This is a genomic window from Salinivibrio sharmensis, from assembly GCF_001995985.1.
Lineage (GTDB): Bacteria > Pseudomonadota > Gammaproteobacteria > Enterobacterales > Vibrionaceae > Salinivibrio > Salinivibrio sharmensis.
This window is the reverse complement of the sequence record NZ_MUFC01000006.1, coordinates 1-57671: the sequence shown is the minus strand read 5'-3', so window position 1 is coordinate 57671 and position 57671 is coordinate 1. Positions and strand designations below refer to the sequence as shown.

The following is a 57671-nucleotide window of genomic DNA, read 5'->3' as shown; positions in this document are numbered from 1 at the left end:
CATCGCCTGCGTAGTGCCCCCACTTGTCATTAATTCGCTTGAACTTATCCAAATCGAGCAGCAAGACGGAGAATGGCGAGTGCCTCTCTTCGCTAACGGCCAGAGCGCGCATGGCCAGCTGTAATAGCATTCGGCGGTTATAGATACCGGTTAATGGGTCCAGCGTCGCCTGCCGGTAAAGGCGCAAAATCATGTGGAGTTGAGAAAGCTGTGACCATACCACCATGAACGCAATGACGGTTTGTAGCCAATACGAAGCAATATTATCTGGACTGGTCATGGTGCCACTGAATGAATCAACCCATAAGTGGCAAATCAGGGTAATCGACATCAAGAGTATGCTTTCCCGCATTGTGAGCGGGAAGATGGTCAGCATGACAATCTGAATAATGGGCAGCAAGGTGTAGCTGTAAGAGAATGCCGCGTTGTCGGTGGGAAAGCCTAAAGTGTGGCTGGCGGACAAATAAAAGGCGTTGGTAGCAAGCACCATGGCGACCAAGCCAAGTTTCGCTGATTTGAGATTATTAGCGCGATTGACCGCATAACCAATGGTAATAAGCATACCCGCCAACAAAAGGCGTTGTAGCGAGAGCTGCGCAGCGGCCGTTTTGTCGGCGAGGAACAAAAAATCAGCGGGTGACCATGCAATGGTCAGGGCGGCCCATACATAACACAACACGCACAAGCGGCTGCGCAGATAAGTGCTGCGTGTATTATTAAAGCTGCTTGCGTGCTTTTTAGCACTCCACAGCTCAAGGAATGATATTTGCAGCTTGTAGATAATATGGCCTAAAGTTTCACTCATCATTGCACCCATTGTTGTTCCCGCCTGTGCAAAGGTTCCAGTTGCGTCCGCTGCTTTGGTATTATCATGCGGCGCGGTCATGTTATTTTTTCTGTCATAAAGGTTGGTATAAGCGTGCAAACATGCCAGTTTGTTGTTTGTTTTGACTGCGTTTCTTGCACTCAATGTGATCTAGCCAACTTTTTAATGCAATGAAACGAATAATTGACCATTTTCTATTGAGATACGTAAGGTGCTTTTCACTATGTATACGTTACTTGCTCCTGCGGTTGCCTCGGCAATTCTAGGGGCACAGCTGGTGCTCTCACTGGCGCTATTGAAAGGAGAAATATGCCCAGGCCAGCGGGGCCGCTTCCATCGTGCTTTCTGGGTGCCTGTTTTTGCGTGGTTGATCTTAGTTCCATTTACGTTGTTCGCCAGTTTACCCTTTTTGTTGTTAGGGATTTTTGCGTTTCGATCAAAAACAGGCAAAACACGTCGTTCAGGTCCTATTCCTTTGCTTCATGTCGCAAATTTATTGGGGTTTGTTGCATGGATTGTCATACTTGCGCCGCTCGGTGGCGAGATGATGGTTGTAGGAAGCTTGCAGCTTATTATTCTCGGGGCAAGCCTTGGCCACGCCCTGTTAGTGCGCGCTCGCTCGCGACTGCAAGCTTTCGACCGTTTGCTCCCTTTGGCCAGTGTACTGGCGTTTATGGCAATGATGGTGATGGCCGCGCTGTTGTCTGCACTCAGCCCATCGACAACGAGTGACATCAACGCCATTATGGCGGGTGCAGGCCTAGGTTTGCTTGGGGTGGCCGCACAGATTTGGCACCTGCTTAAGCAAACATCGCCTGTGTTTTGGCGCGTGAGTGTGGGCTTTGGATTTATGCTGTTGGCCAATATCAGTTTGACACGGCTGGTCATTGCTTAATTGGGCAGTTTTTCGTCTAGGATCTATACTCAGAGTACGTGAGTTCAGTGCAAGGAGAGGGTATGGATATCCACAATATCAGCCGATTAGATGGTGCTATCTTCTATGGCATTGTGAATGAAAGACTGCGTCTAGAGTGTGATAGTTTGGAAGCACTGATGGCGCATTTAGACCTCGACCACGATCAGTTGCAAAGTAAGTTTGATGATATTGGTTGTGAGTACGACCCACTCACCAACCAATTAAAGCTTAAATAACGTCTAACCTGCGACTCACTGCACCCACAGTGAGTCGCATTGCTTGCCACCTTTTGACAGACCCGCGACACGTCCTGCCATTTTGTTAAAAATTTGATCGTTTATTAGTCTGCCCACTACGCTTATAAAGGGAGAGAGTCAGTGAATCTTCTGTTTTATCACGTGGATTATTCTTTATAAGGACGACCCTGATGCCGCGAAGAGCATGGAGCGTAATTGTATTAACCGCACTGATCGGTGTGGGATTTGCAGCCTTAACCGCCCATTTATTGTATCAAAAAGAGCAAGAGGCGATTCGTAAAGAGCTGCATAAAGACGTGAATAATGCCGCAATGGCGTTAGCTAGAGAGGTTAATCTTGGCCTTGAACTGCTCTATGCGGTCAAGAATCATTTTGACGCGGGTCACCGATTGGACGCGCGTAATTTTCAGCCACTGACATCCGGTGTACTGAAACGCCACCCAAGCTTTAAGTCGATAGAGTGGGTGGATATCGTGATGCACCATCAGCGTCGACATTATGTTCAGGGAATGGAAGAAAGGGGTGACCCGTCGTCAGGATTTAACATTGTCGAACTCAGCCCAAACAATCAGCTGATCCCTGCTAAGCGGCGTGACATGTATTTTCCGCTGAGATTCACCTCTGGCGAGAACCGTGAAGCGTCTGTTATTGGTTACGATCTTGGCTCGACGCCAGTCACCCGTCAGGCATTGAAAACCAGCTTTAATACCGGTGTGCCTGTCGCCACCCCTGCTACCACTATTGAGCGCGCCTATGGCAATGTACGCGGCTTTTTGTTGATTATGCCTATTTTGTTAGATCCAGAGCAGCTGGGTGGAGAAGACACGCGAGATTTACGCGGGTTTCTGGTGGCGGTGATTGATGTGAATACCTTGGTCAATTTGGCGATAGACACCGTCATTAATGATGGGATTAATTATACCCTGATTGATGCGACCGACCCGAGTCATCGCCAAGTACTTCATACGCAGCGGGTGGAATTGGCACAAATGAAAGACTCACTGGCGCAACAGCCCGCCAAGCCTATTTTCTTCGCGGGTCGCGAGTGGGAACTGATTGGCTATCCGACCGTCAGCTACATGCAGGCACGGCAAAGCTGGGTGCCGTTGTGGACGTTTCTCATTGGCAGTGGCATATTTTTGGTGATTTGCTACCTGCTTTATCGCCTGCAGTCTCGCGCCTACAGTGTTCAGGTACAAGTTGATCAAAAAACACACGCATTGAAAGAAGCCAATAGTCGACTGGAGTCGATGACCAAGTGTGATGGGTTGACGGGATTACATAACCGCACTCAGTTTGAACAGGAGCTCGAACGTGAGATACAGCGTGCACTTCGTGATGAAGTGCCTTTGAGCCTGATGGTGGTAGAGATCCAGCACCTGTCTAATTACAACAACCAGTATGGACGTATTGCCGGTGATCAGTTGATTCGACAAATTGCACAGGTACTGGATGAGATGCTTAAGCGGCCCGGTGATCTGGTATGTCGGTTTACCGGTAGCCAGTTTGTTGCCATCTTGCCGCGCACAGAAGGCGCAGAGCGATTGGCTGATGAGTGCGTAAAAGCAGTGAAACGATTAAAGGTGGCATTTGAAGGCGAGCCGGAAGATCGGGTCAGGGTGTTTGTTGGCGGGGTAACGGTCAGCGATCAAAAAGAAATGACTGCCTCGCGATTACATGCTTATGGTGAAATTGGCTTGACCCGTGCTAAAGCGGACAATGATACTGGGTGGCACTGGATGGAAATCAGCGCGCCAGTGCAAGACAATAAAAGCATTGACCCTTAAAAAACCAGAGCGGTACAGATGCACCGCCCTAATGTGTTTCTAAGGTTTAAACGCTGACGCGAGGTTAGTACTTTTCACCTTTATTGAAGCGGGAATCAACCACAGGGCTTTTGAGCAGGGGATCTTCCTCAGTGTTTTTCGTGTTAGCCGCGGTGAATAATAACGTATGCGCCTCATTACTGAGCATAAGATGATTATCACGTATTGTTGCATCACTCCATTGGCTTAGGACCTGACTCATGGTCTGTTCGAGTTCCATCGCATTGGACGAACACGCCATCTTTGTACTGGCCATTGGCGCCACTTTAAAGCGATTACTATTCAGTTCAGCGTTACCAAAATAACGGTTACAGCCACTAAAGCCGCTGACACCCATATCCTTATTAATGGTAAGCGTTGGGGTTCCTTCCGCACTGATAGCCTGTTGATCGACCATGGTCAGTTGCCATTGCTGGGCAACGCCAGAGGTTGTCACGCTGCCATCGTCACCGCCGGCATACTGACCGTTACTACAAGCGGTCACCCCGGCAGTGAGCATGACTGCCATCAACACGTGTTTTTTCATAATGACTCCTTAGTCACTAACAGTGGGTTTCAATTCAAGCGTAGCCAAGTTAGTAACAAGTATGCCAATAAAAATGTGAGTTTATGTCAAGCCAATGTCTTTTATGTTGGGCGATAAAAAAAGCCCCCGGTAGAGGGGGGCAAGATATACCATCGCGTGTCTTATTATTATTGAAATCTTGTCTTGGTGGTGTTTATTGCACCAGCGCAACTCACTGAGCGGGCATGGCTGACGCCACGGTTGGTTAGTCGCAGGAAATCAATTGATGAGACTACCAAATAAAAATGACAGTTTAGTTTCACTCAGAAGACGAGATAACGAAGGATGACATCTTGGCGACAGCGTAGGTCGCACGTGACGACATCATTTCTGAGCGAAGATGTTCATTTTCCTTGACAACTTTGCCATTGAAGCTGTCCACTAAGGTATCAGGCCGTAAAACCACAGCATTCGCGAGGTGTATTTTTTGGATATTAACGTTATGCTTCTATTTAGTGACAGCACTGATCCGACACTGGCTACAGTGTGTAAGTAGAAGAACGGCTAGGGCAGACCCAAAAAGGAATCCATCATGGCATTGAGCGATGCTGCAAAGAAAGTTCAGGAAGCGTTGGTTGCTCGCGGTATTGAAACCCCAATGACGGCGACATCTGCGATGTCTTCTGAAGAACGAAAAGAAAAAATTGAGTTTCACATGCGTGAAATCCTGCAGTTGATCGATTTAGACCTTACCGATGATAGCTTGGCTGAGACACCAGCGCGAATTGCTAAGATGTATGTCGATGAGATTTTCTCAGGCTTGGATTACTCGCAGTTTCCCAAAGTCACCATGATTGAGAACAAAATGGGGTGCGATGAGATGGTGCGCGTCAAAGACATCTCAGTGACCAGCACCTGCGAGCATCACCTTGTTACCATTGATGGTCGGGCAACCGTCGCCTACCTTCCTAACCATAAAGTGCTTGGTCTGTCCAAGATAAACCGGATTGTGCGTTTCTTCTCGCAACGCCCGCAAGTGCAAGAGCGACTGACCCGTCAGGTACTTGTGGCATTGCAAACGCTGCTGGAAACCGAGGATGTGGCGGTGCGTATCGAAGCGACGCATTATTGCGTGAAATCTCGCGGTGTCATGGATGCCAACAGTGAGACGACCACCACCGCACTGGGTGGCTTGTTTAAGAAGAATGCCGCAACACGGGCTGAGTTTTTGCACGGCATTCAATAACGCCCCATGCTCAGACGGCAGATGTTCAAAAAGCCCCACTCTGGAAACAGATTGGGGCTTTTTTAGTACAGCTAACGTGGAGACGCTGGCCGTTTACTCGAATTGCCGAGCAATATCGTGGAACTGACGCACTTTATCTCGTAGCTGGCTACTTGCCTCGGAAACGTCGTTAACCTCGTTGAGGTTTTGCTGAGAAGCCGATTCGATATCATGGATCTCTTGGCTAATGGCTGTGAAGCTCTCTAATTGCGCTTGGGCAGAGTGATGCGTTTCATTCGTACGGCCCACCACATCTGCGATGGCATTTCTGACCGAGTGTAGGCTCGCAATGCTGTGATCGGTGGTATCAACACACGCTTGCGTTTGTTCGTGGCTTTCGTGAATTTGGGTTTGCCAATGCGAAATGGTGTCGTGCATTTCTTGAATCGATGACTGAATTTGCTCTGTGGCCGTTTGCGTCCGACTGGAAAGCGCCCGCACTTCATCGGCAACAACCGCAAAGCCTCGGCCCTGTTCTCCGGCGCGTGCCGCTTCAATCGCCGCATTCAGCGCCAGCAAATTCGTCTGCTCGGCAATCCTACTGATCTCACTCATTGACTCGGTCACACGCTCGGCGGTGGCAGACAGCTGTTGCGTCGCGGTGAGCGAATTTTCCGATTGTTGAGAGAGCGTTTTTAGCTGCTCGCCCGTTTGTTGTAACAAGGCCTCGGTTTCTTTGCTTTGCTGCTGGACTGATTGCAGTCGCTCAACACTTTGCTGGGCGTTATCAGATACCGTGTTCGCCGATTCAGAGGCGTGATCAATGTTACCGGCAATCGAGGAAATCTGATGGCTTTGTTTATTGATGGCATCGGACACGCGTGTTGATAATGCGCTCAACTCATCTGAAAATTGATTCAGTGACAGTGAAGCATCGAGCATGCGCCCAAGAATGGTGCGAATGCGGGCGTTGAGCATTTTCACTTTATAATCAACCACAGAGCTAAGCCCGGTCCCCGAGTAGATATAACGGCTGATACTGTCGTAATTGTCCTGTATGCCACGCGCGAGAGTAGGCAAGGTGAACAGCTCATCACGAAAGAGGGTACCGAGCACTAAAGGCATCGCAATGGCACCTGCAATATCCCAGCCCGATATGGCGCTATCGAAAATAAGCGACACAGGGGCGGCGACCAATCCCAACCCCATGAATGTGTACTTCAACGCCGCAGGAATATCGGCAACCGATAACTGCTTCATCGATTTACCATTTTTCTCTGCCCGGCACAGAGCTTGGTAAGCTTGTGCGGCGCGATGTTTGACGGCCGGATCAGGCTTCACCCTGACGGACTGATAGCCAGTGACTTGGCCGTGCTCATAAATGGGAGTGACATAGGCGTCTACCCAATAGTAATCGCCGTTTTTACAACGGTTTTTAACTATGCCGCGCCAAGGTTGGTTGGCTTTTAAGGCGCGCCACATATCTGCAAATGCCGCTTTGGGCATATCGGCGTGACGAATAATATTGTGAGGCGCACCTGTGAGTTCTTCTTCATCGTAGCCAGCGATGCGAATAAACTCAGGATTACAGTAGGTAATCACCCCGCGCTTATCAGTGGTCGAGACGAGGCGCTCATCGTCACCAAATACAACTTCATTATTGCTCATAGTCTTTATCTTTTTTGGTCACAGTTGATAAAAGCCTTGTTGGTTTTAGTGTAGTGGCTTCAGGCTTTCTATTAATAATTATGTTAATAAATTGTTTCTATCTGGGCGTGGCCCATAAAAAAAGGGCCTTGCGGCCCTTTTGTTTCAGTTTTAAGACAGCGGTGCTTAGTCTAAAACCTTTGCGATGGCAGTGCAAAGTGGCACCATGTTGGTGTGCGTCATGCCTGCCACATTTAGACGGCCTGAGCCAACGATATACACGCCATGATCGGCTTTTAGTGCATTGACTTGGTCTTTATTGAGCCCAGAGAACGAGAACATGCCGTTTTGCTGCTCGATAAAGCTAAAGTCACGCGACACACCTTGCGCTTTCAATGTTTTGACAAACTCGGTGCGCATGGTTTTGATGCGATCGCGCATGTCTGCTAGCTCTTGCAACCACTGCGCCTTGAGCGTCGCGTCGTTCAAGATGGTGGTGACGACGGCGGCACCGTGAGCGGGTGGGTTAGAGTAAATAACGCGGGCAATGGTTTTCACCTGACTAAAGGCCTTGGTTGCCTCTTCTTGGTTACGGCCAACCAGAGTAAATGCGCCTACTCGTTCGTTGTACAAGCCAAAGTTTTTCGAAAATGAGCTCGCGATAAGCAGCTCAGGACATACCTTGGTAAAAATACGTAAACCGGCGGCATCCTCTTCGACGCCAGTGGCAAAGCCTTGATAAGCAAAGTCGAACATCGGCAGCAGGCCTTTACGCTGACAAAGTTCAGCGAGGGTTTGCCACTCGTTTTCGGTAGGGTCGATGCCTGTTGGGTTATGGCAGCAACCGTGGAGCAGAACGACATCACCCGCGTTCGCCTGCTCGAGATCAGCGACCATTGCCTCGAAATCTTTGTCATTTTTAGCTGCGTCATAATAGCTGTACTCGGCCAAAGGAAGGCCAGCGGCAGTAAATACGCCCTTATGATTTGCCCAGGTTGGGTTGCTGATCCAAACCGTGACATCGCCAAGATGACGTTTAATAAACTCGCCAGCCAAGCGAAGCGCACCGGTTCCACCTGGTGAGTGTGCGGTTTGCGCGCGTTTGTCGGTGATCACGTCGGCTTGCTCACCGAACAGCAGTTGTTGCACCGCGAGGCCATATTCGGCTGTGCCAGGAATGCTTAAATAGGATTTGGTGCTTTCTCTGTCGAGAAGTAATGCTTCGGCTTTTTTGACGGAAGGGAGTACCGGCGTTTCACCGTGCTCGTTTTTGTAGACGCCCACCCCGAGATTGATTTTGTCTTCACGTGGGTCAGCTTTATATTCTTCAGTCAGTCCTAGAATAGGATCAGCGGGAGCGGCAGAGATTTTCTCAAACATTAGTGTCGTCCATGGTTATGATGAATGAAAGTCAAACTGGCTTTTTTATAACACTTGTCGAGAAGAATAGAAACCGGAGGACAAGCGGACCAGTCATGTGTTTTGTATCGGTTTATGCTGTAAAAGCGCGATTTACGCAGTAAAAATACAAGAAAAAGGCTGCAATGAGCAGCCTTTTGATCAGTGAGTCTAATTAGAAGTTGGCGTTGCGTGGTGAGCGAGGGAACGGGATCACGTCGCGAATGTTGCTCATCCCTGTCACGTATGAGACGAGGCGCTCGAAGCCTAAGCCAAAGCCTGAATGGGGGACTGTGCCATAGCGGCGAAGATCGCGATACCACCAGAAGTCTTCTTTCTCAAGGCCCATTTCCTCTAAGCGTTGGTCAAGCACATCAAGACGCTCTTCACGCTGAGAGCCACCGATAATCTCGCCAATGCCTGGTGCTAACACGTCCATTGCGGCAACGGTTTTGCCGTCATCGTTCATGCGCATGTAGAAGGCTTTAATGTCTTTCGGGTAGTTTTTAACGACCACCGGCGCATTAAAGTGCTCTTCTGCAAGATAGCGCTCGTGCTCAGAGGCTAAATCGATGCCCCATTCAACTGGGAATTCGAATGTTTGGCCGCTATTTTGCAAGATGGTCACAGCATCGGTGTAATCCACCTGGGCAAAGTCTGCATTGACGAACTTTTCTAAACGCGTGAGTACGTCTTTGTTAATGCGCTGCTCAAAGAATTTCATGTCGTCTTGGCGCTCTTCAAGCACAGCTTTGAACACGTACTTGAGCATGGCTTCAGCGAGGGCCGCTGAATCATCCAGGTCGGCAAACGCCACTTCCGGCTCGACCATCCAAAACTCCGCCAAGTGACGGCTGGTGTTTGAGTTTTCAGCACGGAAGGTTGGGCCGAAGGTATACACTTTGCTCAGGGCACAGGCGTAGGTTTCCGCGTTCAACTGACCCGATACGGTCAAGAAGGCTTCTTTGCCAAAGAAGTCCTGGTCAAAGTCGACGTCGCCTTGATCGGTTTTTGGCACATTGGCCAAGTCCAAGGTAGAGACGCGGAACATTTCACCCGCTCCCTCACAGTCAGAGGCGGTGATCAGCGGCGCAGACATCCAGTAGTAGCCTTGCTCATGGAAAAAGCGATGGATCGCTTGTGACAAGGTGTGGCGAACGCGAGCCACCGCACCAATCACGTTTGAGCGTGGGCGCAAATGGGCCACTTCACGCAAGTATTCGATAGAGTGACGTGTTTTCGCCATTGGGTAGGTATCAGGGTCATCGACCCAACCGACCACTTTCACGGCTGTGGCTTGCAGCTCATAGGCTTGGCCTTTTCCTGGCGACTCGACAACCTTACCCGTGACTTCGACCGAGCAACCAGCGGTTAAGCGAAGAACGTCTTGCTGATAATTATCCAGCTCATTAGGGACCACGGCCTGAATAGGGTCAAAACAAGAGCCATCGTAAATGGCAAGGAAAGAAATACCGGCTTTGGAATCTCGGCGTGACCGGACCCATCCACGCACAGTCACTTCAGTGTCGACTGCCGCCTTGCCGCGCAGGACGTCTACTACAGGCGCGTATGTCATAATTCGCTTCTATCTCCGTTTAGGGTAATGCGGTCATTCAGTAACAACCGCATCAGTCATTTTGCAAGTTAGGCTAGCAAGTTTACCTGTATCCTGTATAGCTTCAAGACTTGAGCGAGTCTGAGAGCTTAAATTGGCCAATTAATCCTTCTAACTGCTCAACCAGTTGCTCAAGATTAGCGCTAATCGCTTTGACTTCATTGGCGTTGGTGGCGGTGTCATTCGCGTGGCTTTGGATTCGACCAACTTGAGAGAGGAGGGCATCCGTCATTTGCGCTTGGTGCTCGCTTTGTTGGCTAATGTCGTCTGCGTTGTTATTCACTGTGGTGACTTGCTCAGCGATGTTGCCCAGCGCCTCAGAGAGCGCCATAACGGTTTCCCCGCGCTGATTGGCGCTTTCACTGGTTGCTTCCACCGCTTGTGCCGAGGCTTCGCTACCTGCACACAGGTTTTCGATAATGGTCTGAATTTCTCCGGTTGCGTCATGGCTGCGGCTGGCAAGGTTACGTACTTCCTCAGCAACCACCGCAAAGCCACGGCCTTGCTCACCCGCTCGCGCCGCTTCGATAGCGGCATTTAACGCGAGTAAGTTGGTTTGTTCGGCAATTTCGCGAATCACCCCCAGAATAGTGGTCACTTGCTGGCTTTGTTGGTTCACATCCAAAATTTGGCTGCGTACTTGGCTAATATCTTCGACTAATTTGCGAATATCATTGGCGGCAACATTGGCAAGGTCACTGCCTTGATTAGCGCTGGTGGCTGCTGATTCACTCAGTTGCGCCGCCTCTTGGGTGCGGTTTTGGATATCATGTTGGTGTTGTTGAACATTATCGATCGCCGATGACATATCATTGGTCTCATGACGCTGGCTATCGGCTAATTGGTCGGTATGGCTAGAGACGTGAATCAAGTTCATTGCCTCGGCTGACAGCGTCTCAGAGGTGCGCTGAACTTGTTGCAAGCTGGCAGAGAAGTTATCAAGTAGCTGGTCACAGCTATCACATAGCTCACCGATTTCATCGCCTCGGGTATCGTTGAGACGCTCGGCCAGATTTTTATCATGGCTGGTACGTTTCATGAACGCAGAGACGCGCTTCAGAGGAGACACTACCCACCGACGGATCACCGTTAATGAGATCAGAAAACCGATCACGGCAATGCTCCCCATGATCGCGGCAGTAATGAGCATTTCTTTATCAATAGTGCCGTAAAGCGGCTCGAGGTCGTACTCAAGGCGAATCACCCCTAGCACCGTCCCTTCTTCCGCCACGTGGCACTGCAGACAGTTAGTACCGCGGTAATCGCTGCTTGCTTTCATTGGTAGGGCAACCACGAGTCCTTTTTCGCCATTGTTCTCGACGGTTTCAACGATGGTTTCACCGTCTAGGGCACGCTGATCAATCGCATCCTGCGGCGATTGCTCGGGGTTACCGGGGCCAAAAAAGCGAGTAATAGCGTCGGATCGGATCACACGCGCCTCTTCTATGCCTTCATGAGAAAGCATTTTTTCGCGTAAAGTGTTTCTTTGGCTAATCGTCCCGGTCAACATCAACATGTTGAGGCTATCAAAGTAGTTAGAGGCTTTATCGAGCGTTTGCTGACTAACAATCGAAGTCATCAGTGCCTTTTGCTGATGAGATTGGTAGGCCAAGGACGTGACGAGCACCAGAGCGAAAACAAGAAAAAGAGCAAGAAGAATTTTGCTCGCAAGGGTCATGCGCATGAGTCAACCATTTGTTATTAAGTTATAGATTTATCAGTTATAGCTTGTAGCCACTATGTTAAACCTAGAGTGCGCGAGTAAGGGAGTCCCCATATAAAATGTGTGATTTCATCGACGTAAATCGTCCTGTTATTGAGACACGAGTCCGCATTGTTAGCTAAATGCCAGGGTGGAATGTTACCTGCGCTTAGCCGGTGAGGAATGCGATTGAGTCATCCGGCTAATTTGAGTAGCATGCGGCCTCTTATTGTTGTTGGAAGAGATAAAATGACCACCGAGTTATTTAAAGAGTTCACCTTTGAAGCGGCACACCACCTTCCTAATGTCCCTGAGGGACATAAGTGTGGTCGCTTACATGGACACTCTTTTATCGTGCGCTTGTACGTAGAAGGTGAGGTGGATCCTCACACAGGTTGGGTAATTGATTTTGCGGAAATCAAAGCAGCGTTTAAGCCTATCTATAACCGCCTTGATCATTATTATCTCAATGAGATTGAAGGGCTGGAGAACCCAACCAGTGAAGTGCTGGCACAGTGGATTTGGCAACAGGTTAAGCCAAATTTACCGTTACTCAGTAAAGTCATGGTCAAAGAGACCTGCACAGCCGGCTGTACCTATTACGGTGACTGAGCGCCGAGCCGCACCTATGCAGGCCGCACCTATGCAGGCCGCACCTCCCCATATAAACGGCGCGACAATCGAGTCGCGCCTCGTGGCCACAAAGTCGTAGGGCCTTAAAGTAGGTGAGTTATCAGGCAATCGCCAGGTACTTATGCGTTTGTATTGATAGCCGCCAGCCTCGCTGAATGCAGGTATCAATACACAGCTGGGTGGCGCGCGCTTTTTGGCTCACGGGCTGTAGCGCAATTGTCGCTGTGTCAGCTGGAGGACAGTCTGCTAAGAGCGCATCGAGCTGGTCAATGTCCTTCTCTGTTCCGACAGGGTGTTTCACTTCATTTGCCCGCGCCATTGCCTCCTTCAGCACCGGCAACTTCCCTCGCATATTGATTTTCGGAGAAACCGTGACCCACGTATTAGCCGACGCTTCTACCGGGTAGGTACCACTTGTTTCGATTTGGCATTGGCAGCCAGCGGCTTCTAGCGCATGAGTTAACGGCCTTAAGTCATAAAGACAAGGCTCACCACCTGTGATCACTATATGACGTGCGTGATAGCGATTGAGAATGTCAGCAACAATCGCATCGGCACTGAGCCAGCACCAAGCGGGAGAATCTTCAGACTTATCAATGATGAAAATTTTGTCTTTTTGATCCTTCTCATCGGTTTCCCAAGTTTGTTTGGTATCGCACCAGGCGCAACCAACAGGGCAGCCTTGTAAACGGACAAACACAGAGGGAACCCCTGTAAACGTGCCTTCGCCCTGAATGGTTTCAAATATTTCGTTAACTCGGTACATGATGGTTGGTAGCGGTCGATGTAAAGCGCCACATTATGCCAATGAATACGGTTGAGATCTTGTTTTTTCACGCGTGATTAGCCGTTGAACAGCGTTACTGTTTAAGCGGGTTTTGTGAGTTTGTGCGCGATTTCAGCGATCTAAAGTGACCCACATCACGGGCTAGTGGCTTACTGCTTCACAATTAGTTCGCGAAGTAAAAAAATTCACGAAGACAGGTGGTATCAGGGGTATCACCATAGCCAAGCAGTTATAGGACAAGGCATGATTATTGGGCAGCCGGGACATATTGATCACATCAAGCGTAAAAATGCGGGGACGATTTATAATTTAATCGACCGTTTTGCCCCGATTTCTCGGATCGAACTGTCGAAACGCAGTCAATTAGCACCCGCCAGTATTACCAAAATTGTTCGAGAGTTGATGGACGCGCACTTGGTCAAAGAAACACAAATACAGGGTACCAGCATGCGTGGCCGGCCTGCCGTCGGCCTGGTGCTAGATAATGAGGGCTGGCAGTTCTTATCTATGCGCCTTGGGCGTGGTTACCTCACCATGGCACTGCACTCACTGAGTAGTGACATCCTCATTCAAGAACGCCATGAAATAGATGTGATGGCGCAGGATGCCTTGCTTTCGACGGTGGTTGAATACGTAAAAGCTTTTTTCTCACGCCACCAAGAAACGGTTGATCGTGTTACCAGTATTGCGGTCTCGCTCCCCGGTTTGGTCAACAGCGCCCAAGGTACTGTCATTCAGATGCCGCATTTTGAGGTTGACCATATGCCGCTGGGGCCGGTGTTACACCGTGAGACGGGGCTGCCAGTATTTGTCGGTAACGATACGCGCTCGTGGGCGTTGGCAGAGAAGTTATTTGGCAACGCGAAAGAATCCGATAGTGCAGTGTTGGTGGCTGTTCATAATGGGGTCGGTGCCGGCATCATACTCGAGGGTAAAGTCCTTCAAGGGCGTATTGGCAATGTGGGCGAGTTGGGCCACATCCAGGTTAAGCCTTTCGGCAAACGCTGTTTTTGCGGTAATTATGGTTGCCTTGAGACGGTCGCCAGTCTCTCTGCCGTGTATGAACAGGTACAGACGCTACTGGATGAGGGGCACGCGAGCCAGTTACAGGGTCAACCATTAACCATAGACGGCATTTGCGACGCGGCGGTGGCAGGCGATGGGCTCGCGCATCAGGTGATCACTGAGTTGGGGCATCACCTGGGTACGGCTATCGCGATTGTAGTGAATTTATTCAATCCAGAAAAAATACTCTTTGGCGGAGAGTTTAATCGTGCGAAGAGCGTGCTTTATCCCGCGATTATGGAGTGTTTAAAGACCCAAACCATCCCGTTATATAGTAAGCACCTGGTGTTGGAAGAGAGCTATTTTTACACCCAAGCCACCATGCCTGGCGCGGCGATGGTCAAACAAGCCATGTACGATGGCAATTTGCTGATGAAAGTGCTGGAAGGATAGGCGTCGTCGTTTCAGTGCTATGACGCCTGGCAACGCTGAAAAACTAACCTGAATGATGGCTTTGTCCTGTCTATCAGAGATAAAAAAAGCAGGTGATTCGCACCTGCTTTTGTGAAAGTGTTTCTTTAAATAGCGATGTTAACTATTTTTTCTTTCTTCAGCCATGCAAGCGGCTGCGGTAAATACCACATCGGTTGAGCTGTTGAGGCCGGTTTCCGCGGAATCTTGCAAGACGCCAATGGTAAAGCCAATCCCTACCACCTGCATGGCAATCTCTTGTGGGATCCCGAACAAGTTACAGGCCAGTGGGATCAACAGCAATGAGCCGCCGGCCACACCAGATGCACCACAAGCTGAAACCGCTGCCACAATACTCAGTAGTACCGCCGTGGCGATATCCACTTCAATACCCAATGTGTGAACTGCTGCCAACGTCAATACGGTAATGGTAATTGCCGCACCGCCCATGTTAATGGTTGCACCCAGTGGAATAGAAACCGAGTAGGTGTCTTCATCCAAGTCAAGACGGCGGCACAGTTGCATATTCACCGGGATGTTGGCGGCTGAGCTTCGGGTAAAGAAGGCAGTGATACCACTTTCACGTAGGCATTTTAAAACCAGTGGGTATGGGTTTTGACCTGTTTTGAAGTACACAATCGCTGGGTTAACCACCAGTGCGATGGTGAACATGCTGCCCAGTAACACACCGAGAAGGTGCACATAGCCCGCGAGAGCATCAAAGCCACTTTTAGCCAGTGTGCTGGCGACCAAGCCGAAGATACCCAAAGGGGCGAAACGGATCACAAAGCGCACGATCATCGACACGCCTTCTGACACGTCAGAAAACACGCGTTTGGTTTCATTTGATGCGTGATGCAAGGCAATCCCTAAACCAATCGCCCACGCGAGAATGCCGATATAGTTACCGTTCATCAATGCGCTAACGGGATTATCCACAATATTGAAAAGCAAGGTGCTTAATACTTGGGTAATCCCTTCTGGTGGGGTGATGCTGGCATCTGTGGTGACAAATTCTAGGGTCGTTGGGAACAAGAAGCTCATGGTGACTGCCGTCAGCGAGGCAGCAAGCGTACCGACAAGGTACAGACCAATAATAGGGCGCATATTGGCGCGCTGCCCTTGCTTTTGGTTAGCAATGGAAGCCGCCACTAAAACGAAGACCAAAATGGGGGCAACGGCTTTCAACGCGCTGACAAAGAGTTGTCCGAACAGTCCTGCATTCGCTGCCCACTCAGGAGACAGGTATGCAAGGACACCACCGGCAAGAATACCGACAAGGATTTGAAGTACCAACGAGTTGCCTCGGCTGACACTGGCGAGTTGTGTTTGACTCATGTGACTCTCACTTCACTGTGTTTATTATCAATGGCTGTTAATGAATCGTTAGAAGTGACGAATTAAACCAGTTTGATTCACCCGATGTAAAGGGAAAATTACTACTTTGCACTAGTTATGTAGGACTGAGCCGGAGAGTTGTCATTAAGTAAAGGTTTACCAGGTGTAATTATTCTGTTACCGCCACGAGATTAATGGCGATAATGGAGAGCATGGCCGAGCAAATGCTCGCATTCCGTTGCCTCTTTAGCATAAAAAAAGGCGGCTTCGCAGCCGCCAGAAGGATAACAACTAACACAGAATTTTTTAGTAAATCGCATGTCCCACGGTATTGAGTAATTTGCTCACACCCTTGGTGAAATAAAGCGGTGCATCGGCCACCGTATAGCACAAACACCCTTGCTTGGTGAATGGCGTGTGATGATGGCGACTGTCGAGCAAAATAAAATCACCCGGCACGTATTCGCCACTTTCATCCTCGAACGTACCATCAAGCAAAAGGGTTAACTCATAGCCTTTGTGCGTGTGCGCAGGTACCGAGCCGCCTTCATCAATATGGAGAAAACTGGCACGTGTGGCCCCTTCATCAAGGTTCAACCGGGCGCGCTGTACTTTGCCAAATGATGACCAGTTAGAGTCGCTAAAGCGCTGTAGCGCGCGCGGCAGTGTGTAGGTTTTATCACTGACACTGATTTGCGTCGCGCGAACAGGTGCTTGCACATCGACATCGTCCTCGTTGGCCGCCGTATCCTCGAAAATGGCGGCAAGCATGTCGTCTTCAGCCGCGTAATCCCAATCAGTAGCAGATATTTCTTCGTCATCGAACGCCGCATCTGCGAGCGAGGCTTCTGCAGCGGCGACATATGCCTGGCATTCCTGGCAGAGCTCAACATGAGCTGACAACGCAATCGCCATCGAGGTGGGCAGTTTGCCTGCAGCAAACGCGTCTAATAAGTCGGTCGATGGGTGATATTTAATCATTGTTTAACCTCCAGGTGATTGCGGAGCTTTTCCAGACCTAAACGCAATCGGGATTTTACGGTGCCCAGCGGCACGTTCAACTGTTCTGACAACTCTTGGTGGGTAAGCTGTTTAAGATAAACACCCCTCACCACTTGTTGTTGGACTTCGGGTAACTCGTCAATGAACGACAACAGCTCTTGATCCATCATGTACTGAGCACCCGCGTCAGTTTCATTGTCTTGCTGACCGGATTCGAGCACGGGCCAAATGTCATCGCTAAAATTATCTTCGCGGTTCGATTGCACCTTACGCAGCATATCAAAGCTAATGTTGCGCATAATGGTGAATACCCAGGTGGTCGCCGCCCCTTTTTCGGCGTTATACAAATGCGCTTTTCGCCACACCACTAACATGGTCTCTTGCACAAGTTCCATCGCTTGGCCGTCGGCGCGAAGGTGTTTGGAGCCGTAGGAGCGTATTTTAGGGCCGAAGAACCGGAACAGGCGTTCAAAGGCAGCGCGGTCGCGGTCCTCCGAGACTTTCAATAATAATTCAGACAACTCTTCCTTCGTCACGTCAGTCATGTTGGCACGCGTGTCCCGTCTGGAAATGGTGGTCTCAGTATACATGGTTTGTGGCGCAGTCATAGTTGAGTCCTATCTGTCGTAGCCGTCCATTTCGCTACCAATACGTAGCCTTGACCAATTGGATCACTCCACTTGCTCTTCAAGAAGCTGGCTGATGAACTCTTTGGCCTCGTCTGCCGACTCTTGAGCAATAAACCATTGTTTTTGCGCATTAGAAAGCGGCAATATCTCCAGCCAGCGCTGGCAACTCCAGGTTAGATCATCAAAAGGTGGCGCCTCATATTGTTCTGCGTGCTCAGGATGGGCTGCAAACACATGTTTTAGCCCGGATGCGATGCGTTCTTTATCGTCGGCTTGGTCCTCGTCCAAATACTCGTCATGAGGCCAGTCATCGAGAGCACGTATGTCACCCACCCATAATTTATCGGCTTCTTGATCGGTCGATAGAATTTCCACACGTTGACGGCCGGCGATCGTAATCCCCAATAAACCATCAGGGAGTGTTTCAAAATCGACAATGTCGACCAGCGTGCCGTATTTATATAGGCGTTTCCCCTGCATCATTGCCAATACAAACCCTTCTTGGTTTGCAGAGCACTCACGGACGAGGCGCAAATAACGCGGTTCAAAAATGCGCAGTTTTGCCCTGCCACCTGGAAGCAAAAACAGGGGCAAAGGAAACAGCTTAGCCATACTTATGCCTCCTTCTATCGATTCAACATGCTCCCCATTACGCGCAGTGCCGGCAATGCGATCAAGCCGAACCTTGTATCAAGCTAATCGTATTGACATTAATACTCGATATGGCATTCTAGAAGTCTAAATGGCTATTTGAAGGGTAAGGGAATGAAGATAAAACAACTTGGTGCCAGTCTCGCGTCACTACTCATCGCGGTATTGCTCTCAGGGTGCGCTGAGGAGAATGAAACGATTAAAATTGGCGCAACGGTAGGTCCTCATGCGCAAGTGGTTGAGTCGGTGGCTAAGCAAGCGAAAGAGGAGGGGATTGACGTTGAGGTTGTGGAATTCTCCGACTACATCTCGCCTAATGCAGGGCTAGCGGATGGCAGCTTGGATTTAAACAGCTATCAGCATCAGCCGTTTCTCGATAACTTCAACCAAAACCACGATAGCGAGTTGGTGGCGATTGGTCGCTCCATCTTAATGCGAATGGGGATTTATTCCGACAAAGTCGACAGTCTTGAGGCGTTAGCGAACGGCGCACAAATAGCGATCCCCAATGATCCCACTAATGCCGGTCGCGCGTTGTTATTGTTGGAAGACGCAGGATTGATTACGTTGGCTGACAATGTTGGTTTTAAAGCCACGCTGCAAGATGTTCAATCCAACCCTAAACAGCTCGAATTTGTGGAAGTAGAAGCGGCACAACTGCCGCGCAGTTTGCAAGATGTCGATGCCGCGGCGATCACCATGAACTATGTAATGTCATCAGGGCTTGATCCGAGCGAGCAGGGCATTTTCTTGGAATCTAAAGAAGCGCCGCTCGCCGTGATGGTGGTGGCCGCACGCAAAGAAGATCAAGATAACCCGACGTATCAGCGACTACTTGCGTTATTCCAATCAGACAAAACACGTCAGTTTTTGCAAGACACCTTCAATGGCACCATAGAGCCAGCATTCTAAGTTACCGTCACTAATATAATCGGTCAGTGCAATGCTGGCCGATAGCCAAACGTCACTATTTGTTTACCACTCATACAGTTATTACTGTTACCATAGTGCTCTATCGGTGATCCACCATGTGCTAGGATCGCGACGTCTACCTCCTCACATCACTAAAACGCATAGGAAATTGGATGCAATCGGCTAGCCGCCCATTTAATTGGTCGCCTGTGTTGCTGGCATGCCTGACCGTCAGTATTGGGCAATTCAGTATGGGCTTAGTATTTCCGTCTTTGCCCTGGATAGCTCGTGATTTCAATCTCAGTATGGACAACGTCCAGTTGCTGATCTCTGCCTATTTACTCGGCTTTGGGCCATCACAGTTTATCTACGGGCCGATCTCGGATGCACTTGGCCGTCGCCGCGTATTGTTAGCCGGTGTGTTGCTTTCACTGATTGGCCTAACCGTGATGGTGAGCTTTAGCGCCAGTTTCACCGGTTTGGTCATTGGCCGCTGCATCCAAGGAATGGGGACCGGCTGTTGTGCCGTGCTCTCACGTGCCTTTACTCGTGACTCTTATTCTGGCGATCAACTGCCGCAAGCGATGTCGTATTTGATTATGGTGGCGTCGTTGACCCCCATCGTCGCTCCTGTGATTGGCGGGTTTGTAAACCATAACCTAGGCTGGCTGGCGATCTTTATTTTGCTAATGGTGTATACCAGCTTGGTGTGGTGCGTGTTGTTTTTCCTGTTCAAAGAAAGCATGCACACTCGTTCGTCGTTGCCTAATGTGAAGGTGATCCTTGGTCGCTACGGTGCGCTGCTAAAAACACCGTATTTTCTTTATTTCGCCAGTATTAGTTGGCTTAACTTTACCTTGGTGATCACCACGGTGTCGCTGATGCCATTTTTAATGCAAGAGCGCATCGGTATGACCTCGGATCAATATGCGCTGTGGGCGCTTATTCCGACATGTGGCTTATTGCTGGGTAGCACACTGGTGTCGCGCATTCGGCCGCGTTTGGGCACCAAGCGTATGCTGCTAATGGCACCCGTGATGCAGCTCATCTCTGCGGTTTGGTTATGGCTGACGCCAATGGATCCTTTACTGCTGATGGTAGGGCAGTTCTTTATGGTGTTTGGTAACGGGATTGCGCTGCCGTGTTCGCAATCGCAGGTGATGCAACCTTACTCTAACCAAGCCGGCACTGTCGCCGCGCTCTCCGGTGGTGGACAGATGATTATTTCCGCGTTGATGAGTATGGCGTTATTGAGTTTGGGCGTTAGCGAAGCCTGGCACCTTGGCGTGGTGGTGGGCGTGTTTGCGCTGCTTTCTGTTCACAATATCTTCCGCGGTTTTGCGGCACCTACAGTCAACGTCGCTAGTACCCCGAGTGAGGCATCATGACAAATACACGGTTAGAAAAGAGTCTGTTTCCGCTGACAACCCCACGCCTGAGCATGCGGGCAATGACCAAAGCGGACTGGCCGTTGTTCCACCGCCTACACACGGAAAACGCCGTCATTGCGCAATGTTTTGACCCCATGCCACTGGATGAAATTGAAGCCCGATTTGAGCAACGGCTCGCATCCTGGTCCCCTGACGCTAAGCATTGGTTGTGTTTGGTAATCGTAGAGACGGCGACACAAACGCCAATCGGCGTCACCGGCTTTTTGCTTGAGCAGGATGTCGCGGAAGTCGGCTATTTACTGTTGCCGCCTTATCATCGACGTGGTTATGGGACTGAGTCTTTGCAGGCTGTCACCGATTTTGCCATCCATCATGGTAGTGCGCGAATCATCAATGCGACAGTGACCGCGGGTAACCTTGCTTCGGCGCGCGTGCTAGAAAAGGTAGGATTTCAACTTAGCCGTATTGATCCCGATGCCTTTGCTATTGGCGGTGTTTGTTACGACGACTGGATCTACACCTATACCGCAGCATGATTTAAGTGTTTCCCCAGATCACTGATTTTGTTTTGTTCGTTGACCTCAAGTTATCTTGAGGTTTTATCCTTGCTCTCGATGTTTAGCTTTCCAAGCTCAGTTTTCGATAGCACGGATAAAGGGAATGAATGATGACAACAATCGAACACGTAAATATGACTGTGGTGGACATGGATGCTGCGTTAGCGTTTTTGGCGGTGGCTGTCCCCGATTTTAAAATTCGCCAAGATGCCCAATCGCCAAAAGGATATCGTTGGGTGCATGTGGGCAATGAGCACTGCTACTTTGCACTGCAAGAGCCCAACCCAAGCTCAGAACCCAGCATACAGCCACGTAGTACCTATAAATCTCAAGGTGTGAATCATATTGGCTTGATCATTGATGACATCGATGCCATCCGCGAACGCCTACTTGAAAAAGGTTATCAACCCAATGGTTCAATGGCGCACGAAACCCACCGTAAGCGGATGTATTTCTATGACAAAGCCGGTTTTGAGTGGGAGTTGGTCGCTTACTCATCCGACAAAACCGAAGAAAGATATCTCTACGAGTAAGGCACAAAGCCGCACTGCTCGCTTTCCCAGATAGAAACACACCGCCCCATCTTCAACGGAGCGGTGTGTGCAGCATCGACTCTCTACTCACCAAAAAACTGCTTAATTGCGGTGATCATCCCTTGGGTGAGTTGGTGGAGTTGGTCGTCGCGGATGCAGTAGGGTGGCATTACATACACCAGTTTGCCGAAGGGGCGAACCCAAATGCCTTGGGCGGTCATTAAAGGCTGGATATCGGCCAGGTTTACCGGATCGGTCAGCTCTATCACGCCAATTGCGCCAAGCACACGCACGTCTGCCACACATTCCAATGCGCGAGCAGGCGCTAAGCCAGTTTTCAGCTGTTGCTCGATGTGTGCGACGGTCTGCGGCCAGTCACTTTCTAACAAGGTATCAATGCTGGCGCAGGCCACGGCACAGGCGAGTGGGTTGCCCATAAAGGTAGGACCGTGCATAAAACAGCCTGCATCACCGCTGCAGACGGTATCGGCCACATGGCGGGTGGTTAGCGTGGCGGCTAAGGTCATGTAGCCACCGGTCAGTGCTTTACCGACGCAGAGTATATCTGGGCTGATCCCCGCGTGGTCGCAAGCAAATAGTTTACCGGTGCGGCCAAATCCGGTGGCAATTTCATCCACAATCAGCAGCACATCAAATTCGTCGCATAGAGCGCGCACTTGGCGCAGGTATTCGGGATGATAAAAGCGCATACCACCTGCGCCTTGCACGATGGGCTCTAAGATCACCGCGGCCAGTTGGCCATGGTGGGTGGCCAGTGCGTCGCGCATAGGCTGAATGTCGTTAGGGCTCCAGTCACCGTCAAAGCGGCTTTGTGGCGACGGCACAAAATGATGCTGAGGCAGAAATCCTTTGTAGAGTTTGTGCATCGAATTATCAGGATCCGTCACCGACATGGCGGCGAACGTGTCGCCATGGTAGCCATGACGCAAGGTCAAAAACTGTGCGCGCGACTCGTCGCGTCCCTGCCAATATTGCATCGCCATTTTAAGTGCCACTTCTACTGACACAGAGCCTGAATCGGCCAAAAACACTTGCGTGAGCGGGGCGGGTGAATGCGCGACCAAGCGCTCGCAAAGCGATACCGCGGGCTGGTGGGTGAGACCGCCAAACATCACATGCGACATCTTATCGATTTGCTGATGCGCTGCGGCGTTTAAAGCAGGGTGGTTATAGCCGTGAATGGCTGCCCACCATGACGACATGCCATCAATCAGAGCGGTGCCATCTTCAAGATGTAGCTCGGCGCCGCTTGCGTGTGAGACAGGTAAGCATGGCAAAGGGTCGAGCGTTGAGGTGTAGGGGTGCCAGATATGCTCACGGTCAAAATGGGTGTTAGTGCTCATAAATAAATCAGATGTAAACCAGTGTGATCTTGTTGTGTTGACAGGTTAACGTCTGTGGGTAGACTAGCCAAGCATTAAAACGACAACAACGGGGAAAACCGCGTGGAAATAAGACACAACTGGACCGCACAGGAAGTGCAAGCATTGTTCGATAAACCCTTTATAGATTTGCTGTTTGAAGCGCAGCAAGTGCATCGTGAATATCATCCTGCCAACCAAGTGCAAGTGAGCACGCTGTTATCGATCAAAACCGGCGCCTGTCCAGAAGATTGCAAATATTGTCCGCAAAGTGCGCGGTATCGCACCGATGTTGAGAAAGAGCGCTTAATGGAAGTGGAACGCGTGCTTGAAGCGGCAGAAAAAGCCAAAGCCTCAGGCGCGACGCGCTTTTGCATGGGCGCGGCGTGGAAAAACCCCAAGCAACGCGATATGCCATATTTGCTCGATATGATCCAGGGCGTAAAAGGATTAGGGCTGGAAACCTGCATGACATTGGGCATGTTGGATGCCGAGCAAGCCAAGACTTTGTCGGAGGCGGGTTTGGATTACTACAACCACAATCTCGATACCTCGCCTGAGTTTTACGGCAACATTATTACCACGCGGACGTATCAAGAACGCCTTGATACCTTATCTAACGTGCGAGACGCGGGAATGAAGGTGTGTTCCGGCGGCATTATTGGGCTGGGCGAAAGTGCTCGCGATCGCGCAGGTTTGCTGGTTGAGCTGGCCAATATGCCTGCTCACCCAGAAAGCGTGCCGATTAACATGCTGGTCAAAGTAAAAGGTACGCCGCTTGAGGACGTCGATGACGTCGACCCGTTCGATTTCGTCCGCATTATCGCGGTGGCGCGGATCATGATGCCCAAATCGGCAGTGCGGCTGTCTGCCGGGCGCGAAGACATGAACGAGCAAATGCAAACCTTGTGCTTTATGGCTGGCGCCAACTCGATATTCTACGGCTGCAAGCTGTTGACCACACCAAACCCTGACGAAGATGCGGATATGCAGCTATTTAAAAAGCTGGGTATTAATCGCGAAGCGGTTAGCCAAAAGCCCGATCAAGTCACTGAGCACGACTTACTCGAGCAGGTGGCCGAGCGAGTGGCATCGCGCCCGCAAGAAGGCGATCTGTTCTACGATGCCAGTGTCTAAATCCCCATGACTGATACAACATCAGCGCTGACTCGTCGTTATCAGTGCGAACTGGCGACGCGACAGCAACAAGGCTTGTGGCGGCAAAATGGTGACAATGCCGTCGCCGAGTCATGGCGTAACTTTGCGGGTAATGATTACTTAGGCCTTGCGCAAGACCCGCGGCTGGTCAAAAAGGCGCAGCAGCATCTTGAACGCTGGGGTGTGGGCGCGACGGCCTCGCCGGTGGTATCTGGTTTTACCGCCGCGCATCAATCCCTTTGTGATCAGCTGTGTGACTGGCTGGGTTACCCGCAAGCGATACTGTTTAACAGTGGTTTTACCGCCAATCAGGCGTTGCTGTTTACACTGTTAGGTAAAGACGATGCCTTGTTTCAAGACAAACTCAACCACGCCTCCTTGATTGAGGCTGGCGTATTGAGCCCTGCCACACAGCGGCGTTTTCGTCATAACGACATGGCACACCTTCGCCAACTGCTCGCGAAGCAAACCCAGTCTTCCGCATCGCTGATTGTCTCGGAAGGGGTATTTAGCATGGATGGCGATGTGTCGCCAACCGAAAGCCTTGCCGCGATTGCCAACCAATCGGGCGCGCTCTGGGCTCTGGATGATGCGCATGGGATTGGCGTGTTAGGGCAAGAAGGCGAGGGCAGCATCAGTCGTGGCGCTCGGCCGGATATTTTAATCGTGACGTTTGGAAAAGCCTTGGGCGTCGCCGGCGCGGCAGTGTTGGCTTCTCCCACCATTATTGACTATTTGCGCCAGTTCGCTCGCCATTATGTGTACTCGACGGCCATGCCACCGGCGCAAGCGGCACTCATTGAGGATACGATTAGGCTGGCACGAACAGAGCACTGGCGGCGAGAAACACTCAGCGCCCATGCTGAACAGCTAGCGCAAGGGCTCCACGATTGGTTAGAGACGACGTCTGTTTTCGAACCGCGCGCTGGTAATCGGCAGCATTTACCGCGACTACTTGCGACGCCTAGCCCGATCAAACCGCTGATTATCGGCGATTTGGCAGCGTTACAGCAGGTAAATCACGCCTTGATGAAGGCCCATATCCGAGTAGGAGCGATTCGGCCACCGACTGTGCCTGCCAACACCGCACGTCTGCGGATCAGCCTGTCCGCGCAGCATCAAAAAACAGATATCACCGCACTGATTGAGGCGCTTAAACCGGTATTAGCGAGCGACAAAGTGTGTGGGGTGACAGCATGACCGTCGCCGATAAACAAGCGATTGCTCGAGCGTTTGGCCGAGCCGCGCCCCATTATGACGACAGTGCAACGTTGCAGCGCCGTGTCGGTCATCGGTTAATGGCATTGGCTGAGTCAGAGCAAAAGGCTATCCGACATGGCACCGTCTTAGATGTCGGCTGTGGCACCGGCTATTTCAGCCAGCAGTGGATGACTCACGCCAAGACAGTGATTGGGCTGGATCTCAGCGCCCCTATGCTTGCAACGGCAAAAGCGCGCTGTGGTGATGCCATGCTAGGCATACAAGCTGATGCGGAGCATTTGCCGCTGGCTGATAATAGTGTCGATCTGGCATTTAGCTCGTTAGCGCTGCAATGGTGTGACGATTTGCACGTGCCATTGGCGGAGCTAAGTCGGGTTGTTAAACCCGGCGGGCAAATTCTTGTTTCGACACTGCTCACCGGATCTTTGTGTGAACTCGACAGCGCGTGGCAACAAGCATGCGGCACGTCACGGGTGAACCGCTTTATCTCCTTCTCAGAGTTACAACAGGCGACCCAACACGCCGGGCTTAGACACGCAACCGTGTTGCAAGAAAGCGAACAGCTGACTTTTGCCAATGCCCATGCGGTGATGAAAAGTTTAAAAGGCATTGGCGCTACCTATCGCCCGCAAGGGGCGGGGCAGCAAGGGCTGGCGACAAGAGCGCAGTTTAGCGCGGTAGAAAAGGCGTATCAGCGTTTTGCACTCACCGCCAACACCTTACCGGCGACCTATCAAATTGGCTACATAGTGATTCACCATCATGCATGACAGTTACTTTATTACCGGCACCGACACCGAAGTGGGGAAAACCTATACTACGGCGGCGCTGTTGCACGCTTTTATCGCAAAGGGCTATCAAGCGGTGGGCTACAAGCCTGTCGCCGCTGGTACCGACTTAGCGCCTGATTACCAACTAAATAGTGACGCTGTCACTTTACAGCATGCCAGTGCGACTGCATTGCCGTATGCCGCGATCAACCCAGTGTTGTTAGAAACACCGTGTTCGCCGCACTGGGCGGCCGTGTTAGCCAACAAGCCCATCGATACCCAGATGTTGAGCGATGGGCTCGCGCATTTAAAACAGCAGGCCAGCCCAGTATTAGTAGAAGGGGCTGGAGGCTGGCAAGTGCCACTGAGTGAGACTGAAACGCTGGCCGATTGGGTGGTTGCCCACCAACTGCCAGTGATCATGGTGGTGGGAATAAAGCTTGGCTGTTTAAACCATGCTTTACTCACCGCAGAGGCCATACGTGCACGCGGGCTTACGTTAGCTGGATGGGTCGCAAACGCCGTGGATCCTAAGGCGCAGTACAGTGATGAAATGGTGCGCTACCTTGACGCGCATCTAGATGCGCCTTGTCTGGGACACTTGCCGTTTGCTGCCGATGCCTCGCCAGCACAATGCGCGAGCCACTTAGATATTACGCCGTTGTAAACATATTGCGAGAATGTAGCGATCAAAAAAGCCAGCGTTGTGCTGGCTTTTTGTCTATTTAGGTAGTCAATTGCGGGTAGACAATTACTTTTGGTCGTCTCGCACACCCATTAGGCTTTGCTGAACCTCGGCCATCTGGCGCGCCGCTGTCGCGTCATCCGACGCTAACCCAAGCTCTGAGCAGGCTTCATCGAAGCTCATGCCGAGATGACAGGTTAAGATGTCGATAGCGACTCGGTAGTTTTCTTGCTCTGCCATGGTCTCACTCCATTGATAACGCGTTGCGTTGTTAAGGTTAGGTTGTCCACACTGGGTGGTTGTAAACGTAACGGTTGATATGACCGCTGACTGCTCATTGCCTAGTGTCTTACATAGTGCATCAGCGTCATAGTTTTAAACAGCTGCGCATAAATTAGCCTGAGTAAACGGCGATGACAACTCGACCAAAGTCTATATTGGTGGTTTTTTGTCTTTTTTATTGGGCTTTCCTGTCTCAAAGATTGTTAAATGTTTGAATGGATTGTTAAAAATCCAACATTGCGCGGTATCACAATTTCTTTAGATCAGATCGGAATAACGTGCCACACTAACTGGTCGGTGCAGAGAGCTGGATGGTACGGGTGCCATAAGCGACGACCGGGATTTATTCGTAACAAATTGCATCAAAGGATTGTTTTTATCATTAATGCCCATACTATTTTTATCATTACAACAAATAAGCGCTAAACACTGGGTTTAAGCGACGGAGACACACCATGAAACGCTTAGGATTATTTCTCGCTACCAACCTCGCGGTTCTGATCGTATTCAGCATTGTGCTGAATATCATTTATGCCGTCACAGGCATGCAGCCGGGCAGCTTGTCAGGATTGTTAGTATTGGCGGCCGTATTCGGGTTTGGCGGCTCGTTTATATCGTTGCTGATGTCAAAATCAATGGCATTGCGCTCGGTGGGGGCGCAAGTGATTGAGCACCCACGCAACGAAACCGAGCACTGGCTAATGAATACGGTCAGTCAACAGGCGCAGCGCGCTGGCATTGGCATGCCAACCGTAGCCGTATACAACTCACCTGACATCAACGCCTTTGCCACCGGTGCAAAACGTAATGATTCTGTGGTGGCGGTATCAAGCGGTCTGCTGCAAAACATGACCCGTGATGAGGCCGAAGCCGTGCTGGCACACGAAATCAGCCACATTGCTAATGGCGACATGGTCACCATGACCTTGATGCAAGGGGTGGTGAACACCTTCGTGATCTTTATTGCTCGTGTCATCGCCGGTGCGGTCAGCGGCATGAACAGCGACGAAGAAGGCGAAGGCGGCGGCAACTGGATGATGTACTTCTTGGTGTCGTCAGTGCTAGAAATCGTGTTTGGCATTCTGGCCAGCATTCTCACCATGTGGTTTAGCCGTCATCGCGAATTCCGCGCCGATGCAGGCTCGGCGCAGCTGGTGGGCAAACAGAAAATGATTGCCGCACTGGAGCGTTTGAAAGTCAGCCACGAGCCGAAACTGGAAGGCTCAATGATGGCATTTGGCATCAACGGTAAGAAAACGCTGAGTGAGCTTTTTATGACTCACCCACCGCTAGAAAAACGTATCGATGCCTTGCGCCGTGGCGACTATCTATAACCGGATAGCGATAACGTCGAGTCATCGATTAAGCGGCCTGCGGGCCGCTTTTTGTTTGTGCGCGACGCCACTTTATTCCTTCACTAGCAAGCACCGCACCCAATACAATTAACGCCATCGCCACCACGGTAAGCGCGCTGACGGTTTCCGAGAATACGGGGATCGCGATCAATGCGGCCACCACAGGCGTGAATGCGCCTATTGCGGCACTCATTTCTGCGCCCAAACGGCGAATCGCAAACGCATAGCTGTAATTGGCAATGATCCCCACGCCTAAGCCTTGCGCCAGTACATGGTAGCCCAGCTCACCGAGAGGGGCTTGGAGTAGATTAAACGAGATAAGCCCGCTCATCGCGCCCACCGGTAGCAGTAAGACGGCCGATATCGCGAGCACCGCGCCGGCTTCTGCGGCATTTAAGCCCGTGACACGTACGCCAATGGTAAACCACGCCCAACTGATGCTGGCTGCGAGCAAAATCAAATGGCCTTGCGTCACGCTCCACGGCGAGAAGAACAGCGAATGCCATAAAAATGCACCTATGCCGGTGACGATCAGCCCAATCCCTAATCGCCGTCCCACCGAGAGCGACTCGCCATAAACGCCCCAAGCAATCGCAGAGACAAACAGTGGCAAGATCCCAGGAATCAACGAGGCACCATCGGCGACAGGGGCAAACTGCATACCTGTGGCGGCGAGCAGATAAAACGGTAAACCGGCCCCGAAGGCAATCGCAAACAGATAACGTTTAGGCACGGAGGCAATATGGCGCACCCGATGACGGCTCAGCCAACCAAATAGGAGGGCGGCAGGTAAAAAGCGCAGTAGGGCAATATCGCCACTGGTTAACACCGACTGGCTGGCCTGACGCAAGGAGATAAACAGGCTCGCCCAAATGGTCACGGTAACAAGCATGGCGGCGAGGCCTAATAAACGTTGAGAGGTGGCAGGCATGGTTGATCACTTCCTTGTTAATAGATGCGGTTAGTGTGGCAGCGTCAAAGGAGGGATTGGTGGCAAAGTAACGGGTAGTTTCATCCTTTATTAGTGGTTATCATCGGTTAGCATTGAATAATTGATGAAAATTACCAAGGAGAGGGTTTGGACAGTAAAGACAAAGCCATTCTGGCGCTGTTACAAGACGATGCGCGCCGCACGACCGCAGAGATTGCCGATGCGGTCGGGCTGTCGTTTTCGCCTTGTGCAAGACGAATCAAAAAGCTGGAAGCCGATGGGGTGATAGCGTCCTATCAGGTCACGCTCGACCGCCAACGGATTGGGCTACACATGACCTTTTTCGTCAATGTGAGTTTGAGCAATCACCGAGAAGAGGCGATTGTTACTTTTGAGCACGCACTGGTGGAAATGGATGAAGTCATCAACGGCCACGTGATTTCTGGCACCTATGACTATTTACTGGAAGTAGTGACACGCGATTTACCCCACTATGAAGCCTTTATGCGCCAGCTGCAAACCTTGGCGATGGTTAAAGACATTAATACCAATGTGGCGATCCGCGCGGTAAAACAAGGCGCGGCGCTAAAAGTATAGCGCCGCGCCATTATTGTGAGATGGTTGTTAGCGACTAGCGACTAGCGACTAGCGACTAGCGATTAGCGAATAGCGATTAGCTAAGGTGCTGGCTTAACCAGTCGCTAAAGGCGTTTTGTGGCAGGGCACCGTTCATCATGTCAACGCGCTCGCCGTTTTTAAACACCATTAGCGTTGGAATACTGCGAATACGATACTGCGCGGCCAATGCTTGCTGCGCTTCGGTATCGATTTTGACAAAGCGTGCTCGGCCTTCCTCTTGCTCGGCCACTGCCGCAAAGGCAGGGGCGAAGCTTTGGCATGGTCCACACCACGGGGCCCAAAAATCGACCACGACAGGCACATCGCTATTTAGCAGCGCGTTAAAGTTTTCGCTGGTGCCCTCAATCGGTTTACCGTCCAGCACATCAGACTGGCACTTGCCGCATTTGGGCGCGTCATTGACCCGCTCGTTCGGGATGCGGTTCATGGCTTGGCAGTGAGGGCAGCGTGAGGTCAAGGTTGTCATGGTGTTTCCTCGTTGAATTATTTGTGCCTAATATAAGTGGATAATTCGGCTCGCCCAAGTTGAAATTATCAATCACTCAAATAGAAAAAGCCGATGACATGGCACCGGCTTTCATCACAGGTAATTGATGCATTTCGCGCTAGAGTGCGTCCACCACCTTGAGGATGGCACTGAGCATATCGCGACCGAATGCTTGGCTGCGCGCCGGTGACCAACCAAAATCTGAGTCCGGTTGGTCGTTATGATCTTTAAACGGCATTTCAACGGTATACGACAAGCAGTTGAAACGCTCACCAATCCAGTTTGAGCCCACGGTCAGATTGGCCTTACCAGGGGCATCTTTGTCATAGCCGTGCTCGTCTTGGAACTCAGGCGTCACGGTGAGTAAGGCACGCTTAAACCTGTCCTCTAAATCCGCCATACGCGCATCGTAAGAAGGGATCCCCTCGCAACCGGCAACAAAGTTATACGGAATCGCCTCATCACCGTGGATATCGAGGCACATTTTCACCCCAGTTTGTTCCATGCGCGCACGAACATGATACACCTCAGGGCTGCGCTCAAGCGTAGGAGCTTGCCATTCGCGGTTTAAGTTGGCACCTACTGCATTGGTGCGCAGGTGGCCGCGCACGCTGCCATCGGGGTTCATATTGGGCACGATGTAAAAGTCTGCCTTTTCCAACAGCGCGCGGGCGGTGGTGTCGGTGTCGTCAAGCAATCGGTCGAGCAAACCCTCGATAAACCACTCTGCCATGGTTTCGCCAGGGTGTTGGCGAGCAATCAGCCAAATCGGTGTTTTTGCTTGCGCAGACTCACTGAGCTCTGAGCGGATTTTCAAAAGGCTAATATCACGCCCGTCCACGGTCTGGCCGAGGGTTTCTAGCTGACATTGTGGATAGGTCTGCGCTTGGTGAATTAAATCCAAATGGCGCTCATAGCTATACGGCGCAAAGTAGGCGAAATACATCGAGCCATGTTGCGGCGTCACCTTAATGGTGAGTGTATCGCCGTCAAATTCAGTGGGGACGCGGAACCAGGTATCGCGATCGTAAGAGGCGACGGCTTGATAATCTTTCCAGCCTTCAGGGTAGGCCGAGCCTGCCAGTTGCTGAATATGCAATGTGTGAGCCTGATTGACTTGCGCCTCTAAGCGAAAGTGAAACCATTGGTAAAATTCAGATTGGTTGTCGTTATGAATGGCAAGCTGAATGTTGTTGATGTCGTCATCGTTAACAACGCGGATATTCCCGCTGTCGAACTGGCTAAAAATACGCATAGAGCATCCTTTATCGGTTTGAGAGGCCAGCTGTGTTTGCACCTACATTTCGCCTTTTGTGGTAAAACCGTTCTCGACGATCTTGCCCCAACTATCTACTCATTTAGGCAAGATGGCTTTACTGGCTTATTATTAACAGTATTGCGCCTTATCTTGTCGTACCTCGTCTTAGCTGGCAAGGTGCCCTTATCACGCTATGACTATCTTTTTCCACAGTGATTATCTTTTCCTCAACAAATAAGGAGCCACTATGCATTTGCAGGATCCTGAGCTTTTAAAAACGCAGGCACTGATCAATGGCAAGTGGGTTGATGCCGATAGCCAACAAACCCGCGCAGTGACTAATCCTGCGAACGGAGACCACTTGGCGACGGTGCCCAATATGGGGGCTGAAGAAACTCACCGCGCCATTGATGCCGCGGATGCCGCGCTACCCGAATGGCGAGATTTAACCGCCAAAGCACGGGCTGACGTGCTTTATCGCTGGTACGAGCTGATGCTTGAGCACAAAGATGATTTAGCCGCAATCATGACCGCCGAGCAAGGCAAGCCGCTAAAAGAAGCCGCGGGCGAGATCCAATACGCGGCGTCGTTTTTACAGTGGTTTGCTGAAGAAGCGAAGCGCGTGTATGGCGCGACTATTCCGGCGGAGCAAGCGGATAAGCGTATTTCCGTGATCAAGCAGCCGATTGGCGTGACCGCGGCGATCACCCCGTGGAACTTTCCGGCGGCAATGATCACCCGTAAAGCGGCCGCGGCACTGGCGGCGGGTTGCACCATGGTGGTTAAGCCAGCCAGTGATACGCCGTTATCGGCATTGGCTCTCGGTGAGCTCGCGTTGCGAGCCGGTCTGCCTGCTGGGGTGATCAGTGTAGTGACTGGGGCGTCGGGCCCCATCGGCGATACCTTATGCGCCGACAGACGCGTTCGTAAGCTCTCGTTTACCGGCTCCACTGAAATCGGCGCACAGTTGATGGAAAAGTGTGCCCCAAGTATCAAAAAGCTCTCGTTGGAGTTAGGTGGCAACGCGCCCTTTATTGTGTTTGATGATGCCGATATCGACGCCGCGGTTGAAGGTGCGGTGGCAGCCAAGTTTCGTAACGCAGGGCAAACCTGTGTCTGTGTGAACCGCATCTACGTGCAAGCGGGTGTGTATGAAGCTTTTGCCGAAAAATTTACCCAAGCGGTAAGTCAATTGCAGGTAGGGAAAGGCACCGACGACGGTGTAGACATTGGCCCTCTCATTAACAAAGGGGCGATGGACAAAGTGAATGCCCACCTGGACGATGCCAAGCAAAAAGGCGCTGCGATTGAACTGGGTGGCGCGCGCCCTGAGCTAGGTGAAAACTATACCCAACCGGCGGTGATTAAATACGCCACCCCAGCGATGCGGATAGCCAAAGAAGAAACCTTTGGCCCCGTGGCACCGCTGTTCTCGTTCGAGGACGAAGCAGACGCTATTGCCATGGCCAATGATACCGAATTTGGTTTAGCCTCTTACTTTTATGCCAAAGACATCAGCCGCGTGCACCGGGTGGCAGAAGCGCTGGAGTACGGCATGGTGGGGATCAACACCGGCTTGATTTCGACCGCGGTAGCACCCTTTGGTGGGGTGAAGCAATCAGGCCTTGGCCGTGAAGGCTCTAAATGGGGACTGGATGAGTACCTAGAAATGAAGTACTTATGCTTAAGCTTGTCTTAGCCTCGGTGATTGCCCCGCGAAGTGTTAAAAATTGCTGACACGTAAAGCGGGTTTTACGCTGTTTCTTGCAGTCAACTTGCCTCGAATGTCACCAAATTGGTGATAATTCAGTCAGGTTGACTGTTTTTTGGTGGCTTGATGTATGAATATTTGCATTTGCCCACATCCGCTCTGTTGTTGGCTTTTCATCCGTGGTAAAACTCAAGTAATATGCGTAAGAGAAGTCCAACCGTTGCCTTGTTGCAGCAAGTTGGCGAACCAAACCAAGTGGAGATACAAGATTGATCAATGTGTTCCTTGTAGATGATCACGAGCTGGTTCGCACAGGGATTCGACGTCTTTTAGAAGACGTTCGTGGCATAAAAGTGGTAGGGGAAGCCGACAGCGGTGAAGCTGCACTCAAGTGGTGCCGGCAAAATCACGCCGATATTGTCCTAATGGACATGAATATGCCAGGCATCGGTGGGTTAGAGGCGACACGCAAGTTGCTTCGTTACTCGCCGGACGCCAAGATTATCGTGCTCACGATCCATACAGAAAATCCGTTTCCAACCAAGGTGATGCAAGCCGGCGCGGCGGGTTATTTAACCAAAGGCGCCGGTGCCGATGAAGTGGTGAACGCGATCCGCATGGTCAACAGCGGTCAGCGTTATATTTCACCGGACATTGCCCAGCAAATGGCACTCAGTCAGTTCTCTGCCTCTTCAGATAATCCTTTCAAAGAACTGTCAGAGCGTGAATTACAGATCATGCTGATGATCACCAAAGGGCAAAAGGTTACCGACATTTCCGAGCAACTTAGCCTGAGCCCGAAAACGGTGAACAGTTACCGTTATCGCTTATTCAGCAAGTTGGGGATCAATGGCGATGCGGAATTGACCCACCTTGCTATCAGGCACGGCATGCTCGACACCGAAACCCTGTAACGCGAAGTAATCCAGGACGAGACCGCGCAGTGCCGAACACCTTCGATGCGAAAAGCTTTCTAAAAACCGTTCCTCACCAGCCCGGCGTTTATCGCATGATGAACGCCGCGGGTGAAATTATCTATGTGGGCAAGGCCAAAGACCTTAGCAAACGCCTAGCCAGCTACTTTCGGGTGCAGGTTTCCAGTGAGAAAACCAAAGCCTTGGTGCGTAACATCGCCGATGTAGAGGTGACGGTGACCCACACCGAAACCGAAGCATTGATCCTTGAGCACAACCTGATCAAGCAGCACCGCCCTAAATACAATGTATTGCTGCGAGACGATAAGTCTTACCCTTACATCTACCTCAGTGCTCACGAGCATCCGCGGCTAGCGATCCACCGTGGCGCGAAAAAGAAAAAGGGCGAATACTTTGGTCCCTTCCCTGATGCCAATGCGGTACGCAAAAGCCTGCATCTGTTGCAGAAAATATTCCCGGTTCGCCAGTGTGAAGACTCGGTGTATGCCAACCGCAGCCGGCCTTGCTTAATGTATCAAATTGGTCGCTGCTCTGGCCCTTGTGTGCCGGGGCTGATTAGTGATGACGACTACGCCGAGCAAGTCAATTTCGCGCGCATGTTTTTGCAAGGCAAAGACCGCGAAGTGATCGACAGCCTGGTCGCCAAAATGGAAACCGCCAGCCAACAGCTGCAATTTGAAAAGGCGGCGGAATACCGCGACCAAATCCAAGCGTTGCGCCGCGTACAAGAGCAGCAATTTGTTTCGCAAGACAGTGATGATGATATCGACGTTATCGGCTTTGCATTAGAAAACGGGGTGGCGTGCATTCATGTGCTCTTCCTGCGCCAAGGCAAAGTGCTGGGCAGTCGAAGCCACTTTCCTAAGATGCCGGCAGAAACCGACCCTGGTGAAGTGGTCTCAAGTTTTGTCAGCCAGTTTTATCTGGCGCAAGCGGAAGGGCGCACCATTCCCAGCCATATTTTGATTTCTGACGATATCGGCGATGATCTGGGTTGGCTATCGAATACCTTGAGTGAAATAGCCGGTCGCAATGTGCGCTTACAAAGCCGTCCGCGTGGGGCCAGAGCCCGCTTTTTGAAGCTGGCCAACACCAATGCGCGCACTGCTTTGACCAGCAAAATCAACCATCGGATGACCATCCAGAATCGTTACCAAGCGCTGCAAGAGACACTGGGCTTAGAGCCGGTTAAGCGGATGGAGTGCTTTGATATCAGCCACACCATGGGCGAGAAAACGGTCGCCTCTTGCGTGGTGTTTAACCAAGACGGGCCGCTGAAAAAAGAGTATCGCCGTTACAACATTGAGGGGATCACCGGCGGCGATGATTATGCCGCGATGGCGCAGGTACTGACGCGCCGTTATAGCAAGCAAGTCGAGCCAGAAAAAATCCCCGATATCATTGTCATCGATGGGGGGAAGGGCCAGCTTAGCCGTGCTTGGGAGGTGCTCGAGCCGTTGATTGCTGATTGGCCGGTTAACCCGCTCATTTTAGGGGTGGCTAAAGGCACCAGCCGTAAGCCGGGGCTCGAAACCTTGATTAAGGTCTCGGGCGAAGAGTTTTCGCTGCCTGCAGACTCGCCGGCGTTGCACCTTATTCAGCATATTCGCGATGAAAGCCACGATCATGCCATTGCCGGACACCGCGCGGCACGGGGCAAAGCACGCAAGCAAAGTGTGCTCACCCAAATTGATGGCGTAGGCCCCAAACGCCGCCAGGCCTTGCTGAAATACTTGGGCGGGATTCAAGAGCTGAAAAACGCCAGTGTTGAAGAAATCGCCAAGGTGCCCGGGATCAGCGCCACATTGGCAGAGAAAATTCATTCCTCATTGCAAGGTTAGTGGCAATGGGGCACCATAACCCAGTTAATCCTAAAATAAAAAGCTGAGCATGCGTCTAAATATACCTACCATTTTGACCTTTTTGCGCATTGCGCTTATTCCGGTCTTTGTTGTTGCCTACTATCTACCTTATGCCTGGGCGCCGTTTGCGGCAGCACTGATTTTTGTGATTGCTGGTGCCACCGATTGGTTAGATGGCTATTTAGCGCGTCGCTTAAAGCAATCGACCCGTTTTGGTGCCTTTTTAGATCCCGTCGCCGACAAGGTGATGGTGGCGATTGCCATGGTGCTGATTGTTGAACACTACGCCTCTATTTGGATCACCATTCCCGCGGCAACCATGATTGCGCGTGAGGTGATTATCTCGGCCCTGCGCGAGTGGATGGCCGAAATCGGCAAACGTGCCAGCGTCGCGGTCTCTTGGGTGGGGAAATTTAAAACCGGCTCACAAATGTTCGCACTGACCATGCTGCTTTGGCATGGCGCGCCGTGGATTGAATGGTTAGGTTACATTGCGCTGTACGCTGCGGCAGGTCTGACCTATTGGTCAATGTATCAGTACATGATGGCAGCCAAAGACGACTTGCTTGCCGACCCGGAGGATGAATAATCCGGGCACTCAGCAAACGCATTCACGTCCGTGACCTATCAATAAAAACGCAGCCAGGATTTGGCTGCGTTTTTTGTTTGCTGCTGGTGGCAGCGCGAAAGCACCTGCCTGTTTGGCGTCGCGCTTAAGCTAAGCGTTCGGCTTAGCGCTTGGGAATGGTCAACACAAACGCCGCCCCTTGCAACGGGGAGTCGCTGGCGTGGATGTTGCCATCGTAACTGGCAATGATTTCATCGCACACCGCTAATCCAATGCCGGTGCCAGGGTTAAGCTGATCGGCACGCACGCCGCGCTGGAATATGCTTTCCCGATATTGCTCAGGTACTCCGGGGCCATCGTCTTCAATCGCCAATTGCCACACTTCGCCGTGATCGTCGAGCCGGATTTGCACCGTTTCAAGGCAAAACCGGTAGGCGTTTTCCAGCAAGTTACCGAGTAACTCCATCAAATCACTGCGGTGCACCGGCAAAGAGGCATGTTCATCAAACGCTCGCACTACTTTCACGGGTTTATCGCGATAGGCTTTATCTAACATGCCGGTCAGGCTATCGATAGGCGCGCTGAGTGGGCTATCTTCACGTTTCAGTCCACATTGCCCCACCAGTGCGCGTTTAAGCTGGTATTGCACCATGTCATCCATCTGGCTGACTTGCTCCAAAATCCGCTTATTTAGCTGCTCGCGCGACAGATGATTATCATCGAGCAGGGCATTGGTGGCGGATAAACGCGTTTTTAAGCTGTGCGCCAAATCATCCATGGCGTGGCGATAACGGGATTTTTGCTTTTCCCGCTGGGTGATCATCCGGTTAAGCGCTTGGGTGACATCTTGCAGCTCGTCAGGGTAATCGTTATCCAGTGTTTGCTGGCGTGATTCAGTAATCGCGATCAGCTCTTTGGCCAAGCGGCGCAGTGGGGAAAAGCTCCAATGACACGCGGCAACCACCAGTGCCGACGCCGAGACAAACAGCAAGCTGATGTAAAACCACGTCTCTGCTTCTAAATCGGCTAACTGCTGCTTTTGTTTGTCGACGTTGCGCAGCACAAACAATCGGTTCTCGCTATCACCCGGTTGTTTTTCTGATGAAAGCCGTTGCGCCACCACGTTAAAACCAGCAATGGAAAGATACTGCGGCTTTTTCGCCTCGTTAGGGATCAGCGTGCAGATATCGTCGATATTAAACGCTTGTACATCGCGCGAGGTCCACAGCGTGTGGTTATCAGGCGTACACAGCACCGACATATAATCGCTGCTGGACGGGTCAAGCGATTGGATCCAAGCGGTTAGCTGGTCAGCGCGGATCAGCCCGTCTTTACTGAGTTGCGCCATCACCATCGGGATTTGTGAGGCCAGATCGCGCGAGTAAGCCGCCATTGAATTTTGCTGATACAGCTTATTAATCAAGGCCGCAAGCGCAATCGAGAAAAGGAGAATAATGCCAATCGAGGTAGCGAGCACGCGGGTGCGCAGTCGGGGGCGACATTGGCAAAGGGTAAATTGGCCTAGTTTCATGGTTTACTCAGCTTGGATCTCGAACAGGTAGCCTTGGCCACGCACTGTCGAGATGGGGTTGTCGTGTCCGGTTTGGATCAGCTTTTTACGCAGACGACTGATCATCACCTCAATGGTGTTGGGGTCGCCATCTTGGTCATGATACAGCACATCGAGCAAGCGTTGTTTCGAGATCACTTCGCGACTGTGACGAATCAGGTACTCAAACAAATCATACTCAAAGGCGGTCAGCTCTAGTGCTTGCCCGTTGACGGTGACCGATTTCGCCAACAAATCTAACTCGATATCGCCAGCGGTGATAGTGGGCTTCACAAAACCAGCACTGCGACGCACCAATGCGTTTAGTCGTGCGACTAGTTCCGGCTTTTGAAACGGCTTTACCAGGTAGTCATCGGCACCGGCATCTAAGCCCGTGACTTTATCTTGCCAATTGGCGCGCGCGGTGAGCACCAAAATCGGCAGGCGCAGCCCTTTGGCGCGAATATCGCGAATCAGGCTAATGCCATCTTGATCGGGTAAACCAAGGTCAACAATGGCAATATCATTGGGGTACTGGTCAGCGTAATAAAGCCCTTCGCTGGCGGTGCTGGCACAGCGAACATGGTGGCCGAGTTCACTGAGTTCGGTGTTCAGGTGATGACTCAAAATCGAGTCATCTTCAATAATAAGAACCTGCATAAAAGCCCCTGTAAAACAAAAAAGCGCCCGAGGTGGACGCCTTTATTATAGGTTTAATAAACTGAATTTTGGCTGACTCAGCGACTGTCTCCAGCGTGACGTTACACCAAAATAATCATCAAGGTGCCGGCCAAGGTCAAAATAACGTTGGCAATCGCGTACGTGCCCGCGTAGCCCAAGGCAGGAATGGTGCTGCGAGCATGCTCGTTGATCATATCCATCGCCGGCGCACAGGTTCTTGCCCCGATGATTGCGCCAAACAAGAGCGCGCGGTTCATCTTCAGCACATACGCACCAATCAAATAGGCGACAATCACTGGGATAACACTGATCACAATGCTGGCCAGGATCACCGAAAAGCCCATGTCCGCGATGTAATCAAACAGCCGACTACCGGCACTTAGTCCAATGCCGGCCATAAAGGTCATCAGACCGAGATCTTTGACCATATTCAGCGCCCCTTGGGGCACATAGCCGAAAGTGGGGTGATTGGCACGTAAAAAGCCGAGGCTGATCCCCGCCAACAGCAAGCCAGCGGCATTACCCAGGCCAAAGGTCACTTGGCCGAAGGTGAGGGTGATCATCCCCAAGCCCAGCCCCAAAATAAAGAAGCAGCAAAATGCGAGTAAATCCGACATTTGGCTATGAATCGAGATAAAGCCGATGCGGTCGGCCAAGCCTTTTACCCGGCTTTTCTCACCACTGATTTGCAGCACATCGCCTTTGTTGAGGATAATCCCTTGATCCATCGGCATTTCAACCTGAGCGCGCACCACTCGGTTTAAAAAGCAGCCGTATTCCGACAAGTTTAAATCCGACAGTTTTTTCTGCGCCACGCTGTCGTTTTTCACCACGATTTCTTCCTCAACAATGCGCAAGTCGAGCAGATCGCGGTCAAACACTTCTTTACCGTTACGAAAGCTCGGGTCCAGCCGCGCATGGCTGTCGGGATAGCCCACTAAGGCAATCTCGTCGCCTTGTTGCAAAATGGCGTCCCCATCGGGGTTAGCCAAAATGCCGTTACGGCGAATACGCTCGATATAACAGCCGGTTTGGCGATAAATACCCAGCTCACGCAGATTGCGGCCATCAATCCAATCGATCAATTCAGGCCCAACCCGATATGCACGAATAATGGGTAAATAGACCTTACGCTGTGATTCACTGCCCAAGCCGCGCTCAATCGCAATCTGTTGGGCGGAGTGCTCAAGGTTATGGCGCTGCAACTTCGGCATCAATTTCGCCAGCACAATCAAGCTCACCAAGCCGGTGAGGTAAGCCATGGCATAGCCGACACTGAGGTTATCAATCATCATCCCCAGCTGTTCGCCTTCCGCGCCGGTTAAGCCGGAGTTAAGCGCATCTTTCGCGCCCACCAGTACCGGAGTGGCGGTGAGTGCCCCAGCCATCATCCCGGTGGCAATGCTGATATCTAGCCCCAAATGGTTTTGGAAGAACAGGGTTAAGCCAATGGCGCTGAGTAACACCGCTAAGGCAAGCAATAGGTATGATTTTCCGTCACGGAAAAAGACGCCAAAAAAGTTAGGCCCCGCCTCGATTCCCACGCAGTAGATAAACAGCATAAAGCCGATGCTGAGGGTATCAGGCGAGAAGGTGAATCCCGCGTTGCCAAAAATGATCGCGGTGAACAACACGCCGATGGATCCGCCGAGTTGCACACTACCAATTTTGATCTTTCCGACTGCGAGGCCGAGGGCGAGAACTACAAAAAGGAGTAAAATATCGTTTTGGAGCAGGAGGTTATTGACGTCTATATTCACAGCACAAATGTCCGACAGAGCGTGCAGGGGGTTAATGTGGTGAAAATTATACCAACCTTAATCACACTTTGTTGTACAAATTTAGTGAAATAATCATTAATTTTGCGTAAAAAAAGACCAGTTGCATGTTTTTTGGAACCATAAACAAAAAACGGCACCCTCGGCTGGCTTTTTAGACCCAACCAACGCACCCGCAAGTTCTCAGCCAAATCCTCGAAGCAATCTCACAGAATTAGCGCTAGCTAACATTTTGGACATTAGGGAATGAAAACGTTATCACGCCTCTGTTAGGCTAATCCTTACTACAAAAAAGGAAATGGCTTATCGGGTGCCCAAAACCGGCGGGCGGTAGCGTGGGAAAGGTTGGATAGTTAACCCGCTTATCGGATAGAAAGCCCAATCGGATGCAGGCTTTCGCGGGGAAGAGACAGATAGTAATCGCGACAAATGCTATTGATAACAGTAAGTTAAGAAAGAAAAGGCTCGTATAACGGTTTTGGGGAAGTGAGTGTGCGTGCTAATGCAATGTTAAGCGTACAAAATTAGACGACTTGGGGGTAACGGTAGGTATTGAAGCGAGAGCAGTGATCTCGTTCGGATTGGAAGTGAATATTGAAATGAAAGCGAAAGCCATAATGGAGGTAGTCATGGAAAATCTGATCGTATTTACTACATGCGTTTGGTGCGGGGTGGCGTTTCTGCGGGCCTGGTGGGACACTTTCAATCCGAGCGAGAGATCAGTAATTGTGAATTGCCTTCCCGATCCAGGAGAAACGAGAGGAGGTTCGATTCCTTCTCCCCGCACCATAATTTACGTAGCGCGCTTTGTAGCAGTAGCGCTTAACAAGGCCAGTCACGGCGACGGATTTTTCTTTGCGGCTGCGCCTACATTACAAAGCCGCGCGTGCTGGCGGCGTTATGCGTATCGGAGAAATGGGAACTTATGGAACTTGGAAATTTTGAAGTAATAAATAATCAAGGTTGGTTTTCTTTCAATTCAAAACGCGACTTAAAAGTACTGGGGTTTAAAACTCAAAGACTAGCAAAAATGGATCTTGAGAAAACAAAGATTCAAGTTACTCTTGGCTCTACAGAGTTAGGACAAGACCTTGGTTTAAACTCTGAAATTCGCACTTTGATTGTTGCTTTCTTTCCTGAACAAGAAATTGAGTACATCAAAACAACTAATGGTCAAAGTAGTAAGCCAGAGTATCCCAGCTTTTCTTACACCGGGGTTTCCGATGAACTAAATGATTTCCTATTAAAACTGGAAAATTTAGCTCATGCGCGCGCAGCTAAGTCATACGCATAACACATATGAGCCCTTCTCCGGACAATAGACAATAACATTTTTTTGGCTGCGCCAGCAGCAAATGCTTTCGAACAATAAAGTCGTCTACTTCGTTCTGTCATTTCCGCTATTAAGTCATTGCTTACGGAAAAATATATAGAAGGTCTCTTGCTGCGGTCTCACCGCTGCCTGCGAATCATGTGACAGGGCCACTAGACATTATTTTTCGTTCCCACGCTCCTGCGTGGGAATGCATATCTAGCTCTTGCTATTATTCAAACACAAACAGCACCATGAACAGTGTAACATTATGCTGCCTAGGGCATTGAACTGGCTTGTTCCCCAAAAGTGACGCTGTCCGCTAGTGTTAGAACAGAGCGCAAGTGTAGTTCGGTGATCTTGTGGCGAACTCTGGCTATGATTCAAAATCCATATACATTCCCACGCAGGAGCGTAGGAACGAATTAACACTTTCCACTACATCCGGTGAAGAGCCAAAGGTTTGTAATTATTTCTTTACACTTTAATGAGCTATTATATAAGCTCAAAATTACTGTCCGCCGGTGAAGAAAGTCGCTCTACCTGCCCTCATTACGACGTGAATTTCGGCTCGGACATGGTTTTCCTGAGCTGACGAAGTTTAGCTTATTGGTCTAATAGAAGTGTTTATTGCCTAATGAGCTCTCGTTTCGTAGAGAAAGTTTAGCTGAAGGGATACTGAAACTGGTTGAGTACTTATACGCTGATCTATTCGGAGAGCCCTATTCTCAATTGTGTGTCAAATTGATAGAATACGATTACTCACTTTGAGCTGTTTTTCCTCATGATGGAGAGTAGGGGATTGATAGCGTTTTCATTCAACTTACATGCAAAAGGATGCTAAAAGTGCAAAAATTCTATAAGTTTTTTTTGTTTTTTTCTATAACACTTCTATCAGCTTGTTCGGCCGTTGATACACAACCGGAAAAAGTCAGTTTAGAATCTGATGTTAAAGAGTTCGTGTTTATGAAGGAACTACCCACAGGTGACCCTTTAACTGATGATATGATAAGGGAAGAGCTTAAGAGAGAAATACGAGAGAGTTCTAAAATCAAAGGAATAAGTCGATACTATACTGGGGTTAGTGGTCTCTATGATTTAAAAGGATTAGAGGTAAAATCAAATGATAATAGACTTTTCGTCTCATATGTAAACGGTGAGTATTTTTCTGATACAGATAGCTCTAACACCACGTCTACCTTTGCTAGTTATGAACTCCAAATAGAAGAGCAGGGGAACCTAAAAACCGTTTCCGTTTTAACTCCACGTTTTATTGAGGTGAAGCCGGGTAAATCCGCAATTTTATTACCAATAAGCCCACTGGTTACAACGCAAGAAGCGAAAGATGATATTGAAAGAATAAACTCTAGGATTCATCCTGAATTTGATGGTTTTAAAGAGTTCTCGGGTGACTTTAACGTTAAGTATAACGATGAGTCTGTATATGCGAACTTTACGCGCATTCTAGGCGAGTATCAGTATAACGATGAGAAAGTTAAAAAGTATGATATACAAAAAGGTAAGCTTTTTGATTTAGGTGATGATGGGGATAGCCTTCCAGTAAAAATAACCGTTTTCCCGTATCGAAATGGGTCGAAAGYAGTGTATAAGTTTAGAGCTCCATTTGTTTTGAAAAACGATGGAACCACCACTTTCGATGAAGGTGAAATAGAAAAGTATATTGATAGAATAAAAGAAGTAGCAAAAGACTAAATTTTTAATGTTTTTGCCAACGGGGCAGTATCCGATTACGTAGGCTGGCCCGTTTTTCTTTTTTCTCGTTCCCACGCTCCTGCGTGGGAATGCATATCTAGCTCTTGCTATCATTCAAACGTAAACAGCACCATACCCAGTATAACATTATGCTGCCTAGGGCATTGAACTGGCTGTTCGCTAGAGGTGACGCTGTCCGCTAGTGTTAGAACAGCGATCAAGTGCAGTTCGGTGATTTTTTGGCGAACCTGCCTATGATTCAAATCCATATACATTCCCACGCAGGAGCGTGGGAACGAGTTAACAAAAGAAGTTACGCTAGATTTCCCTCTTCCACAACTCTGTTAACGATCGTTAAAAGTAGATTTTCGACTTGTCAATAACTTAAACTCTTTACCTTCACGGCATAACAGAAAGTCACTCAGCTTAACCAAACAAGGACGTATTTTGATCACCATTAGAAAAGCCAACCAAAACGATGCGCAGGCTATTTTTGATTTAAAAAGCCGAGCTATTTTAGCTAAGTGTTCAGCACACTATACGGAAGAGCAGCTTTCACTTTGGACGCAGGGTAGCCTGTCTGAGCGTTTTATTACCGACGTGGTCGATACGTTTTACGTCTCTGAAATAGACGGGCAGGTTATCGGTAGCGGTAAGCTCAACACACAAACTGGTGTGGTGGATGCCATCTTTGTTGAGCCAGATTACAGTGGCAGGGGCGCGGCGACAAAGATGCTCCAGTTTTTAGAGCACTTAGCGAAAGAGCAGAGCTTGCGATTACTAACGCTCAAGTCCACGCTCAATGCAGCGCCCTTTTATCGCGCATGCGGCTTTGTGGGCGATGAGGTATCAACGTATCACTCCCCAAAAGGGATCCGTTTAGACTGCGTGCTGATGGAAAAACCACTGTAAACACAACACCGATAATAAGGAGCAAGGATGACTGATGTTTTATCACTCGTTTCAATAGGGTTCGCATTTTTTGTTGTTGCGGTCTCTCCGGGGCCGGCGAACATCTCCAATGCAACCATCGCCATGAGTAAGGGGCGAAAAGTTAGCCTTGTTTACGGCGCAGGGTTATCCATTGGGCTGCTGTTTTGGGGTATTGTTGCCGCCAGTGGCTTGGGTGTGGTGCTACAAGGATCGGTGTATTTACTCATGCTGCTAAAAGTCGTGGGTGGCGTTTATCTTCTATGGCTGGCTTACCTTTCTTTTAAATCATCCTTTAATGCCGCCGCGACGGTCTCCACAAACGACAACCAAGAAGCGGGATACCGAAAATGGTTTGTTCGTGGCGTGGTTTTAAACTCCTCTAATCCTAAAACCGTGGTGGCATGGATGGCGGCTTTGTCGGTTGGGATGGGTTCAAGCAGCGATGGGCTGTTTCTTGTCGCGGCGGTGCTGACTTGTATGCTGGTCGGCTTTTTGGTGAATGGGATGTACTCCCTGTTGTTTTCAATCAACGGCGTGATGAACGTCTACCAAAAAGTGGCGCATTGGGTTGAGCGGGTAGTGTCTGGGATCTTTGCACTGGCAGGATTAGGGTTGCTGCGCTCCGCCTTTAACCGCAATACTGCGTGAGTCGTGACACACAAGGCTCTAGAGTAAGTGTGTTATTGCTAGGTGCGCGGGACTCAGCCCTTTGATAAAGAAAATTGTCGCGCTATTACTGACGTAATCATGCATATTGGAGTCTCAATAAATGGCACTCAGAGCCTTCACCCGATCTGACTACGAGCGATTGATAAACTGGATCGACTCAGACGAATTAAATTACCAATGGGGCGGCCCAACCTTTGATTTTCCGTTAAATGCGCACCAGATCAGCCAGCATTGTGCACACCCCGATGTGTGGCCTTTTATGTTTTCTGTCTCGGGGGAGAGCGCGGGATACGCAGAGCTGGTCGAAACCAGTGAGGGTCACTTGCGCATTTGTCGTGTTTTTATTGCTAAGCCGTTTCGAGGTCAAGGCATCGCCAATCGAATGTTCTACCAGCTTATCCAATTGGCCAAGTCAGAATATCGTGCTGACGCGTTATCGCTCGCAGTGTTTGAGCACAACACCGCGGCTAAACGATGCTATGAGTCATTGGGATTTGTGGTCACTTCTCGAGAAAGCGGTATGCGTTCATTTCGCGGTGAGTCATGGGTATTGCTACGTATGGAAAAGTCGCTCTTCTCATCCGATTAACGCTTTACCTCAACCCTTCTTTAGGGATTAATCTGGTGCCATTCACATAAGGAGTCGACGATGACATCAGCACCCATGATTGAAGAGTATTTACATCGCCTCGCGTTGAGTGAGGCGAAGGGCGTGGCACTGGTCACTGAGCTTATTGAAAAGCACTTGGCGCGGTATGCGTTTTCTAGCCTTAATGCCTTGGCGGGGCAGCCGCTTTCTTTACAGACGGATGCCTTGTTTGAGCGGTTGGTGGTGAACCAACAAGGCGGCTATTGCTTTGAGCACAATAAAATTGCCTACCTTGCCCTGAAACATTTGGGGTTTAAGGTGCGCAGTGTGCTGGCGCGAGTGATGCTCAATGGTAAACCCACCAATCCCCGTACTCACCGTATGAATGTGCTTGAGCTCGATGGCGAGACCTATTTAGTCGACGTTGGTTTTGGCAATAAAACCCCGCGCGGGTTACTCAATATCAACCAGCGCACCTGCACTATTGGGCACGATACCTATCAAATCACGCGCAATGGCGATGTGGTGACCGTGGTATTACACGAGCCCGACCAACCACCATTAACGCTGTATGAGGTTGAGCTCTACGACGTGGTAGAAGCCGACTTTGAAGTGGCGCACTTCTATTCTCATCAACATCCCGAAGCCATTTTCGTCAATAACCTCGTGGTGTCGTTGATCACCGCTTCACACCGCTATTTGATCCGCAATCAGCAGTTTTTGGTGTGGGATGCGGCAGGGCAACTCATTACCGATCAAAGCATCGATAGCCTCGAGGCATTAACCCAGTTGGTTCATGAGGCGTTTTTATTGCAACCGCCCAAAACGGTGTTGGAAACCGTGTTTGCAAAGGTGACGGCCAACGCGGCGGTTTGAGTGAGCGGATGTTAACGAATACGTTCGTCTTGACGTACGTACTCGATGTCGTACACTTGTTTAAAAACTAATCACCGGAGAGGCGCTATGACGGGGATCACTGCCACTGAAGCGCGTAGCAAATTGTATCGGCTCATTGATGAAACCGCCGAATCGCATCAGCCCATTGTTATTGCGGGCAAACGTAACAAAGCAGTGCTGATTTCTGAAGAAGACTGGTCAGCAATTCAGGAAACACTCTATTTGCTTTCTGTACCAGGGATGCGTGAGTCAATTCGCGAAGGCATCGCCACGCCGACGGATGAATGCGATGAGGCGTTGGACTGGTGACATGGAAGTTGGTTTACACCAAACAAGCCCAGAAAGACGCAAAAAAGCTGTCCGCCAGTGGCCTCAAACCAAAAGCGCAAGAACTGTTAGCACTGATTGAAGACGACCCCTACCGTAAACCTCCTCCATTTGAAAAGCTTGTCGGCGATCTCACTGGTGCCTATTCACGCCGTATTAATATTCAACATCGCTTGGTCTATCAAGTCCTCGAGGATGAACAAGTGGTGAAAGTGCTCAGGCTCTGGAGCCATTATCAGTAGTGGCTAATTCGAATACTCTTCTCTCATTTTTTTAAGGAACAAACTGTGAAATCTATCTTCTTTTTTAATTCGATGTTGACGCCAAAACTGGTCACCGGACTGTATTGGCTGCTGTTACTGATTGCGTTGTTCTCTGGACTGGGCACTATGTTTGGTAGCTACGGTGGGATGCGGTTGGAAAACGTTGCTATTGGCCTGTTTACTATTGTTGCCGGTGCAGTAGGGGCAAGGATTTGGTGTGAGTTGATGATTGTGATCTTTAAAATCAACGAAAATCTTCAAAGTTTAAAAGACGTGAAGGAGCGTTCAGACGTGTAAACGCGTTGATATCATTGAGGATTAAAAAAGCCAGCGTGAGGCTGGCTTTTTAGCAAGATTGTCGGCGCCTTATTCTTGATACAGGCCGAGGTTTTCTTTGGCGTAGGCTTCAAATTCGGTAAAGCCGCCAACGTGCGCTTGGTCAACAAAGATTTGTGGCACGGTTTCAACTGGCTTGCCGACGGTTTTTTCTAGGTCGGCTTTGCTAATACCTTCTGCGTGAATATCCACATAGCGGTAGTTGAAATCTTCACGGCTTGTTTTCAATTCTTCAGCCAAATCTTTTGCGCGAACACAGAATGGGCAGCCGGGGCGGCCAAAAATTACGACGAACATAGTCATCTCCTTTAGCGTTAATGGCCTTACTATGCCTGATAGGCGAACGTTAGAAAAGATGAATTTCCCTTTTGCACCAATAGGAAAAATCGATGATAAGCGTCTAGACGCGGCCGCGCGCGTGATCACGTGCTTGTGAATTTGTCGGGGAATAAAGCGTCAGAGCAGGGTGATTGCTTCCATGTGTATAAAGGTGTAAAACCTGTAACTCCCTCTTTTACGGCTCGTCAAGTAAGGAAGCACGATGAATCCAACAATTGAGACACTTCTTTCTCACCGCTCTATTCGTAAATTTACTCAAGACGCGATTTCTTCCGAACAATTAACCCAGATTATCGATGCGGCGCGCGCGGTATCCAGCTCAAGCTTTTTACAGTCCACCAGTATTATTCGTGTGACGGACAAAGAAAAACGACGCTTGCTGGCGGAATACGCGGGCAACCAAGCGTATGTGGCCGACTGTGCTGAGTTTTTAGTGTGGTGTGCGGACTTTCATCGCCATGAGCAAATCAACCCTAATGCCAAGTTGGGCTTTACCGAGCAGACGCTTATCGGTGCGATTGATGGTGCCATCATGGCGCAAAATGCGATGGTGGCGGCAGAGTCGATGGGCCTAGGCGGCGTGTATATCGGCGGCTTACGCAATCAGCCGGAAAAGGTGGCTGAACTACTGGCGATGCCCAATCATGTGATGCCTTTGTTTGGTATGTGCTTGGGTGTACCGGCGCAAGACCCAGAAACCAAGCCTAAGTTGCCTGTACAGCTTTTGGTGCACGAAAACAGCTATCAAGCCATTGATGAAGCGGCGCTAAGCGACTATGACAACCAAGTGCGTGAGTATTACCGAACCCGCACGGGGGGCAATAAAGACATGAGCTGGAGCGAGCAGATCTCCGCCACGTTAGAAAAAGAAGCGCGTCCGTTTATGAAAGACTTTCTACACAGCAAAGGGTTTAGCACTCGTTAGAGAGCGCCTGAATGTGATGGATAAAAAAGCAGCGTTTTGCTGCTTTTTTATTATTTATCGCCTCAGTTTGTCCAGTTTGTTATCTGATTTGATCGATTTATTGTCTAATCCTGCCGCTAAGCGCTAAAACCTATTTACATCTGTCCTGTAAACCGTAATATTGCCGCGTTTTTGCGCGTGATAATCACTTTTATCTGACACTATCCGCGCTCATTTTCAACATTAAATTGTTTTTATACGAAGTAGGGCTCTAATGGAAAACAAACTGGCTAATCCTGCCCCTTTGGGGTTGATGGGTTTCGGCATGACCACGGTATTATTGAACATTCATAATGCGGGTTTTTTCCCCATTGATAGCATGATCTTGGCGATGGGCATTTTTTATGGTGGCTTGGCGCAAGTGATTGTCGGCATCATGGAATTCAAAAAGGGCAATACCTTTGGTACCACGGCATTCACCTCTTATGGCCTGTTTTGGCTGACGCTAGTAGGGCTAATTGTCATGCCAGAAATGGGGATTGCTCAACCGAGCCCAGCCGGCTTTATGGGTTGGTACTTGGTGATGTGGGGCGTATTTACCGGCTTTATGTACATCGGTTCACGCCGTTACTGCCTGGCGAAGCAGTTTGTCTTTGCTAGCTTGACCGTACTTTTCTTCTTGCTGGCGGCACGCGATTTTACCGGCAGTGCACTGATTGGCACCATTGCGGGCTTTGAGGGCATTGTGTGTGGCTTGAGTGCGATTTACTTCGCGATGGCGCAGGTGCTTAACGAAGAATACGGCCGTACTGTGTTGCCTGTTGGCGAGCAAAAAGCAACGTTAGCGCCACAAACCGCGTAAACGCCTGATAGATTAGATTGTTGAGATCTAAAAAAGCTCGGCCATGTGAATGGTCGAGCTTTTTTTATGCGCGATTAAGCCTGACAGTGACGGATTAACACATCACCTTAACGGCCAATCCACCTTGTGAGGTTTCGCGGTATTTGGCGTTCATGTCTTTGCCGGTTTCCATCATGGTTTCAATCACTTTATCCAGTGATACACGCGGCTCGGACGAACGTTGAAGTGCCATGCGCGAGGCATTAATGGATTTCACCGCGGCAATGCCGTTGCGCTCAATGCACGGCACTTGTACTTGCCCGGCAACCGGATCACAAGTGAGGCCTAAGTTGTGCTCCATGGCGATTTCGGCCGCCATACATACTTGGTGCGGGCTACCGCCCATCAACTCAGCCAGGCCAGCGGCGGCCATGGAGCAGGCAACGCCGACTTCACCTTGGCAACCCACTTCTGCTCCAGAGATGGAGGCGTTTTGTTTGTATAAACCACCAATTGCGCCAGAGGCGGCAAAAAAGCGGGTGTAGATTTGCTTATCAACCGGCTCGATAAATTTGTCGTAGTAGGCCAGCACCGCAGGAATAATGCCACACGCACCATTGGTGGGCGCGGTGACCACACGGCCTCCGGCGGCGTTCTCTTCGTTTACGGCAAAGGCGAACATGTTCACCCAATCGACCACGGCCATGGGGTCAATGTTGTATTTTTCGCTAGTTTTTAATTGGTGACGTAAGGCGGCAGCACGGCGCGGCACGCGCAGCGGGCCAGGTAATACGCCTTCGTTTTCCATCCCGCGGTCCATACATGCCTGCATGGTTTTCCAAATGTCAGCGAAGTAGGTATCAATCTCGTCTTGGCTGTGCATACTGCGCATGTTGGCCATCACCAAGCCGCTGATTGAAAAACCGGTTTCTTGGGTGAGTGCCAGTAAGCCATCTGCGCTATTGAAGTCGTAAGGGACTTGCACTGTTTGCATGGCGGGCTGACCAAACTCGGCTTCTTCAACAATAAAGCCACCGCCAATCGAGTAATAGGTTTTACTCAGCACGCATTCATCGCCTTGCCAAGCATGGATTTGCATGCCGTTCTCGTGCAGTGAGAGGTTAGAGGTATGAAAGTTCATCCCTCCATCGCGCGGGAAGGCGACGACGTGTTGCTGCTCACCCAGTGGCAGTTGCTCTGTTTCTTCTACCCGTTTAATAAAGCTGGGAATTGAATCGATATCAACGGTTTCAGGGCTGTTGCCCGCTAAGCCCATAATGGTAGCGATGTCGGTGTGATGGCCTTTACCGGTGAGTGACAATGAGCCATATACGTCAACCGTGACGCGATCGACGTCGGTTAAACGCTGACTGGCAGTTAGCTCATCAACAAAGCACTTGCCCGCTTTCATTGGGCCAACCGTATGAGAACTGGACGGGCCAACGCCAATCTTAAAAATGTCAAAAACACTGATCATGTGTCTACCTCAGTCAATGCCCTAAGGGCAATGGATTTAGTGTTTACGCCATCCGTCCATGGTATTGACTGTGATGGCAAGCGCTCGCTCGCCATAATGAAAAGGAGCAGCCTTCACTGCTCCTTGTTAGCCGCAAACATCGATGGATGCGGTTGGGCATAGAGCCCAATGCAGCAGTCCTATAGCGCCTGCTGCGCGCGCTGTGTTCGATTAAGCAAGACGGCAGATTCAGAATCGTTAGTGATTAAGAGATCATGCTGTACGTAATCGCAGAAATTGCTACCAGTCCCATAATCAGAACAAAGGCGTTGCTGATTGTACCTGAATATTTCTGCATTGCTGGCACGTTTTTCACGGCATACATTGGCATAATAAACAGGATGGTGGCAATGATTGGGCCGCCAAGTGATTCAATCATCCCCAAAATGCTTGGATTGAGGGTGGCGACTAACCAAATGGTCAGGATCATGAATACCACGGTGAACACGTCGATTTTTTTGCGATCAACCGGTTTACCCATGCTGCGCAGGGTTTTGGTGGCAATTCCGTTCAGGCCTTCACGTGCGCCTAGGTAGTGACCAAAGAACGAGGACACAATCGCAACAAAGGCGACCAGTGGACCCAAGAAGGAAATGAACGGGCTTTCATGTTTGTTGGCCAAGTAAGAAAGAATTGCGATGTTTTCCGCTTTCGCCGCTTCTAGATCTGCTGGCGTGAGGGAGAGTACGCAAGAGAAGACAAACAACATCACGAAACCGACCAACATGGCAGCTGAGCGCATCAGGATCTGGCCAGACTTGTATTCCGCGTCGTCACCGTGATCACGGCGCTGTGCCAATGAAAACGACGAGATCGCAGGGCTGTGGTTAAAGGCGAAAACCAGTACCGGAATAGAAATCCAAAGGGTAATGGCAAAGTCACCCGCAGACGGCACTTGCGATAGGGCCGCGGTGTTCCACTCTGGGATCAGGTAGATGGACATAAAGACCAAGATCCCAACCAGTGGGTAAACCAAGAACTGGGTCACGCGCAGCATCATTTTTTCGCCCAGTAGCATTACTGCCATCATGCCGAGAATCAGTGCCAACGAGAGGATCGCACGTGGCGGCGATGCCATGCCAAGCTGGTTGACCAAGAAGGAGTCGACGGTGTTGGTAATACCCACGCCGTAGATCAACACAATCGGATAGATTGCAAAGAAGTACAGCAAGGTGATCAGTTTGCCCGCGCCAACACCAAAGTGCTCTTCAACCACTTCGGTAATGTCGCTGCCCGCATTTTTAGAAGATAAAACAAAACGAGAGAGGCCGCGGTGGGCAAAGAAGGTCATTGGGCCAACAAGCAGGGTCATAACCACTAATGGCCAAAAGCCGCTCATGCCTGCATTGATAGGAAGGAAAAGAATACCCGCGCCAACCGCGGTGCCAAAAAGGGAAAGCGCCCAGGTTGTATCTTGTTTGGTCCAGCGCGGGCGCGATGTTGCACTGGTACCAGTCGTCGAGGTTGTTTGCATAACAATACTACTCACATTGTAGGGAACAGGAATCAGGGAAGGCGAATTCTGGCGATTTCCACAGAGAAAACCAAGAGCTAGATCGCTATATGAAAAGTGGTGCGCAGACTATTGCACCAAAATGTGATGACTATCAATAACGGAGGGTGGATTGACGTATTATGCAGGCATCACTGTATAGCTATTTGTTGGATAAATATGCATCAAAGTGCGTCAAAATCCCAACTGTTGCCATGGTTATGAGCGAGTTGACGAGTGGTCGCCCGAGGGTGAAAACAATGTTAGCTGGCTGATTAGCGCGCGGAGTAGTTGCGCGGTGGCGCCCCAAATCAGTCTGTTTTGATGATAAAACGCACACACAGGATGCCACTGGCCATACAGTAGGAAAGACTGTTCGCGAATATGTCCCGGACGGCAAAGGGTATCTAACGGCACCTCAAAGCAGGCGGCGACTTCATTGTCATCAAGACACGGCTGGTAATCGGGCGCCACCCACGCCAGGACAGGGTGAATGTAATAGCCAGTGACGGTGGGAAGCGGGCACAGGTGGCCAATAATCGCGTCAGGGGCAACGCGAATCCCGGTTTCTTCCCACATTTCCCGCGTGGCGGTGTCGGTGTTATCTCTGTCAGAAGGCTCCCGCTTGCCGCCAGGAAAGCTGACCTGGCCAGGGTGATGTTTTAGGTGACTCGCGCGTTGGGTTAATACCAGTTGAATCCCATTTTCGCGCGGCACCAGGCCGATTAGCACCGCCGCGGGTTGAAAATCGGCCCCACCCAAAATTCTGGGTGAGAGGCGAACGCGATTCAAAATGCGGCTATCGTGGCGCGCCAGCGGCGTTAACGAAAAAGCTCGGGTCACATCGGCAGGCGATAAGGGGTGGCCTGGCGCGTCACAGATAGGTTGAGGATGAGTCGAGGACGCAGACCAACAAGCTGCTTTCGCGCGTAACGTACAGCGGATAGGCGTGAAATAAGCATGCTCTTCGGCGATTAGCGTCATCGTGACTCCGTTAAATCAGTTAAAGGGGCAGCCAAGCTGTCATCGTCTGCCAGTACGGGGAGGATGCGGCTGACTTTGTCGAGTGTTTCTTGGTACTCCGCATCTGCCTTGCTATCAGCAACCAAACCGCCGCCCGCCCATACGTGCAGTTGGCCTTGGTGGCCGACCAAGGTACGGATGGTAATGCTCGAATCCATCCGGCCACAGCGGCTGAGGTAGGCAAAACTGCCGCAATAAATATGGCGGCGGTGAGGCTCAAGCTCTTCAATAATTTCCATTGCGCGTACTTTGGGAGCCCCGGTAATTGAGCCACCGGGAAACGCCGCGCGAAGCAGATCGAGGCCTGTTTTTTCATCAGGGAGCCTACCTGTGACCGTGCTCACCATATGATGGACGGCAGGAAAGCTCTCTATATCAAAGAGTTTAGGCACAGAAACCGAACCTGGCGAGGCAACTCGGCCAATATCGTTCCTGAGCAAATCGACAATCATCAAGTTTTCAGCACGATCTTTTTCCGCCGATTTCAGTGCCTGAGCGCTGTCTGCATCTTGTTGCGGATCGGTATAGCGTGGACGCGTGCCCTTGATAGGTTTGGTTTCAATCTGTTGGTTGTGCAGAGAGAGAAAGCGCTCGGGCGAGACCGATAAGATGGCACTGTCTGCTAAGCGGATAAAGCCAGAGAAGGGGGCACCATTGCGGGTTGCCAATTTGCGATACGCTTGCCATTCATCCCCTTGATAGTGGGCGGAAAAGCGTTGAGCTAAGTTGATTTGGTAGCAATCACCGGCATGTAAATAGGCTTGCACTTGGGCAAACTTTTGCTGGTATTGCGCCTCGGTCATGTTCGCGCGCCAGCGCTCGGTGAGTGCAAACGATGGACGGGACGGTGCAGCCTGATGAGTGAGCCATTGCCAGCGCTGATCGCTGTCAGGGGCGATCACCACCGCTTGATGCTGGTGATGATCAATCACCACTGCCCAGTCGTAAAGGCCAACCGCCATGTCAGGGACATTGAGCTCGTCTTTAGCCCGCGTGGGTAGGGTTTCAACACAGCGCCCTAAATCATAGCCAAAATATCCAAGGGCACCGCCGGCAAACGGCCAGGGGGCGATTTCAGAAACCGCCGGTAACAGCTGTGCTTGTAATTGTGCGACCCAGTGAAAGGGATCGTGATCGTCAGTGGTGGTGTGCCCATCGGGATAACGCGTGGTCACTTGGTTGTGGCGCGCGGTCACCGTGGCGATGGGATCGGCGACCAGGATATCGAAGCGACTATCCGGATGCGTCCGTGTGGCCGAGTGGAGCAACATCGCCCAGGGCTGATGAGCTATCTTATCAAACAGGGTCAACGCAAGATCCGGGGCGTAGTCGATTGGCGTGGTAGTGAGCTTCATGGCGTTTTGTGGTTGCATTCTTCTTTTTGTGATCACGGTTAAGACGCCGTGTGGCGCGCAGATAGCGCTAAGCGTATCATAGCTAGGTCTTTTCCGGCACGAGCAACAATAAAAGACGAAGCGAGGTTGCTGTCAACCATCGACTTCTCTCATCACAGAGCAGTAAAACTGCCTAGCCAAACGATAATAACGAGGGGAAAGCCTCCCCAACACTGGATACCCGCTTTGGGTCCTGCAAATGACACCAGAGGCAATGATGACCACTATTAAACAGCAAGACGTGATCGAAAGCGTTGCAGATGCCCTGCAATATATCTCTTACTACCACCCTCTTGATTTTGTTCAAGCCCTTGAAAAAGCCTACAACAAGGAGCAAAGCCAAGCGGCGAAAGATGCCATCGCACAGATTTTGATTAACTCGCGAATGTCGGCCGAGGGCAAGCGTCCGATCTGCCAGGACACGGGCATTGTCACCTGTTTTGTCAAAGTAGGGATGGCAGTACAGTGGGACCGACACGATATGACGGTGCAGCAAATGGTGGATGAAGGGGTGCGACGTGCGTACACCAATCCTGACAACCCGTTGCGTGCCTCTGTGGTGGCTGATCCGGCAGGCAAACGTCAAAACACCCGTGATAACAGCCCGGCGGTGGTGCACATTGATATGGTGCCAGGTGACACCGTAGATATCCAAATTGCCGCAAAAGGTGGTGGCTCTGAAAATAAAACTAAAATGGTGATGCTTAACCCATCGGATGATGTTGCCGAGTGGGTAGAAAAAACCTTGCCTGCAATGGGCGCGGGTTGGTGCCCTCCGGGTATGCTGGGTATCGGCATTGGCGGCACGGCAGAAAAAGCGGCGGTGTTGGCGAAAGAATCATTGATGGAGCACATTGATATTCAAGCGCTTATCGACCGTGGTCCAAGCAATGCCGAAGAAGCGTTGCGTCTCGATATTTTCAATCGTGTGAACAAGCTGGGTATCGGTGCCCAAGGGCTGGGCGGTTTAACCACGGTGGTGGATGTAAAAGTGAAAACCGCCCCAACGCACGCTGCATCTAAACCTGTGTGCTTAATTCCAAACTGTGCTGCCACCCGCCATGTGCATTTTACACTTGATGGTACTGGGCCTGCCGAGTTGGCACCACCCAAATTGGACGACTGGCCGCAAGTCACTTGGGAAGTCGGCGATAATGTACGTCGTGTCAACCTGGATACGGTGACCAAAGAGGACGTGCAAAGCTGGCAAACCGGTGAAACCGTGCTGTTGTCAGGCAAAATTCTGACCGGACGCGATGCCGCACATAAGCGCTTGCAAGAAATGCTACGCAATGGCGAAGGCCTTCCCGAAGGCGTTGATTTTAATGGTCGCTTTATCTATTACGTGGGTCCTGTCGATGCGGTGGGTGATGAAGTGGTTGGCCCAGCAGGCCCCACCACATCGACCCGTATGGATAAGTTCACTGACATGATGCTCGCCGAAACCGGCTTGATGGGCATGATTGGTAAAGCCGAGCGTGGCCCGGCGGCGGTTGAGTCAATCAAGAACCACAAAGCCGTGTACTTGATGGCGGTTGGCGGCGCAGCCTATTTGGTCTCGAAAGCGATCAAGCATGCACGCGTAGTGGCGTTTGAAGACTTAGGAATGGAAGCCATCTACGAGCTTGACGTGGAAGATATGCCAGTGACGGTGGCCGTCGACTCACAGGGGCAAAATGCGCATCAGATTGGCCCTGACACCTGGAAGGTAAAGATCGCCGAAATGGATGACTAATCCGTTAATTTGGCCTGTTCGGCTTAACACCTGCTTGCGTTAACAAGAAGGCATTGAGTTGAACAGCGTTTAAGTGGATAGAAACCATAAAAAAATGCGCCAAATTGGCGCATCAGATTGCTGACGAACCCCGCCTTTTTAGGCGGGGTTCTTTTTGATAAGCGGCCGTAGGCCGCGATCGCGATATTTTTTGTTAGAGAGTGGTCGCTACCGACCAACGCCCAAATTGGCGGATAGAAGCCAGTATTTGCCTTATATCCGCCATGTTAAAGCCACATTTTCTTAGATAGCTCACCACTAACGCTATCTT

The 57671-nt window shown here is 50.5% G+C and carries 56 protein-coding genes (1 of these 56 running past the window's edge); 32 read left to right on the top strand and 24 right to left on the bottom strand.

All coding sequences use genetic code 11. The features are described from left to right. A protein-coding gene (locus BZG74_RS07525; RefSeq protein WP_158020636.1) for a GGDEF domain-containing protein crosses the window boundary here: on the bottom strand, nucleotides 1–805 show its 5' portion. It extends 404 nt beyond the left edge of the window; 805 of the gene's 1209 nt are visible here — the first part of the coding sequence; the start codon lies at nucleotides 803–805; the stop codon falls past the left edge of the window. A 244-nt stretch (nucleotides 806–1049) separates the two neighbouring features. On the opposite strand from BZG74_RS07525, the gene BZG74_RS07520 reads away from it, so the two are divergent. The 3 genes from BZG74_RS07520 (at nucleotide 1050) to BZG74_RS07510 (ending at nucleotide 3786) form a co-directional block, all read left to right on the top strand. Then, the gene (locus BZG74_RS07520; RefSeq protein ID WP_077772030.1) at nucleotides 1050–1721 is read left to right on the top strand and encodes a hypothetical protein; all 672 of its coding nucleotides are present in this window, start codon (nucleotides 1050–1052) and stop codon (nucleotides 1719–1721) included. A gap of 62 nt (nucleotides 1722–1783) precedes the next feature. Further along, complete coding sequence (locus tag BZG74_RS07515) at nucleotides 1784–1978, top strand: DUF4250 domain-containing protein (protein WP_046073071.1); 195 nt, start codon at nucleotides 1784–1786, stop codon at nucleotides 1976–1978. Nucleotides 1979–2169: 191 nt separating this feature from the next. Beyond that, a complete protein-coding gene (locus BZG74_RS07510) occupies nucleotides 2170–3786 on the top strand; it encodes a CHASE domain-containing protein (RefSeq protein WP_077772029.1) in 1617 nt (538 codons plus the stop codon). A 64-nt stretch (nucleotides 3787–3850) separates the two neighbouring features. Here the strand turns inward: BZG74_RS07510 and BZG74_RS07505 are convergent, their stop codons facing one another. Beyond that, nucleotides 3851–4351 (bottom strand): META domain-containing protein, encoded by a 501-nt coding sequence (locus BZG74_RS07505; protein ID WP_077772028.1) that lies wholly within the window; start codon nucleotides 4349–4351, stop codon nucleotides 3851–3853. Nucleotides 4352–4919: 568 nt separating this feature from the next. On the opposite strand from BZG74_RS07505, the gene folE reads away from it, so the two are divergent. Next, nucleotides 4920–5576 (top strand): GTP cyclohydrolase I FolE, encoded by a 657-nt coding sequence (gene folE, locus BZG74_RS07500; RefSeq protein WP_077772027.1) that lies wholly within the window; start codon nucleotides 4920–4922, stop codon nucleotides 5574–5576. Nucleotides 5577–5669: 93 nt separating this feature from the next. Here folE and BZG74_RS07495 read toward each other — a convergent pair whose 3' ends face one another. From BZG74_RS07495 to BZG74_RS07480, 4 genes are all read right to left on the bottom strand, one after another. Next, nucleotides 5670–7223 carry a methyl-accepting chemotaxis protein gene (locus tag BZG74_RS07495; RefSeq protein WP_077772026.1) on the bottom strand — a complete coding sequence of 518 codons (1554 nt, stop codon included), beginning with the start codon at nucleotides 7221–7223 and terminating at the stop codon, nucleotides 5670–5672. Between the two features lie 165 nt (nucleotides 7224–7388). After that, a complete protein-coding gene (locus BZG74_RS07490) occupies nucleotides 7389–8582 on the bottom strand; it encodes an amino acid aminotransferase (protein WP_077772025.1) in 1194 nt (397 codons plus the stop codon). Between the two features lie 193 nt (nucleotides 8583–8775). After that, complete coding sequence (gene asnS, locus BZG74_RS07485) at nucleotides 8776–10176, bottom strand: asparagine--tRNA ligase (protein WP_077599935.1); 1401 nt, start codon at nucleotides 10174–10176, stop codon at nucleotides 8776–8778. Nucleotides 10177–10279: 103 nt separating this feature from the next. After that, on the bottom strand, nucleotides 10280–11794 hold the full coding sequence (locus tag BZG74_RS07480; protein ID WP_235605720.1) for a methyl-accepting chemotaxis protein: 1515 nt from the start codon (nucleotides 11792–11794) through the stop codon (nucleotides 10280–10282). Nucleotides 11795–12166: 372 nt separating this feature from the next. Here BZG74_RS07480 and queD point away from each other — a divergent pair, with 372 nt between their 5' ends. Further along, nucleotides 12167–12529 carry a 6-carboxytetrahydropterin synthase QueD gene (queD, locus tag BZG74_RS07475; protein WP_046073079.1) on the top strand — a complete coding sequence of 121 codons (363 nt, stop codon included), beginning with the start codon at nucleotides 12167–12169 and terminating at the stop codon, nucleotides 12527–12529. Between the two features lie 121 nt (nucleotides 12530–12650). Here the strand turns inward: queD and queE are convergent, their stop codons facing one another. After that, entirely contained in the window at nucleotides 12651–13316 is a 666-nt protein-coding gene (gene queE / locus BZG74_RS07470; protein WP_077772023.1) for a 7-carboxy-7-deazaguanine synthase QueE, read from the bottom strand. A gap of 264 nt (nucleotides 13317–13580) precedes the next feature. Here queE and mlc point away from each other — a divergent pair, with 264 nt between their 5' ends. Further along, entirely contained in the window at nucleotides 13581–14795 is a 1215-nt protein-coding gene (gene mlc, locus BZG74_RS07465) for a sugar metabolism global transcriptional regulator Mlc (protein ID WP_077772022.1), read from the top strand. A 138-nt stretch (nucleotides 14796–14933) separates the two neighbouring features. Here mlc and sstT read toward each other — a convergent pair whose 3' ends face one another. From sstT to BZG74_RS07445, 4 genes are all read right to left on the bottom strand, one after another. Then, nucleotides 14934–16151 carry a serine/threonine transporter SstT gene (gene sstT, locus BZG74_RS07460; RefSeq protein WP_077772021.1) on the bottom strand — a complete coding sequence of 406 codons (1218 nt, stop codon included), beginning with the start codon at nucleotides 16149–16151 and terminating at the stop codon, nucleotides 14934–14936. 306 nt (nucleotides 16152–16457) lie between these two features. Then, on the bottom strand, nucleotides 16458–17132 hold the full coding sequence (locus BZG74_RS07455) for a ChrR family anti-sigma-E factor (protein ID WP_077772020.1): 675 nt from the start codon (nucleotides 17130–17132) through the stop codon (nucleotides 16458–16460). Next, nucleotides 17129–17698, bottom strand: a complete 570-nt coding sequence (locus tag BZG74_RS07450) for a sigma-70 family RNA polymerase sigma factor (RefSeq protein WP_101494680.1) — start codon at nucleotides 17696–17698, stop codon at nucleotides 17129–17131. Before BZG74_RS07450 ends, BZG74_RS07455 begins: the two co-directional genes overlap by 4 nt. 126 nt (nucleotides 17699–17824) lie before the next feature. Then, nucleotides 17825–18394 (bottom strand): LON peptidase substrate-binding domain-containing protein, encoded by a 570-nt coding sequence (locus tag BZG74_RS07445; protein WP_077772018.1) that lies wholly within the window; start codon nucleotides 18392–18394, stop codon nucleotides 17825–17827. Between the two features lie 153 nt (nucleotides 18395–18547). Here BZG74_RS07445 and BZG74_RS07440 point away from each other — a divergent pair, with 153 nt between their 5' ends. From BZG74_RS07440 to BZG74_RS07425, 4 genes are all read left to right on the top strand, one after another. Then, nucleotides 18548–19345, top strand: a complete 798-nt coding sequence (locus BZG74_RS07440; protein WP_077772017.1) for a MetQ/NlpA family ABC transporter substrate-binding protein — start codon at nucleotides 18548–18550, stop codon at nucleotides 19343–19345. A gap of 173 nt (nucleotides 19346–19518) precedes the next feature. Further along, nucleotides 19519–20733 carry a multidrug effflux MFS transporter gene (locus BZG74_RS07435; protein WP_077772016.1) on the top strand — a complete coding sequence of 405 codons (1215 nt, stop codon included), beginning with the start codon at nucleotides 19519–19521 and terminating at the stop codon, nucleotides 20731–20733. Next, complete coding sequence (locus tag BZG74_RS07430) at nucleotides 20730–21272, top strand: GNAT family N-acetyltransferase (RefSeq protein ID WP_077772015.1); 543 nt, start codon at nucleotides 20730–20732, stop codon at nucleotides 21270–21272. Before BZG74_RS07435 ends, BZG74_RS07430 begins: the two co-directional genes overlap by 4 nt. Before the next feature lie 131 nt (nucleotides 21273–21403). After that, nucleotides 21404–21826, top strand: a complete 423-nt coding sequence (locus BZG74_RS07425) for a VOC family protein (protein ID WP_077772014.1) — start codon at nucleotides 21404–21406, stop codon at nucleotides 21824–21826. A gap of 83 nt (nucleotides 21827–21909) precedes the next feature. Here the strand turns inward: BZG74_RS07425 and bioA are convergent, their stop codons facing one another. Then, complete coding sequence (gene bioA / locus BZG74_RS07420; protein ID WP_077772013.1) at nucleotides 21910–23190, bottom strand: adenosylmethionine--8-amino-7-oxononanoate transaminase; 1281 nt, start codon at nucleotides 23188–23190, stop codon at nucleotides 21910–21912. A 102-nt stretch (nucleotides 23191–23292) separates the two neighbouring features. Here bioA and bioB point away from each other — a divergent pair, with 102 nt between their 5' ends. The 4 genes from bioB to bioD are packed head-to-tail and all read left to right on the top strand — an operon-like array spanning nucleotide 23293 to nucleotide 27024. Then, a complete protein-coding gene (gene bioB / locus BZG74_RS07415) occupies nucleotides 23293–24345 on the top strand; it encodes a biotin synthase BioB (RefSeq protein WP_077772012.1) in 1053 nt (350 codons plus the stop codon). A gap of 6 nt (nucleotides 24346–24351) precedes the next feature. Continuing rightward, nucleotides 24352–25566 carry an 8-amino-7-oxononanoate synthase gene (locus BZG74_RS07410; RefSeq protein ID WP_077772011.1) on the top strand — a complete coding sequence of 405 codons (1215 nt, stop codon included), beginning with the start codon at nucleotides 24352–24354 and terminating at the stop codon, nucleotides 25564–25566. Then, on the top strand, nucleotides 25563–26357 hold the full coding sequence (gene bioC / locus BZG74_RS07405) for a malonyl-ACP O-methyltransferase BioC (RefSeq protein ID WP_077772010.1): 795 nt from the start codon (nucleotides 25563–25565) through the stop codon (nucleotides 26355–26357). The genes BZG74_RS07410 and bioC overlap by 4 nt, the downstream gene beginning before the upstream one ends. Then, nucleotides 26350–27024: a dethiobiotin synthase gene (gene bioD, locus BZG74_RS07400; RefSeq protein WP_077772009.1), complete on the top strand. Its 675-nt coding sequence runs from the start codon at nucleotides 26350–26352 to the stop codon at nucleotides 27022–27024. The genes bioC and bioD overlap by 8 nt, the downstream gene beginning before the upstream one ends. 84 nt (nucleotides 27025–27108) lie before the next feature. Here the strand turns inward: bioD and BZG74_RS15690 are convergent, their stop codons facing one another. Beyond that, complete coding sequence (locus BZG74_RS15690; protein ID WP_046073094.1) at nucleotides 27109–27282, bottom strand: hypothetical protein; 174 nt, start codon at nucleotides 27280–27282, stop codon at nucleotides 27109–27111. A 497-nt stretch (nucleotides 27283–27779) separates the two neighbouring features. Between BZG74_RS15690 and htpX the strand changes: the two genes are divergently transcribed. Then, nucleotides 27780–28658: a protease HtpX gene (gene htpX / locus BZG74_RS07395; protein ID WP_077600609.1), complete on the top strand. Its 879-nt coding sequence runs from the start codon at nucleotides 27780–27782 to the stop codon at nucleotides 28656–28658. Nucleotides 28659–28686: 28 nt separating this feature from the next. Here the strand turns inward: htpX and BZG74_RS07390 are convergent, their stop codons facing one another. Then, nucleotides 28687–29610: a DMT family transporter gene (locus BZG74_RS07390; protein WP_077772008.1), complete on the bottom strand. Its 924-nt coding sequence runs from the start codon at nucleotides 29608–29610 to the stop codon at nucleotides 28687–28689. Nucleotides 29611–29757: 147 nt separating this feature from the next. Between BZG74_RS07390 and BZG74_RS07385 the strand changes: the two genes are divergently transcribed. Further along, nucleotides 29758–30207 (top strand): Lrp/AsnC family transcriptional regulator, encoded by a 450-nt coding sequence (locus BZG74_RS07385; protein ID WP_077772007.1) that lies wholly within the window; start codon nucleotides 29758–29760, stop codon nucleotides 30205–30207. A 76-nt stretch (nucleotides 30208–30283) separates the two neighbouring features. Here the strand turns inward: BZG74_RS07385 and trxC are convergent, their stop codons facing one another. After that, complete coding sequence (gene trxC, locus BZG74_RS07380; protein WP_077772006.1) at nucleotides 30284–30715, bottom strand: thioredoxin TrxC; 432 nt, start codon at nucleotides 30713–30715, stop codon at nucleotides 30284–30286. A gap of 139 nt (nucleotides 30716–30854) precedes the next feature. Then, on the bottom strand, nucleotides 30855–31991 hold the full coding sequence (locus BZG74_RS07375) for a M14 family metallopeptidase (RefSeq protein WP_077772173.1): 1137 nt from the start codon (nucleotides 31989–31991) through the stop codon (nucleotides 30855–30857). Between the two features lie 250 nt (nucleotides 31992–32241). Here BZG74_RS07375 and BZG74_RS07370 point away from each other — a divergent pair, with 250 nt between their 5' ends. The 4 genes from BZG74_RS07370 (at nucleotide 32242) to pgsA (ending at nucleotide 37091) form a co-directional block, all read left to right on the top strand. Further along, complete coding sequence (locus tag BZG74_RS07370; RefSeq protein WP_077772005.1) at nucleotides 32242–33693, top strand: NAD-dependent succinate-semialdehyde dehydrogenase; 1452 nt, start codon at nucleotides 32242–32244, stop codon at nucleotides 33691–33693. Nucleotides 33694–33974: 281 nt separating this feature from the next. Further along, nucleotides 33975–34619, top strand: a complete 645-nt coding sequence (uvrY, locus tag BZG74_RS07365) for a UvrY/SirA/GacA family response regulator transcription factor (RefSeq protein ID WP_077772004.1) — start codon at nucleotides 33975–33977, stop codon at nucleotides 34617–34619. 29 nt (nucleotides 34620–34648) lie between these two features. Beyond that, complete coding sequence (uvrC, locus tag BZG74_RS07360) at nucleotides 34649–36481, top strand: excinuclease ABC subunit UvrC (RefSeq protein ID WP_077668267.1); 1833 nt, start codon at nucleotides 34649–34651, stop codon at nucleotides 36479–36481. 49 nt (nucleotides 36482–36530) lie between these two features. Then, entirely contained in the window at nucleotides 36531–37091 is a 561-nt protein-coding gene (gene pgsA, locus BZG74_RS07355) for a CDP-diacylglycerol--glycerol-3-phosphate 3-phosphatidyltransferase (RefSeq protein ID WP_077668268.1), read from the top strand. Nucleotides 37092–37233: 142 nt separating this feature from the next. Here pgsA and BZG74_RS07350 read toward each other — a convergent pair whose 3' ends face one another. From BZG74_RS07350 to BZG74_RS07340, 3 genes are all read right to left on the bottom strand, one after another. Then, nucleotides 37234–38601, bottom strand: coding sequence for an ATP-binding protein (locus BZG74_RS07350; protein ID WP_077772003.1), 1368 nt, complete (start codon nucleotides 38599–38601; stop codon nucleotides 37234–37236). 3 nt (nucleotides 38602–38604) lie between these two features. Then, nucleotides 38605–39279, bottom strand: a complete 675-nt coding sequence (locus BZG74_RS07345) for a response regulator (protein ID WP_046073104.1) — start codon at nucleotides 39277–39279, stop codon at nucleotides 38605–38607. 101 nt (nucleotides 39280–39380) lie between these two features. Next, on the bottom strand, nucleotides 39381–41060 hold the full coding sequence (locus BZG74_RS07340) for an aspartate:alanine antiporter (protein WP_046073105.1): 1680 nt from the start codon (nucleotides 41058–41060) through the stop codon (nucleotides 39381–39383). Nucleotides 41061–42003: 943 nt separating this feature from the next. On the opposite strand from BZG74_RS07340, the gene BZG74_RS07335 reads away from it, so the two are divergent. From BZG74_RS07335 to BZG74_RS07295, 9 genes are all read left to right on the top strand, one after another. Next, nucleotides 42004–42372, top strand: a complete 369-nt coding sequence (locus BZG74_RS07335) for a hypothetical protein (protein ID WP_077772002.1) — start codon at nucleotides 42004–42006, stop codon at nucleotides 42370–42372. An 864-nt stretch (nucleotides 42373–43236) separates the two neighbouring features. Further along, complete coding sequence (locus BZG74_RS07330; protein WP_077772001.1) at nucleotides 43237–44103, top strand: hypothetical protein; 867 nt, start codon at nucleotides 43237–43239, stop codon at nucleotides 44101–44103. Between the two features lie 447 nt (nucleotides 44104–44550). Next, nucleotides 44551–45015, top strand: coding sequence for a GNAT family N-acetyltransferase (locus tag BZG74_RS07325; protein ID WP_077772000.1), 465 nt, complete (start codon nucleotides 44551–44553; stop codon nucleotides 45013–45015). 27 nt (nucleotides 45016–45042) lie between these two features. Further along, entirely contained in the window at nucleotides 45043–45684 is a 642-nt protein-coding gene (locus BZG74_RS07320; RefSeq protein WP_077771999.1) for a LysE family translocator, read from the top strand. Nucleotides 45685–45805: 121 nt separating this feature from the next. Beyond that, nucleotides 45806–46294 carry a GNAT family N-acetyltransferase gene (locus tag BZG74_RS07315; protein ID WP_077771998.1) on the top strand — a complete coding sequence of 163 codons (489 nt, stop codon included), beginning with the start codon at nucleotides 45806–45808 and terminating at the stop codon, nucleotides 46292–46294. A 60-nt stretch (nucleotides 46295–46354) separates the two neighbouring features. Then, nucleotides 46355–47170 carry an arylamine N-acetyltransferase family protein gene (locus tag BZG74_RS07310; RefSeq protein WP_077771997.1) on the top strand — a complete coding sequence of 272 codons (816 nt, stop codon included), beginning with the start codon at nucleotides 46355–46357 and terminating at the stop codon, nucleotides 47168–47170. An 87-nt stretch (nucleotides 47171–47257) separates the two neighbouring features. Then, nucleotides 47258–47500, top strand: coding sequence for a type II toxin-antitoxin system Phd/YefM family antitoxin (locus BZG74_RS07305; RefSeq protein ID WP_077577721.1), 243 nt, complete (start codon nucleotides 47258–47260; stop codon nucleotides 47498–47500). Continuing rightward, complete coding sequence (locus BZG74_RS07300; RefSeq protein ID WP_077771996.1) at nucleotides 47497–47760, top strand: Txe/YoeB family addiction module toxin; 264 nt, start codon at nucleotides 47497–47499, stop codon at nucleotides 47758–47760. The genes BZG74_RS07305 and BZG74_RS07300 overlap by 4 nt, the downstream gene beginning before the upstream one ends. A 45-nt stretch (nucleotides 47761–47805) precedes the next feature. Beyond that, nucleotides 47806–48078: a DUF4282 domain-containing protein gene (locus tag BZG74_RS07295; RefSeq protein WP_069587258.1), complete on the top strand. Its 273-nt coding sequence runs from the start codon at nucleotides 47806–47808 to the stop codon at nucleotides 48076–48078. A 69-nt stretch (nucleotides 48079–48147) separates the two neighbouring features. Here BZG74_RS07295 and BZG74_RS07290 read toward each other — a convergent pair whose 3' ends face one another. Next, nucleotides 48148–48414: a GrxA family glutaredoxin gene (locus tag BZG74_RS07290; protein WP_077458277.1), complete on the bottom strand. Its 267-nt coding sequence runs from the start codon at nucleotides 48412–48414 to the stop codon at nucleotides 48148–48150. Nucleotides 48415–48658: 244 nt separating this feature from the next. Here BZG74_RS07290 and nfsA point away from each other — a divergent pair, with 244 nt between their 5' ends. Together nfsA and BZG74_RS07280 are read left to right on the top strand one after the other, a co-directional pair. After that, nucleotides 48659–49381 (top strand): oxygen-insensitive NADPH nitroreductase, encoded by a 723-nt coding sequence (nfsA, locus tag BZG74_RS07285; protein ID WP_077771995.1) that lies wholly within the window; start codon nucleotides 48659–48661, stop codon nucleotides 49379–49381. A gap of 253 nt (nucleotides 49382–49634) precedes the next feature. After that, entirely contained in the window at nucleotides 49635–50222 is a 588-nt protein-coding gene (locus tag BZG74_RS07280; RefSeq protein ID WP_046073118.1) for an acetate uptake transporter, read from the top strand. A gap of 94 nt (nucleotides 50223–50316) precedes the next feature. Here the strand turns inward: BZG74_RS07280 and BZG74_RS07275 are convergent, their stop codons facing one another. From BZG74_RS07275 to pabB, 4 genes are all read right to left on the bottom strand, one after another. Next, nucleotides 50317–51678: an L-serine ammonia-lyase gene (locus tag BZG74_RS07275; protein WP_077771994.1), complete on the bottom strand. Its 1362-nt coding sequence runs from the start codon at nucleotides 51676–51678 to the stop codon at nucleotides 50317–50319. A gap of 244 nt (nucleotides 51679–51922) precedes the next feature. Beyond that, on the bottom strand, nucleotides 51923–53191 hold the full coding sequence (locus BZG74_RS07270; protein WP_077771993.1) for a serine/threonine transporter: 1269 nt from the start codon (nucleotides 53189–53191) through the stop codon (nucleotides 51923–51925). Between the two features lie 237 nt (nucleotides 53192–53428). After that, entirely contained in the window at nucleotides 53429–54193 is a 765-nt protein-coding gene (locus BZG74_RS07265) for an NUDIX hydrolase (protein WP_077771992.1), read from the bottom strand. After that, on the bottom strand, nucleotides 54190–55587 hold the full coding sequence (pabB, locus tag BZG74_RS07260) for an aminodeoxychorismate synthase component 1 (protein ID WP_077772172.1): 1398 nt from the start codon (nucleotides 55585–55587) through the stop codon (nucleotides 54190–54192). Before pabB ends, BZG74_RS07265 begins: the two co-directional genes overlap by 4 nt. 256 nt (nucleotides 55588–55843) lie before the next feature. Between pabB and BZG74_RS07255 the strand changes: the two genes are divergently transcribed. Continuing rightward, entirely contained in the window at nucleotides 55844–57361 is a 1518-nt protein-coding gene (locus tag BZG74_RS07255) for a fumarate hydratase (RefSeq protein WP_077772171.1), read from the top strand. Nucleotides 57362–57671 lie beyond the last annotated feature (310 nt).

Excerpts from the sequence above, each read along its gene's own strand:
- BZG74_RS07520 (WP_077772030.1), top strand. The coding sequence starts at position 1,050 with ATGTATACGTTACTTGCTCCTGCGGTTGCCTCGGCAATTCTAGGGGCA.
- BZG74_RS07515 (WP_046073071.1), top strand. The coding sequence starts at position 1,784 with ATGGATATCCACAATATCAGCCGATTAGATGGTGCTATCTTCTATGGC.
- BZG74_RS07510 (WP_077772029.1), top strand. The coding sequence starts at position 2,170 with ATGCCGCGAAGAGCATGGAGCGTAATTGTATTAACCGCACTGATCGGT.
- BZG74_RS07505 (WP_077772028.1), bottom strand. The coding sequence starts at position 4,351 with ATGAAAAAACACGTGTTGATGGCAGTCATGCTCACTGCCGGGGTGACC.
- BZG74_RS07495 (WP_077772026.1), bottom strand. The coding sequence starts at position 7,223 with ATGAGCAATAATGAAGTTGTATTTGGTGACGATGAGCGCCTCGTCTCG.
- BZG74_RS07490 (WP_077772025.1), bottom strand. The coding sequence starts at position 8,582 with ATGTTTGAGAAAATCTCTGCCGCTCCCGCTGATCCTATTCTAGGACTG.
- asnS (WP_077599935.1), bottom strand. The coding sequence starts at position 10,176 with ATGACATACGCGCCTGTAGTAGACGTCCTGCGCGGCAAGGCGGCAGTC.
- BZG74_RS07480 (WP_235605720.1), bottom strand. The coding sequence starts at position 11,794 with ATGACTTCGATTGTTAGTCAGCAAACGCTCGATAAAGCCTCTAACTAC.
- queD (WP_046073079.1), top strand. The coding sequence starts at position 12,167 with ATGACCACCGAGTTATTTAAAGAGTTCACCTTTGAAGCGGCACACCAC.
- queE (WP_077772023.1), bottom strand. The coding sequence starts at position 13,316 with ATGTACCGAGTTAACGAAATATTTGAAACCATTCAGGGCGAAGGCACG.
- mlc (WP_077772022.1), top strand. The coding sequence starts at position 13,581 with ATGATTATTGGGCAGCCGGGACATATTGATCACATCAAGCGTAAAAAT.
- sstT (WP_077772021.1), bottom strand. The coding sequence starts at position 16,151 with ATGAGTCAAACACAACTCGCCAGTGTCAGCCGAGGCAACTCGTTGGTA.
- BZG74_RS07455 (WP_077772020.1), bottom strand. The coding sequence starts at position 17,132 with ATGATTAAATATCACCCATCGACCGACTTATTAGACGCGTTTGCTGCA.
- BZG74_RS07450 (WP_101494680.1), bottom strand. The coding sequence starts at position 17,698 with ATGACTGACGTGACGAAGGAAGAGTTGTCTGAATTATTATTGAAAGTC.
- BZG74_RS07445 (WP_077772018.1), bottom strand. The coding sequence starts at position 18,394 with ATGGCTAAGCTGTTTCCTTTGCCCCTGTTTTTGCTTCCAGGTGGCAGG.
- BZG74_RS07440 (WP_077772017.1), top strand. The coding sequence starts at position 18,548 with ATGAAGATAAAACAACTTGGTGCCAGTCTCGCGTCACTACTCATCGCG.
- BZG74_RS07435 (WP_077772016.1), top strand. The coding sequence starts at position 19,519 with ATGCAATCGGCTAGCCGCCCATTTAATTGGTCGCCTGTGTTGCTGGCA.
- BZG74_RS07430 (WP_077772015.1), top strand. The coding sequence starts at position 20,730 with ATGACAAATACACGGTTAGAAAAGAGTCTGTTTCCGCTGACAACCCCA.
- BZG74_RS07425 (WP_077772014.1), top strand. The coding sequence starts at position 21,404 with ATGACAACAATCGAACACGTAAATATGACTGTGGTGGACATGGATGCT.
- bioA (WP_077772013.1), bottom strand. The coding sequence starts at position 23,190 with ATGAGCACTAACACCCATTTTGACCGTGAGCATATCTGGCACCCCTAC.
- BZG74_RS07410 (WP_077772011.1), top strand. The coding sequence starts at position 24,352 with ATGACTGATACAACATCAGCGCTGACTCGTCGTTATCAGTGCGAACTG.
- bioC (WP_077772010.1), top strand. The coding sequence starts at position 25,563 with ATGACCGTCGCCGATAAACAAGCGATTGCTCGAGCGTTTGGCCGAGCC.
- bioD (WP_077772009.1), top strand. The coding sequence starts at position 26,350 with ATGCATGACAGTTACTTTATTACCGGCACCGACACCGAAGTGGGGAAA.
- BZG74_RS15690 (WP_046073094.1), bottom strand. The coding sequence starts at position 27,282 with ATGGCAGAGCAAGAAAACTACCGAGTCGCTATCGACATCTTAACCTGT.
- htpX (WP_077600609.1), top strand. The coding sequence starts at position 27,780 with ATGAAACGCTTAGGATTATTTCTCGCTACCAACCTCGCGGTTCTGATC.
- BZG74_RS07390 (WP_077772008.1), bottom strand. The coding sequence starts at position 29,610 with ATGCCTGCCACCTCTCAACGTTTATTAGGCCTCGCCGCCATGCTTGTT.
- trxC (WP_077772006.1), bottom strand. The coding sequence starts at position 30,715 with ATGACAACCTTGACCTCACGCTGCCCTCACTGCCAAGCCATGAACCGC.
- BZG74_RS07375 (WP_077772173.1), bottom strand. The coding sequence starts at position 31,991 with ATGCGTATTTTTAGCCAGTTCGACAGCGGGAATATCCGCGTTGTTAAC.
- BZG74_RS07370 (WP_077772005.1), top strand. The coding sequence starts at position 32,242 with ATGCATTTGCAGGATCCTGAGCTTTTAAAAACGCAGGCACTGATCAAT.
- pgsA (WP_077668268.1), top strand. The coding sequence starts at position 36,531 with ATGCGTCTAAATATACCTACCATTTTGACCTTTTTGCGCATTGCGCTT.
- BZG74_RS07350 (WP_077772003.1), bottom strand. The coding sequence starts at position 38,601 with ATGAAACTAGGCCAATTTACCCTTTGCCAATGTCGCCCCCGACTGCGC.
- BZG74_RS07345 (WP_046073104.1), bottom strand. The coding sequence starts at position 39,279 with ATGCAGGTTCTTATTATTGAAGATGACTCGATTTTGAGTCATCACCTG.
- BZG74_RS07335 (WP_077772002.1), top strand. The coding sequence starts at position 42,004 with ATGGAACTTGGAAATTTTGAAGTAATAAATAATCAAGGTTGGTTTTCT.
- BZG74_RS07320 (WP_077771999.1), top strand. The coding sequence starts at position 45,043 with ATGACTGATGTTTTATCACTCGTTTCAATAGGGTTCGCATTTTTTGTT.
- BZG74_RS07315 (WP_077771998.1), top strand. The coding sequence starts at position 45,806 with ATGGCACTCAGAGCCTTCACCCGATCTGACTACGAGCGATTGATAAAC.
- BZG74_RS07310 (WP_077771997.1), top strand. The coding sequence starts at position 46,355 with ATGACATCAGCACCCATGATTGAAGAGTATTTACATCGCCTCGCGTTG.
- BZG74_RS07305 (WP_077577721.1), top strand. The coding sequence starts at position 47,258 with ATGACGGGGATCACTGCCACTGAAGCGCGTAGCAAATTGTATCGGCTC.
- BZG74_RS07290 (WP_077458277.1), bottom strand. The coding sequence starts at position 48,414 with ATGTTCGTCGTAATTTTTGGCCGCCCCGGCTGCCCATTCTGTGTTCGC.
- nfsA (WP_077771995.1), top strand. The coding sequence starts at position 48,659 with ATGAATCCAACAATTGAGACACTTCTTTCTCACCGCTCTATTCGTAAA.
- BZG74_RS07280 (WP_046073118.1), top strand. The coding sequence starts at position 49,635 with ATGGAAAACAAACTGGCTAATCCTGCCCCTTTGGGGTTGATGGGTTTC.
- BZG74_RS07275 (WP_077771994.1), bottom strand. The coding sequence starts at position 51,678 with ATGATCAGTGTTTTTGACATTTTTAAGATTGGCGTTGGCCCGTCCAGT.
- BZG74_RS07270 (WP_077771993.1), bottom strand. The coding sequence starts at position 53,191 with ATGCAAACAACCTCGACGACTGGTACCAGTGCAACATCGCGCCCGCGC.
- BZG74_RS07265 (WP_077771992.1), bottom strand. The coding sequence starts at position 54,193 with ATGACGCTAATCGCCGAAGAGCATGCTTATTTCACGCCTATCCGCTGT.
- pabB (WP_077772172.1), bottom strand. The coding sequence starts at position 55,587 with ATGAAGCTCACTACCACGCCAATCGACTACGCCCCGGATCTTGCGTTG.
- BZG74_RS07255 (WP_077772171.1), top strand. The coding sequence starts at position 55,844 with ATGACCACTATTAAACAGCAAGACGTGATCGAAAGCGTTGCAGATGCC.